We start from the raw sequence: 52,923 nt of genomic DNA, 5'->3' as shown, positions 1-52,923 counted from the left end.
AGCAAAGCGACTCTTGCCAAACCGGGAGGCGTCCATATAAGAAGGCCACCCCGCTTGGCGCTTGCCGGGCATCCCTGCCCGGCAAGTCCGTGAGGTGGGGCCGGGCTTTTCGACAGGACTCCTGTCCTGACGAAAAGGAATCGACATCCATGTCGATTCCCCCTTCGGGGCCTGTCGACCCCACCTCACCGCCGCACAGGGGCCCCGGGTAGAGCGGCGCGCGTCCTGCGCGCACTGTTTGTGGAAGCTGGATCAAGGGCAGGTCAGGAGCAAAGCCAGAGCAGGAGCAAAGGCAGGGCAGCAGTAAAGCCAGAGCCTCGCTCTCGAATTCGCTCTTACAAAACGAGCGGGAGCGAGTGACTTGTCGCTGCGAAGGGGAATGACAGTCTGCGTCTTCGCAGCCCAGGTCAATATAGATCGATCGGATCAACGTCCAGCGACCAGCGTACCCGTCTTGCCGATGGCAGCGCGGTCAGCATCAACTGCCATTGCCGCAACATCCCATGCAGCGTTTGACGGCTGGCCGCTTCCAGCAGCAACTGGCCACGCTGGCGCCCAGCGCGCAGCGGCATCGGTGCGGGCATGGGACCGGCGATCTGTAGCTGATCGTTGGTTGGCAATGCACCGTGGGCGGCAGTGAGGAACGTGTCGACGTCTTCGCGCAGAGGCGCGTCGGCGCGCAGCAGTACTTGATGGCTGTATGGCGGAAGCTGGATCTGGCGGCGCTCGGCCAGCAGTTCGCGTGCGGCGGCAGCGTAGCCCCGTGCCAGCAGACTGCGCAGCAGTGGATGTTCCGGTTGGTGGGTTTGCAGCAGGACGCGGCCGGGTTTGCTTGAGCGTCCGGCGCGCCCTGCCACTTGCACAACCAACTGCGCTAATCGTTCGCCGGCGCGAAAATCCACGCTGTGCAGGCCTTCGTCCACCCCGACAATCGCGACCAGGGTGAGGTTGGGCAGGTCATGGCCTTTGGCCAGCATCTGAGTGCCGACCAGGATCGCGGGTTGATCGTTCTGTAGCGTCGCCAGCAGTTGCTCGAAGGCATCGCGCCGACGCGTGGTTTCGCGGTCAACGCGCAGCACCGGGACTTGCGGGAACTGCGCGACGAGCGCTTCCTCCAGCCGCTCGGTGCCCTGGCCTTGTGGTTTCAGGTCGCCGGCGCCGCAGGTGGGGCAGGCGGATGGCATGCGGGTCTGGTAGTCGCAGTGATGGCAGAGCAGTTGGCGACGACCTGCATGCAGGGTCAGCGGACGATCGCAACGAGGGCATTGCGCATGCCAGCCGCAGCTGTGACACAGCAATACCGGCGCATAACCGCGGCGATTGCGGAACACCAGGGCCTGCTCGCCGCGCGCCAGCGTGTCCGCCACTGCAGCCAGCAGGGCCGGTGACATGCCGTGCTCGAGCCGCTGTGCGCGCATGTCGATGATCTGCACTTGCGGCGGCCGGATCGCACCGGGCCGCGCGCGCAGATGAAGCGTGCGATAGCGGCCGCTCTCGGCATTGGCCAGCGATTCCAGCGACGGCGTACCCGAGCCCAGCAATACCGGCACACCGAGCGCGCGGGCGCGCACCAAGGCGAGGTCGCGCGCGTGATAGCGAAACCCCTCTTGCTGCTTGTAGGCGCTGTCGTGTTCTTCATCGACGATGATCAGCCCGGCTTCCGGGAGCGGCGTGAATACCGCCGAACGGGTACCCAGGATGACTCGGGCGCTACCGTTGCGCGCGCGCAGCCAGGCGCGCGCGCGATCGCCTTCGGACAGGTTGGAGTGGAGCACCTCGACGATGACACCAAGCCGTTCGCGCAGGCGTCGCACGGTCTGCGGAGCCAGGCCGATTTCCGGCACCAGCAAGAGCGCCTGGCGACCTTGCGCCAGCACCTGTTCGATCAGCGCCAGATACACCTCGGTCTTGCCGCTGCCGGTAACGCCATCGAGCAGGAATGGCTGATACTGGCCGATGCTCGCGCCGACAGCGGCGACGGCCTGTTGCTGTTCGTCGTTCAGTTGCGGTGCGAGCGAGGCGGGCAAAGCATGGTTGAGCGGGGGGCGTTCGCTGCGCTCGAGCAGGCCGGCAGCGGCCAGCCGGCGCGCTGCCTCGCGCCAGCCCGGAAGCAGTTCGGTCAGCTGTTGCGCGCTCATCGAAGCATCGCCCAGGACCGCCAGCAATGCCTTGCTGCCACCACGACGGCTGCCCGCATCCCGGGCGCCATGACCGGCGACGGTCAGCGACCAATATTCGTCGCCGAGGGCTGGCAACGGTTTCGCTTCGCGCAAGGCCAGCGGCAAGGCGTTCGCATACGCCTCGCCTGGCGCGCCCAGCCAATAATCGGCGGCCCAGGTCAGAGTCTGCATCAGCTCGGCGTCAAGCAACGGGGTGTCGTCGAGCAGCCGGATGACCTGTTTCAGCCGATGGCTGCCAACCACTGTCTCAGCGTCGATCGCCACCACTACGCCGACCTGTTTGCCGCGACCGAACGGCACCAGCACCCGGCTACCCGCGCGCGCCTCACCCGCCGCGGGCGGCAGGTAGTCGAACAGCGTCAGCAGGGGCACCGGCAGGGCAACGCGAAGGACTACAGGCATGCTTACCTCACGGCGGGCCAGTGTAACCGTGACGCCCGCGGCATCGTTGCGCGGGCAGCTGAGCGCTCTCACGAAGGGTTGCATGCACTTGCTGCTCGATTATCGAGAAGTCGAAGGTAAGTGGTTCTGCTTGAGAGGTTTTTCCGCTTATCCACAAGACCTGTGGATAAGTCTGTGGATGTAACGGGGAGGGGCGCCCCCGAGGCCCGTCGTAGCGCCTTTTACGACAACTTGACGAAGATTTAGTCACGCTAAAAACATGTTGTACTTCAGTGGCTTGCAAATTCCCTCCACGAGCAGTTCACACAATTGACAAACTGCCGTCACTTGCCTTGACAGCTTGATGACGCTGTGTAAAACCCTTGCGGCGGGCCCGCAGACAGGCTATGTCGGCGGCCATCAGGACTCGACTGGGGCGGCCAGGCCTCAGTAGGCCAGGCCCAAAACGGCGGCAATGATCAAGGCGGCGGTCAGCAGCCACAGATAGCACCAGCCGACGCAGCAGAATTTCAGCACGGTCATCGGCCAGCCCTGCCGGTAAACCCGTTTCTGCATGATTAGCAGGTAGGCCGGCACCCACAGCACCAGCACCCATTCCAGCCAGCTCAGGGGGTGGGTGACCCAGGCCGCGTGCGGCGCTACCCAACTGGACAGGGCGCTGATTGCTACGCCCAGCAGCAGGCTGAGGAACAGGTAGGCATGGCTGTGCAGCGCCACGATCAGATGTTCCATGTACAGGCGCCGCCTGAACACATAAAACAGCTTCAGCAACAGTGCGAACAGCGGGATCATCACGAACATGGTCTGCGGCAGCACGCTGAAGAAATTGGCCTGCAGTCGGTCGAATGCTTCCTGACGGCCGGGTCCATCGTGTTTCATGGCGTACACGTTGGCTTTGAGATGGTCGGCGTCACGCGAGAGTCGTTTATTGAAGAACGCGGGCAACCACGGAATCTCGATCCGGGTCGGCTTGGTCAGCGTTGCGTCAGGGATCTTCGAATGGACGTCTTCGCTCGTGGCAGACGATGCCGGCGACGAGGTGGCGGACGGCGGGCTCAGCGCAACGTCGCCCAGCGAACCCACCCCCAGGACGAGCAGTCGTTGCGAAGCCTGCTGGCGCAACGTGTGTTCGGCCGAATCCAGCGCCAGCTTGGCACTGCCGCCGACCGCGTCGGCCGCCTGGCGCGCCTGCTCGAGGTCCGACAGCTTTTGCTGCAGTGACAGCTTCACAGCGGCCGGGGTGGTGGCTGCATTGAACGGATTGGCAGTCGTCTTGACCACGGTCTTCGCACCCAGGTCGATCTGGGTGTTCATGTTCTCAATGCGCAGGTGGCAGACGAAGAGCGCCAGCAGGCACAGCACGAACATCAGCCGGAAGGGCGCGATGTAGCGCACCCGCCGACCGCTGAAATACTCCAGTGTGAGGAAGCCGGGCTTGAGCAGCAGCGGTGGCACCGTGTGCACGATGCGTCCGTCGATATGCAGCAGGGTCTCTACCGTTTCCTCGAGCATGCCGTGTACCGGCTTGAGAACGCTGTGCATCGACTGGCCGCAGGCATGGCAGAACTCACCGTGCATCGGCACGCCGCAGTTGGCGCAGTGCAATCCTTCGTGGCTGGTCAACGGTTTCATGGATGATCCCCGTACGGTGCAGCGGGCGATCTTCGCACACGATGTGCCGTGGCAGTCAGGTCCGCTGGCTCAGCATGGCAGGTCGTGATCGTTGCCTGCCGCAGACAGGTCTACAAGCATAAAAACGTTGCGCCTCAGTGCGTGAATCCGAGCAGGGCGGCGAACACCAGCGCATACCCGAGCAGAAAGGTGTAGCACCACCCAACGAACAGGTATTTGACGGTCGTCATCAGCCAGCCCTGGCGATAGATCCGCTTCTGCATGATCAATAGATAGATCGGCACCCAAAGCAGTAGCGCCCAGATGAGCAGCTGCAGCGGCGTCGCGGTCCAGGCGGCATGCGGTAGCAGCCAGTCGCGTAACAGGACCAGCGGCATGCCCAGCAGCACGGCGAGAAAGACAAAGGCATGACCGTGCAGCGCCACGATCAGGTGTTCCATATACAAGCGCCGCTGGAACAGATACACCAGCTTCAATAGCAGGGCGAACGCCGGGATCAGGATGAACATGGTCTGCGGCAGCACGGCGAACATGCCTGCAAACAGACGTTCACGGGCCTCGGCGCCCGCCTCGCCGTCGTTGGACATCTCGCTCAGGTTGGCCATGCCTTTGCCGATCGAGCGGTTGAGGCTGGCATTCATGCCTTCAGTGAGCCAGCTCAGGTGCACTTGCTCTGGCTTGAAGTTTCCGCTTTCGATGGCCGGGTTCTCCAGCGGCGCGGCGCCTAGCTGGGCGAGCCGGTGATTGGCGTGGTCGAACTCCGTGCTCAGCCGTTTCCGCGGCGCGTTTGCGCGAGGTTTCGAATCCGCTGGTGGGGTGTCGAAGTCCTTCCGCATTTGCTCGTAGTGGGCACGCACCGCTTCAGCGGAGGGGTCCTTGGCTAAATCCCCGGTGCCGGCGCTGGCTGCCGTGTCGACCGAGATGAAGTGGTCCACCGCCAGGTGGCAGACGAAGAAGGCCAGCAGGCACAGCACGAACATCAGGCGAAACGGTGCCACGTAGCGTTGGCGCCGGCCGGCCAGGTACTCCATGGTCAGGAAGCCTGGTCGATACAACAACGGTGGCAACGTATGCACGATGCGGCCATCGACATGAAACACCATGTCGAGCGTGTCCTCGACCATGTGATGCATCGGCCTGACCACGCTGTGGATCGACTGGCCGCATGCCTGGCAGAACTCACCCTGCATCGGCACGCCGCAGTTGGCGCATTGCAATCCTTCGTGGCTGGTCAACGGCTTCATGAGCGATTCCAGGGAGGTGCCGCGGCGATCTTCGCACACGATGCGCCGGCAGTCGTGACCTATGGCTCAGGTAGAATGATCGGCCTTGGAGTCTGCTGTGCTGATGAAACCGTTTCGTCCCGAACGCGCGCGTCTGGCACATGAGATGCGTGCCACCGTGCACCTTGCCCTGCCGTTGATTCTTGCCCAGCTGGCGGCGATCGGCAGCAACGTGATCGATGCCGTGCTGGCCGGACACGTCAGTGCGCACGTGCTCGGCGCGGTGGCCGTCGGTGCCAGTATCTGGTCGCTGGCGATCGTCAGCGGTATCGGCATGATGATGGCGGTGCCACCGTCGGTGGCGCAGCTCGACGGTGCCGGTCGCCGGCACGAAGTCGGCGCGGTGTTTCGTCAGGCACTGTGGCTCGCGCTAGGCATGGGTGTGCTGCTGTGGTTTGCCGTACGCCATGCGGCGCCGCTGATCGATCTGATCGGGGTGACGGAGAGTTTGCGGAACGACGTGCAGGCCTTCCTGCTGGCGATCAGCTGGGGGGCGCCGGCACTGACCTGCTATTTCGCGCTGCGCGGCTTGTCCGAAGGTTTGTCGCTGACCAGGCCGTCGATGTATTTCGGTTTTTCCGGCCTGGTGCTGCTGGTGCCGCTGGGCTATGTGCTGATGTTCGGCAAGCTGGGGCTTGCACCGCAGGGTGCGCATGGTTGCGGTATCGCGACGGCCACCGTGCTGTGGCTGGAGATGCTGGGCTTCGGCATCTACGTGCTGTGCCATCGCAACTATCGCGGTCTGGGCCTGGTCGATCATTTCGAATGGCCGAACCTGCGGCGTATCGGTGCGTTGATGCACATCGGCCTGCCGATGGCGATCACGCTGCTGGCCGAGGCCGGGCTGTTCGTGGCGACGGCGCTGATCATCAGCACGCTGGGTGAGGACGTGATTGCCAGTCATCAGGTGGCGATCAATATCGCTTCGCTGTTCTTCATGATCCCGCTCGGCTTGGCGATGGCGATTACGGTGCGGGTCGGCAATGCAGTGGGGCGTGGTGACGAGCGCGGCGTGCGCTATGCCGGGTTCTGCGGCATCGGCCTGACGCTGGTGACCCAGCTGTTCTCTGCCGGGCTGATGCTGGGGATGCCGCACTTCATCGCCACGCTGTATACCCACGACCCCAAGGTCATCGGGCTGGCGGCCCAACTGATTGTGCTGGCCGGGCTGTTCCAGTTTTCCGACGGCATCCAGGTCGCCTCGAACGGCGCGCTACGCGGCCTCAAGGACACCCGCGTGCCGATGGCGATCACTTTGTTCGCCTACTGGATCATCGGCATGCCGGTTGGGTGGTGGCTGGCGTTCCATCAGGGCATGGGTGCGCGCGGCATGTGGATGGGGCTGATCGCCGGCCTGTCAGTGGCGGCGATGATGTTGTTCATTCGGTTCTGGCGCAGCGCGTGGAAACAACGTTGGCGCCAGGCACACCTCGGCATGACCGCGCCGGCCTGACCGGCTACGCTTGACGCCATCACTTTGGAAGAGTTCGCATGATCCCACCACTGCCACCCCGCAAAAACGGTTTCCTGGTTTTTCTGCGCGGCATCAACATGGTCAGGTTGGTGATACTCAACCTGGTGTTCTTCACCGTGCTGTTCTTCGTGACGGTACTGATCGTCGGCGGGATGACCGGCACCCGGGTGGGCACAGTGCAGAACGACAGTGTGCTGGTGATCAGGCCGCAAGGGCAGCTGGTCGAGCAATACAGCATCGACCCGCTGCAACGAGCCGTGGACGGACTGTCCGGCAACGAACCGAAACAGGTGCAGCTGCGCGATCTGGTGGCGGCGATCGATGCGGCGGCAAAAGACCAGGCAATCACCCGCATCCTGCTGCTACCGGATGAATTGCAGAGCGGCGGCTTCGCCGCACTGCGCGAAGTTGGCGCGGCGCTGGATCGTTTCCGTGCAGCCGGCAAGCCGGTGATCGTCTGGGCGGCCAATCTCGATCAGGGTCAGTACTACCTTGCCGCACATGCCGATCGCGTGCTGCTCGATCCGCAGGGTGGCGTGATCATTACCGGACTGGCCAACTACCGGCTGTTCTACAAGGACCTGCTCGACAAGCTCGGCGTCGATGTGCACCTGTTCCGCGTCGGCCAGTTCAAGAGCGCGGCCGAGCCCTACATCCTCGAGCATGCTTCCACCGAGGCGAAGCAGGCGGACAGTTACTGGATGGGCGGTCTGTGGGATGAATACCTGGCCGAGGTCGCCACCTTGCGCAAGCTGGATCCGGCGACGCTGCGCACCGACATCGACAACCTGCCGGCAAATATCGCCAGCACCCAGGGCGACCTGGCGCAGCTGGCGCTGAACCAGCATCTGGTCGATGGCCTGGCTACCCGCGCCGATCTCATCACGATGCTGCGCAAGGAAGGCGTTCCCGCTGGCGACAAGGGCCACAGCTTCCGTCAGGTCAACCTCACGCGGTATGTCGCGAACCTGCCGGGCAATGGAAGTGCGTTCACGCCGGGCGTGGCGGTTTTGGTGGTCGAGGGCGAGATCGCCGGTGGCGAGAAGTCAGCCGGCTCGGTTGGCGGCGAATCCACAGCGGCCTTGATCCGCGCCGCGCGCGAAGACAGCAAGACGAAGGCGCTGGTGCTGCGGGTCAACTCCCCCGGTGGCGAAGTGTACGCAGCCGAGCAGATCCGACGCGAGGTGCAGCTCACCCGAGAGGCAGGCATTCCGGTCGTGGTATCGATGGGCGATGTGGCAGCCAGCGGCGGCTACTGGATCTCGATGAATGCCGACCGCATCTTCGCTGAGCCGAACACCATCACCGGCTCGATTGGCATCTTCGGCTTGTACTACACGATCCCCAATACGCTGGCCAAGTTCGGCGTGCAGAGTGACGGCGTGGGAACCGGGCCCATGGCCGGTGCGTTCGACATCACACGCCCGCTCGATCCGAATGTCGCCGTGGTGATCCAGGCCATCATCAACAAGGGTTACCACGACTTTGTCGGCAATGTGGCCAAGGCACGCGGTAAAAACTACGCGGCAGTCGACGCGATTGCCCAGGGTCGCGTGTGGACCGGCCAGCAGGCACTCGATCGCGGCCTGGTCGACCAGCTCGGAAGTTTGCGTGATGCGGTGTCCGATGCGGCCGGCCTGGCCAAGCTGGGCAAGGACTACCCGGTGCGTTATCAAGAGGTGCCGCTGGGAGGTTTCGAGCGTTTCCTGATTGGCCTCAATCAGAGCGCCAGCGTGCATGCGATGCAGTCCTGGGGTATACGCCTGCCGAACTGGTTTGCCCAGTTGTCCGCGCTGGCGCCGGAGCTTCAGTTGCTGCGCAATGCCAGAGCCGGAGTCCCGAACGTCTACGCCGATTGCCTGTGCAGCCCACGCTGAAGTAGGTTGGGGTGAGCGCAGCGATGCCCAACGTCCCCTTGGCGCCATGTTGGGCATCGCTGCGCTCACCCCAACCTACGGGGCGCTGCGCTCACCCAACCTACGCGACTTATTGTTGTGCCTGCTGCGCATCGATCTGCTTGCGCTGTTCCTCGGCTTGTTTGTCGACGACTTTCTGCACGTCCCTGGCGCGTTGCTCGTCTGCCTTCAGTGCGTCGAACGGAGTGGCGACCTGGGCCGGTTCGGCTCGGGGCTGCGGCGGTTTGCCGGAGCAGGCAGTGAGGGCAAGGACGCAGAGCAGGATCGGCAACGGTTTCATGGTGGTTCTCCCGCGTGTTGAAGTGTCGAGTGTCCTGCCAGACATCTGCACAGGCAAGAACCGTAGGCTGTCCGTCGTTCGAGCTATGCGTGCCGGAACGGACGTTTTAAGCTGCGCCGATGAACACACGCACCGATGCCTGGCAACTTGAAGGTCATACCGCCCTGATCACCGGTGCCAGCAAGGGCATCGGGTATGCGGTCGCACGCGAACTGGCCGGCCTCGGGGCCGACCTGCTGCTGGTAGCGCGCGACGAGGACTACCTCGAACAGATCCGGGTGGAGCTGACCGACGACTTTGCCGGCATCGAGGTCCTGGCGTTCGGTGCGGACCTGACCGAGGCCGAAGAGCGTCTGGCAGTGTTCGACTGGATCGCCGACCTGGGGGCGCCGGTGTCGCTGCTGATCAACAATGCCGGCGGCAACCAGCCGAAGGCCACGCTCGACTATCGCGAAGACGAATATCGCCTGGTGTTCGAGCAGAACCTGTTTTCGGCGTTCGAGATGTGTCGTCTGGCGCACCCGCAGCTGGTGCAGCATGCGAACGCGGCGATCGTGAACGTCGGTTCGGTGTCGGGTATCACCCATGTGCGCACCGGCTCGCCGTATGGCATGAGCAAGGCGGCGCTGCACCAGCTCACGCGCAATCTGGCGGCCGAATGGGCGGTGGACGGGATTCGCGTCAACGCAGTGGCGCCCTGGTACATCCGCACCCAGCGCTCGGAGCCGGCGCTGGCGGATCCCGAATATCTGGACGAAGTGCTCGATCACACGCCGCTGAGACGGATCGGTGAGCCGGAGGAAGTCGCAGCCGCGATTGCGTTCCTGTGCCTACCTGCGGCCAGCTACATCACTGGCCAGGTGCTGGCGGTGGATGGCGGGTTTCTGAATTACGGTTACTGAGGGCGTCAGGACGGTTCAGCGCGTCCCTCTGCCGCGCTCAGCAGACGCCATCGATCCGGCACCTATATAAGTAGTGGGATGGGCGATCCATCCTGTGATGATGTGGCTGCGGGCCGGGCTGCAGAATGCTCCGCCGCCCGGGTCACGAACGCATGCGCATCCCATCAAAACTCGGCGACGTGTTCCTCGGCGGCGAAACCCAAGGTCACGGCGCCTTCGCCCACGTTGACCATGCCGGTAATGCTCATGGGCGCTTCCATCAGCTCGACGCCGCATTCGTCACAGGCCGCACGCAGGCCGGCGTAGCCAGGCAGGCCTGACAGTACCGCCAGGTCGCCGCCATAGCTGACGCACATCATGGGCACCAGCAGGCCTGCGCGGACCCGTTGCGCGGCGTAACCGAACAGTGTCTCCGCGCCGTGGTCAAAGCCACGGACTTTCCCGACCGGACCGGTCTCACCCTGGTAGCAGCGCAACAGCGGTTTGATATCCAGCGCCGAGCCGAGCACGGCACTGAACAGGCTCACGCTGCGATCGTTCTTTTTCTTGGCGCGGGCGCGCAGATAGTAAAGATCACGCGGCAGCATGTAGCCATAGCTGTTGTTGGCGATGTAGGTGAGCCGCTCGCGGATGGCGGCCGGTGTCTCGTTCGCCTGGATCAGCCGGGTCGCCTCGAAGATCGCTGGCGCCGCGCCGGCAAAAATATTGCGCGTGTCGACCACCCGCATCATGAAGGGACCAGCCACACCCGCCTCTTCGCGCACCTTGCGGTAGTTCTTGAGGATCGCAAAGCTGGCGCGGTTGACGTGTTCGTTGATCGGGCTGCGCGTGGCGGTGATGGTCAGGCAGAACACACAGTCCTGCTCCAGTACCAGCCGCCCAAGAAAAAGATCCTGCACCTCTTCCACCGGGCACGGTTCGGTTTCCGCCGAATGGCTGCGGCTACCCAGCCTGCGGTCGATGAAGCGCTGGATCTCGGCCGGCTCGCGGTCGTCCATGAAGACTTCGCTGTCCACGCGCACGGTGATCGGCATCACCGCTATGTTGTGCTGCTGCAGGAATGCCTGCGACAGATCGCAAGCTGCATCGATAGCCAAGCCCATCCGCATCGCGTCTTCCCCCTCATGAATGGCAATTCAAACATATCATCATGCAGCTCGATGGTGGCGGCGTTTGCAAGTAGCGCGGAGGCGAGTTTGGCCCCGTTCGCAAAACTGGCGGCAGTGGTGGGTCGACGCATAAGATGGGGCGACATAACGGACATCTCGCTGGCGTGGCGTCGCCGGTAACGCGATTCGGAAATACGCAATGAAAAACAAGCAGGAGATCGTCTCCAATTGGCTGCCGCGCTATACGGGCACCGCGCTGGAGCAGTTTGGCAAATACATTCTTCTGACCAACTTCGGTCATTACGTAGAGTTATTCGCGCAGTGGCATGGGGTCGACGTGCAGGGCCGCGACCGACCGATGCCGAACGCCACCGCCGACGGCATCACCCTGATCAACTTCGGCATGGGCAGCCCCAACGCAGCCACCGTGATGGATCTGCTGAGCGCGATCGCGCCGGAGGCCGTGCTGTTTCTGGGCAAATGCGGCGGCGTCAAGAAGAAGAATCAGCTTGGCGACTTGATCCTGCCGATCGCAGCGATCCGCGGCGAAGGCACCAGCAACGACTACCTGCTGCCGGAGGTGCCGGCGTTGCCGGCGTTCCAGCTGCAGCGTGCGGTGTCCACCATGATTCGTGACCTGGGTCACGATTATTGGACCGGCACCGTCTACACCACCAATCGGCGCGTGTGGGAGCACGACGATACGTTCAAGGACTATCTGCGCCGCACCCGGTGTATGGCAGTGGACATGGAAACCGCCACCATCTTTGCCGCCGGCTTTGCCAATCGGATCCCCTGCGGTGCGTTATTGCTGGTGTCCGACCAGCCGATGATTCCGGAAGGGGTGAAGACCGAAGCGAGCGACGGCAGCGTCACGTCCAGGTTCGTCGAGGCGCATATCAAGATCGGTATCGAGGCGTTGAAGCTGGTGCGCCGCAATGGCCGCAGCGTGAAACACCTGCGCTTCGAGCAGGGCCCGGAAACCGAGTAACCCGCCCGTGCTGGCATCACGCTGGCTCGATTGAGGGGTGCGCCGCAAGGCGCCCGCATGCGCTTCCGTATGGACCAACGGACGACCTGAACCCCCGCCATACGCAACTTCTTTTCGTACAAAAATTGTTGACAATGTGTAAAGGAGGCGTGATAAAGAGCCGTGTAAATCATTGGCATGACGCGAAAGTCGCACCAGACATGGTGTCAGAACGCAACCTCGAGCCGCCGCTTGCTGACCAGCGCAAGTGTGTAACGTGTTCACGTAGCGTTATTTGCCTGTTAGTATCGACCCGGATCAGCAGATCTGGGGTCTGTAAGTTGATCGGTCTGGGTAAGGTCGGGCCAAGTGTGGGCTTTTGGGCAGAACGTTTTTTCTGACCCATTGATGATAATTAATCGGAGGGTGTTTTCATGAAACTTGGGGTCAAAAAACTTTCATCGGCAGTTCAGCTGGCGCTTTCGCTGGGTGCTGTCATCGCGGTGGGTGCCTCGAGCACCGCATTCGCTCAGGATCAGTCCGCACAGCCGCAGGGCAATACCAACCCTTCTGCTCCGCAAAAAGCGTCGACCTTGCAGACGGTTGTGGTTACCGGTTCGCACATTCGCCGCGTGGATCTGGAAACGGCCAGCCCGGTCGTCACCATCGATCGCGCCGCCATCCAGGCCAGCGGCAAGCTGACCCTGGGTGACCTGGTGCAGGATCTGCCAGCCGTCACCGGCGGCAACACCAACCCGCAGGTCAACAACTCCGGCGGTACCGGCGCCAGCAGCATTGGTCTGCGCGGCCTGGGCCCGAACCGCACCTTGATCCTGGTCGACGGTCATCGCGTCAACAACACCGATCCGAACTCGATCCCGGCTTCGATGATCGATCATATCGATGTGCTGACCACCGGCGCGTCCTCGGTCTACGGTTCCGACGCGGTCGGCGGCGTGGTCAACTTCATCCTGCGCAAGGATTATCAGGGCGCCGAGTTCTCGACGAACTTTGGTCAGTCCGATCATAACGACGGCGAGCAGCAGGGTTACAGCTTCACGTTTGGCCAGACGTCCGATAAGGGCAGCATCATGGGCGGCGTGGACTACAACAAGACCGACGGTATCGAGGCGGGCAATCGCAAGTTCTCCCGGAACTCCGTGTCGATCTACGGCACGAACGGAACCGGTCCGTCCGCACCGCAGCCGCCCACCGCGAACGTTGGCGGTTCCAGCTCGGCGCCGAACGGACATGTCCAGTTGAAGGGCAGCAACTTTGCCGCTGCCTTCCCGGGCTGCACAAGCGGCTATGTCGCGCACAACGCGGGTACAACCGATACGCTCTCCCCCGCTTCCTACCATTGCTTCCAGAACAATGGTCCGAACAGCGACAAATACAACTTCGCCACGGTCAACCTGATTCTGACGCCGCAGGAGCGCACCAATGCGTTCCTCATGGGCACCTACAACCTGACCGACCATGTCAGCGCGTATCTGGACCTGTATGTCGACAAGACCTCGTCCAACGCAGCTTTGGCCCCGGATCCTCTGACGACCCTCGGCGGTTTCCAGATCTCGCAGAACAACTACTACAACCCGTTCGGTGTGAACTACCAGAATGGCCAGAGCGCGTTCGGCGTGCGTCTGACCTCACTGGGCCTGCGCGAGCAGTTCTTCGGCCTCACCACCGGGCAGGTTCACACCGGCTTCAAGGGTGACTTCCCGATTGGCAACCAGACCTGGCAGTGGGATGTGGGCTTGGATTACGGCCATACCACCACGACCGAAACGACCACCGGCCTGGTGAATCTGAATATCCTGAATCAGGCTGCTGGTCCGTCGTTCAACAACGGTGGAACGGTCGTTTGCGGCACTCCAGCTGTGGGTGCCCAGAAGGCCAACATCATCGCCGGCTGCATTCCGTTCAACCCGTTCAACATCAACACCCCGCAGTCGATCGCCTCGCTGCAGGCGGCCGCCTCGCCGGGTCTCATTACGAGCCTGACGCAGGAGAAGGTCTGGCACGCTGACTTCAACGGCGGTGTGTTCGACTTGCCTGCCGGTACCGTCAATCTGGCGGTCGGCGCTGACTATCGTCAGGAATACGAAGACCAGAAGGTCGACGGCTTGCTGCAGATCAACCCGGTAACCGGCACCTGCACCTTGGGCAGCCAGTGCAGCTCCGCCCTGCAGGGTGGTTACAACGTCAAGGAAGTTTACGCCGAAGCGTTCTTCCCGATCCTCAATGACCTGCCGTTCGTCAAGTCGTTGAACGTCGACATCGGCGACCGTTACTCGAAGTTCAATTTGTTCGGCACCACCAACAACCTGAAATTCGCGATCGAATACAAGCCGTTCGACGACCTGCTGCTGCGTGGCACGATGGCCGAAGTGTTCCGCGCCCCGAACCTGGCGGAAGTCTTTGGTGCGCCGACCTCCTCGGCATACCGGATCTCCAGTGATCCCTGCACCGGCTACACCGGCACGCCAGTCAACCCGGCTTGCGTCAACGTCAAGACCGACGGCAGCTTTGTCAACACGCTGGTCACCCAGAACCTGCAGGGCAATGGCATTGTGTCCGGCGCCGAGTTTGCGGGCTTCCCGATCAAGCCGGAAAAGGGCAAGACGTTTGACTTCGGTGCGGTCTACAGTCCGTCCTGGGCCCCAGGTCTGTCCTCGACGATCGACTTCTGGCATCTGTACCTGAATAACGTCATCACCGTCGTCGGTGTTCAAAGCGAGCTGGATCTCTGCGCAGCTGGTGATACCACCTTCTGCAAATTCATTTCGCGCGAAACCAGCGGCGTCAATCAGGGCCAGCTCTCGACGCAAACCCTGCAGCCGACCGGCAACCTCGGTACCACCAGCACGGGTGGCGTCGATTTCTCGCTGAACTACAAGCTCCCCGAGTTCTCGTTCGGCAAGTTCAGCGTGGGCATGAACGCCACCTACCTGAAGTACTTCAACGAGCAAACGGCGCCAGGGTCGGCCTCCAACACCACGTACAACGACGCCGGGCATTTCATGCCGTTTGGCTCCGCACAGGCCGCGGCCTGCCCGGGTGCTTCCGGCAACTGCCTGTTCCCGCGTTGGAAGGGTCAGGGCTACGTGAACTGGCAGCTGGGTAACTGGGACGCTTCGTGGCGCCTGCGTTACATCGGTCGCTTCCAGATGGGTTCGGCAAATCCGACGCAGGATGTGCTCCCGTACGGAACCTGCTCTTACGATGGTCAGCCGAACCCGGCTGGCGGAACCTACCAATGCACGATCAGGGGCGCAGAGTTGAAGTACGGTGCGACCGTCTACAACGACGTTTCGCTGGGCTACAACATCGAACCGTTGAATACGCGCGTGGAGTTCGGCGTCAACAACCTGTTCGACAAGCAGCCGCCGCTGCTGTACGCGAACAACACGTTGAACGCGAACACCGATCCGAGCGACTTCGACCTGATTGGCCGCTTCTTCTTCGGTCGGGTTACGGTCAAGTTCTAAGCTTGGTTTGATGGTTTAACCTTGAGGGGCCGCGCAAGATGATTGCGCGGCCCCGTTTTTTTATGGCATGACAACAATGCAATTCGAAAATATTAAAGCTGCAATCGAGTCGGGCGATCTGACGGCTGCCGAAAGCCTGTGCCGGCAGCAATTGCTGGTCCAGCCGAATGATGAAGATTTGATGTCGATGCTGGCTATAAGCCTGCATCTCCAGCAGCGGGTAAGCGAGGCCATTGCAGCGTACGCGCGCCTGACCGAGCTGTTTCCGGACAACGGCGTGTACTGGGCGAACTTTGCAACGGCCTTGCGCAGTGGAGGTTTTCGGAAAGAAGCTGAAGAGAACTACCAGACATCAATCCGGTTGGATCCGCATAATCCGGTGCCGCGCGTCGATCTGGGACTCATGATGATCGAGCGCAAGGATTACCTTGGCGCACGCGAGATGTTGCTGGACGCGTTCGATCTTGACCGGCAGCTACCGCTCTCACGAGTGCATGGCGCCCGAGCCTGCTGCCTGTGCCAGGATTTCAATGGTGCCCAGGATCTGCTCCGGCCGTGGCGACAGTGGCTGCCATTGCGCGACGACGCTATGCAATCGGAGTTGGCCAAGCTATTGATACTGTTGACCGACATCAGCAGTGCGCAGGTGTTGCTTGAAGACCTGGTGCAACGGGACGGCTTCAATTTCGAGGCAAAGTTCATGCTCGCCGGAGTCTACGAAAGAATGAACCGTCTGACGGAAGCCGATGCGCTGGTGCAGTCGGTTGCCGTGCGTGGCGATGCGCTTGGCGTGCCCGAAAGACAGGAGGTGGACCACCTGTTTGCCAAACTAGCTTTGCGCAAAGGTGACCTGGTCACCGCGCGGTCGTTGCTTGAACGGTCGGGGCCGCGTCACGCCAATGACATAGCCCACTTTTTCGAGCTTGCCGAGACATACGACAAGTCGGGGGAGCAGGAGCTCGCCATGCAGGCGCTGCGCACGACACATGCGATCCAGGTTGAGGAGCTGAAAATTTCCTCGCCGGACCACTTCACACCCGACGCATTGGCGCTCCCTGCAGCGGTTCCACGCGTATCGCCGGAAGCCTATCGGCGTTGGCCGCAGGTTGTGGCGCCGGACGCCCGAAATTCGCCGGTTTTCATTGTCGGCTTTCCACGCTCAGGCACCACCTTGCTGGAGCAGATGCTGGATGCGCATCCGGCCCTGCAGTCGATGGATGAGAATCCGTTTTTCAACAGACTCGCCGACAAGCTTCGTCAGCACGATCCCCGCATTTTGCAGGATTTAAGCGTACTGCAACAACGAGATTGCGATGAACTGCGCAAGCTCTATCTGAAGATGGTGTGCGAAACGATCGAGCGACGCTGGGACGCGCAAGTCGTCGACAAGAACCCGCTGAACATGTTGTGGCTGCCGATGATCCACCGCCTGTTTCCGGAAGCGAAATTTATCTTCGCGTTGCGTCACCCTTGCGATGTCATCCTCAGCTGCTACATGCAGAATTTCCGCGCCAGCATCCTGGGCGCGGCGGCCGAAAGCATCCCGCGACTGGCCGCCGCTTATGTACAGGCCGTTGAGCATTGGCTGCAGGATGAGCAGACCTTTCAGCCCAACGTCCTGGTTTCACGGTATGAGGATCTGGTGACGGATTTTCCGCCACAGACTCGGCGCATCGCCCAATTCCTTGAGTTGGAGGACGCCACGCCCATGTTGAAATTCGACCAACATGCGCGCAACAAGGAATATATCGCGACGCCAAGCTATTCGCAGGTGATTGTGCCGGTGAATAAAAAGGGAATGAATCGCTGGCTGCGCTATAGAAAGGAATTCGAGCCGGCGTGGCCGATCCTGCAACCGGTACTTCGTCACTGGGGCTATCCAACCGAACTTGGCGATTGATCGGGTCCAGCTTGCTACACTGGCAATTAGAGGGGCGAAGCCCGCCCCTCGATTGACATGACGGCAGGTTGGGTATCGTCGCCGTCGATAGGTGTGACCCTTCTGCAACGACTAGAAAATCACTATGAGCAATGAGCGTCTCTGGAACCGGGCCCAGCGTTACCTGGCCGATGGCCAGCCGGTTGCCGCGCGTTTCGCCCTCGAAAACTTGTTGCAACGTGATCCTGCGCACGCCGAGGCACACCTGATTCTTGGCAACATCGCCTGGAGTGACGGTCGGTTGCTCGATGCTGTTCACCATGCATCGAACGCGGCACTCAATCTTCCAGACGACGCAACGTTCATCAGCGACGCGGCCGAACTGCTGTTGCTGCTGGGCGAAAACGTCGCGGCGCGTACCTGTCTTGAGCATGCGCTCCTGGCGCATACGGAAGATGGCACTCTACTGGTTCGTCTTGCTTCGCTCCGCAGGATGCTTGGGGAGCATTCGGAGTCGCTGGCAGCACTGGATCGAGCGGGCGCCGCGGGCATTGACGATGCGGAATTTCACTATCAGCGGGGTGTGGAACTGGCCTTCAATGGGCGTCTGCAGGAAGCACAGAGTGAACATGAGCAATCCTTGCGGATCAATCCGACTTACGGTCGCCCGGCACTGGCTCTGACGCGATTCCGCAAGCAGACACCCGAATCGAACCATCTCGATCTTCTTGCCGAGCGAATCCGCAACGTTGCGCCTGGAACCGAGGACCATGTCGCCCTCGAGTTTGCCCGTTACAAGGGACTCGAGGATATGGGCCGCTACGATGATGCCTGGTCGGCGCTCGCACGCGGCAATGCGCTCATGTATGCCCGCAAGGAAGTTGATTCAAAGTATGCGTGGGATCTGCTTGAAGGTCTGATCAAGCGTTGTACACCCCAGTTTCTGCAGCCGCACGGAACCCATTTCGAAGGGCCGCAGCCGATTTTCATCTTCGGGATGCCACGCTCCGGCACCACCTTACTTGATCGAATACTGAGCAACCACTCACAGGTGGCATCTTCCGGTGAACTTGAAGACTTCGGACTCCAGTTGCGGCGAGCGGCCAACCACAGGATCACTCTGGACGAGCAGGTCTTGCAGCAATTGCCGGATCTCGACTACGTAGGCATTGGCCAAGGTTACCTTGCACAGACCCAATGGCGCGCGCCGGGAGTAAGGTTCTTCGTCGACAAGCTGCCGCGGAACTGGATGGTCGCAGGGCTGATCCGTCGTGCCTTGCCACAGGCACGCATCCTGAATCTGGTGCGCGAGCCTATGGATGTGTGCTTTTCCAATTTCCGTGCGCATCTGGGCAACGGATTCGCCTACAGTTACGACATTGATGCGCTGGCTGCGCACTATCTGCAGTACCGTCGTGTGCTCGCGCATTGGCAAAGCGCCATGCCGGGGCAGATTCTGGACGTGGTGTATGGCGACCTGGTTCGCCAACCCGAAGATGTGGCACGAAAGGTATTCGCTTTCTGCGGCCTCGACTGGGAACCCGGTTGCGTGGATCTCACCCGCAACAAATCGACGGTCGCCACACTCAGCATGGTGCAGGTGCGCGAGCCAATCCACACTCGCTCCTTTGAAGAATGGCGGCCGTACGAGCAGCACCTGACGAAGCTGCGCGAAACGATCTCCGGCTGACTTCGCAGCGACGGTGCCATCGCGCCTGCGTGGGGCTCGAGCAACCGAGCTAACAATGTCTGCGGCCTCCCTCCGCAGATCGAGCAGGGGGGCGTACCGGGGCGAACTCGCGGGGTCCTGACGCAGGGGTTGGTGAGCCTGGCTTGCGCTGGGCGACCGGATCTCCCGTTTGGTTTCATGAAATGGCATGCATGCCGGTTCGAACGGCGGGTCGCAGAAATCCGGCACGTGCGATTCGAGCCGGTGTGGCCGACGTTGCTGTCCAAGCTTCGTCACTGAGGCTGTCCGACCAAGCTAGGCGATTGATGGGGCGCAGCTTGCTGCAACGGAGTTATTGCGGTGTAGTCACGGCCTCGATTGCGTAATATGGCGACAGGCAGGCTATCGCCATCGTCGACAGGTGTGACCCTTCTTTAACGATAAGAAGTCACTATGAGCAATGAGCGTCTCTGGAACCGGGCTCAGCGTTACCTGGCCGATGGCCAGGCGGTTGCCGCGCGTGTCGCCCTTGAAAGCTTTCTGCAACACGATCCCACGCACGCTGAGGCGCATCTGATTCTCGCCAATATTGCCTGGAAGGACTACCGCTTGCGGGATGCCACTCACCATGCAACGTGCGCGGCGCGGGAGCTTCCCGACGATGCCATGTTGATCAGCAATGTGGCCGATATGCTGCATAAGGTTGGCGAAATCCTAGCCGCGCGCGTTTGTATGGAGCGGGCGGCGGCGGATACGCGGGATGGCGCTGTCCTGATGCGTCTGGCCGAACTGCGCGGCATGCTTGGGGAGCATCCGCAGTCGTTGGCCTTGCTGGACCGCGCGGGTGCCGCGGGCATTGGCGACTCGGATTATCACTATCAGCGAGCTCTGGAATTGACGTTCAACGGACGTCTGCAGGAGGCGAGGACTGAACATGAGACTTCCTTGCGGATCGATCCCCGCAATGGCCGGGCAGTGCTGGCGCTGGCGCGCATGCGCAAAGAGGTGGCCCAACCGGAACGGCTCGAGCTACTTGCCGAAAGCATTCGCAACGTTGCACCGGGATCGGTAAACCACGCGTCTCTCGAGTTCGCCATGTACGAAGAACTCGAGCGTAGCGGTCGCTACGAGGAGGCCTGGCCTGCGCTCGTGCGCGGCAATGCGTTGATGTACGCACGCAAGGAAGTCGATTCAAAGTACGCATGGAATTTGTTCGAAGGCCTGATCGAACGTTGCACACCCCAGTTCCTGCAACCGCATGGCACACATTTCGATGGGCCGCAGCCGATTTTCATCATAGGCATGCCACGTTCCGGCACCACCTTGCTTGATCGAATACTGAGCAACCATTCACAGGTGACTTCTGCCGGTGAGCTCGATGACTTTGGTCGTCAGTTGCGGCGAGTGGCCGACCATCGGGTGACGCTGGACGAGACGATCCTGCAGCGACTGCCCGACCTCGACTATGCCGACATCGGTCGAGGCTATCTTGCGCAGACCCAGTGGCGGGCACCGGATACAAAGTTCTTCATCGACAAGCTGCCAAGGAACTGGATGATTGCAGGGATCATGCGCCGCGCATTGCCGCAGGCGCGCATCCTGAATCTGGTGCGCGAGCCGATGGATGTCTGTTTCTCCAACTATCGAGCGCTGTTGGGCGACTCATTTCCCTACAGTTATGACCTGGATGCCCTGGCGCAGCACTATCTGCAATACCGTCGCGTGCTTGCGCATTGGCACAGCGCCATGCCGGGGCAGATTCTGGATGTGGACTATGGCGACCTGGTTCGTCAACCCGAGGAGACGGCGCGCAAAGTGTTTGCGTTCTGCGGACTGGAGTGGGAACCCGGATGTGTGGACCTCACCCGCAACAAATCAGTGGTCGCCACGCTCAGCATGGTGCAGGTGCGCGAGCCGATTCACACCCGTTCCTTTGAAGAATGGCGGCCGTACGCGCAGCATCTGACGAACCTGCGCGAGGCGGTTTCCGGCTGACAGGGCACGGTGCATTCGCCCCTCCGTCGGGCGCTGGCGAAGCCGAGCGGTTCAGTCGCTGGGTCCGATACCCAAGGCCTCCCGTAACGGATCGAGCAGCGCGCCATAGCGCGGCGCGCTCGCGGTGTCCTGACGCAGCGGTTCGCGAACCTGGGTCGCGCTGGGCGAGCGGATCTCCCGCTCGGTTTCGTGAAACTGCAAGCACGCTGGCTCGAACGGCAGGTCGCAGAATTCCAGTAGATGGCGAATCTGGACTTCCGGATCGGCAAGCAGGTCTTCGTAGTTGTGCTCGAAGACACGTGATGGGTTCAGGTCGGTCCAGAGACGTACGCTACGATCGAAATCGCGCCAGAAGCTAGCCAGATCACTGAACGTGCGCGAGTACTCGTTGTTCGCCAGATGCTGGCGATAGCAGGAAAAGCAGGTTTCCAGCGGATCACGGCGACAACAGATGATGCGCGCCGCCGGCAGCATGGCTCTTATGGCACCGATGTACATCCAGTTGTTCGGCAATTTGTCGATGAAGACCGGGCGCTGTCGCCGCCAATGCGCCGTGCGCTCCAGATAGCGCCGGCCCAGTCGTTCCCAGTCCGCCGGCTGCATCGCGCTGACCCATTGGGGGAAGGGTTTGCCCCGACGCCGCGATTCTTCCGCCAGTACCAGTGGAAGATCGGGCAGCTCACCGGCGCCTTCGACTGACGAATGCGAAGCGAGAATCTGCTCCACCAGGGTCGAGCCGGACCGGGGCAGGCTGACGATGAAGATTACCTCGTCGCCGAGTGCTTCCGCAGCGTCAGCCGGGGGTGGCGCGAAAGCCTGATTTACCGCGCTGATTCCCGTGGAGAATGCGGCGGCATTCCACTGCTGTCGCCGCCGCGCCACGGTATTGGCCTGGGCAAGTGCGGCGAGCGAGTCGGCGTAACGGCCGTTGTCGTCCAGCGCCTTGGCCAGCGCGAAACCCATGGCGATCAGATCGTCATCGCTCGCCCGCGGCTGTTGCATCGCCGCCTGCATGCGTTCGATATCGTCATCGGCAAAACGCGTGGTCTTGAGATCGGCGAGACCCCACCATGCCATGCCGGCCCACGGTTGCTCCGCGAGCACCTTGCGATACTCCGCTGCGGCTTCCTCGGTATGACCGCGGGTTCGCAGCATATCGCCCAGCAAGGCCCGTGCGGCCACGTGATCCGGCGCCAGGGCAACCGCGTGCTGCAGGGCGGCCACCGCTTCGTCGTTGCGTACACAGCGGGTCAGCATGACGCCCAGGTTGTACCAGGCGATTGCTATATCGGGTTGCAGTTCGCAACAACGACGCAGCGAGGCAATCGCGGCATCAAAGTCGCCGACGCTACCCAGCAGGGTGCCCATGGTGTTGTGGTAGATCGGGTCTTGCGGCCGTTGCGACAATGCCTGCCGCATCGCGTTGAGGGCCTGTTGGGGCCGGCCACGCAGGCTGTGGATGCCAGCCTGCATGCGCAAGACTTCGGGGTGCTGCGGATCGGAGACGGTAGCGTTGGCAAGGTGACGTTCGGCTTCGTCCACCCGGCCGGCTTCGAGTGCTTCGCCCGCGACCATGATGTGGGTGCGGGTGGCAGGGCTCAATCCCTGTAGGCGAGGAGTCATTTCTACCCTTTCGGTGTCAGGTGGTCTGCGACGCGCAGGCTGCGGCAATGTAGCGCGGCGCAAACTTTAATTCGAGGCGACTCGCTGCCCACCAAGGAAATCGAATGCGCCACCGCGTATTATGCCGGCTAGTTCAGCCCGCTGTGGTGGCCATCGAGGATCCCACAGTCCATCCGACAGTGAAACCAGCAATGAAGAATGAGCAACAGCAGTCCCCGGCAGAATTTCGCGAGAAGGCCCGTTTGGGCTTGCGTCAAGGGGACCAGGCGCTTGCGGAGCGGTCTTATGAGCGTCTGCTGGAGACCGATCCGGACGATCTGGAGGCGCTGCAGCAACTGGCCAGCATCAGCCTCGCCCGCGCCGAGGCCAGTCGGGCGATCGAGTTGTTGACGAGAGCGCATCAGGCGTCTCCAGAGGAGCCATTCACGCTGCACCAACTGGCCCTGGCGCGGATGACCGATGGTGATATGCAGGGAGCGGTCAACGATTTGCGCCGTGGGCTGGAACTGAAGCCAGATATGTTTCTGGCGCGCTTGCGGCTGGGGGCTTTGCTGGATGAGCTGGGGCAAACCCATGAAGCCCTTGTCGCCACTTTCAACGCCCTCAATACGGCGCAGGCGAAAGGACGCTGGCTCAATGATGAGACGACGGCGCCAGAGTTACGGGATGCCGTAAAGCGAGCTACTCAATTCGTTCTCGCAGGACGTCGCAGCCTCTTCAACGACATTCTAGAGCCGTTGCGGCAACGCTACGGCGCCTCTGAACTGGTGCGGGTGGAACAATGCCTCGCCATCTATCTAGGCGAGCAAAAAGCCACGTTGCCCGATTCACGGCAGCAGCCAAAATTTCTGTATTTCCCGGGAGTGCCGAGCCAGCCGTATTACCCGCGCGAACGCTTTCCGTGGCAGGCGGAGCTGGAGGCCCATACCGCCGCGATCCGGGAGGAACTACTCAGTGTGCTGTTGCAGCCGCAGGACTTCGAGCCATTCCTGCAGACCGATTCGCCGCAGGACACGGCTGACCTGCTGCGATCTTCCAGTGCCCAGCAGGCTGCCTGGGACGCGTATTTCTTCTACCGTCATGGCGAACGGTATGACGCGCACGCCGCGCGCTGCCCGCAAACCGCAGCGCTGCTCGATGCGCTGCCGCTCGCACGCGTGCGCGAGCACTCGCCGGAAACGCTGTACTCGGTGCTGCGCCCGGGTACCCATATTCTCCCGCATCGTGGTGTCACCAATACCCGACTGGTCACGCACCTGCCGCTCATCGTGCCGTCCGACTGTGCCTTGCGCGTCGGCGGGGAAGTCCACGAGTGGAAAGAAGGGCGTTGCGTCACCTTTGATGACACGTACACGCATGAGGCATGGAACAACAGCGCCGAGACCCGCGTGGTGCTGATCCTCGATACCTGGAATCCCGACCTCAGCGAGGCCGAGCGAGCGGCGGTGGCCGATCTGGTCGGTGCGATCGGCGACTTCAATCGCGCTAGTGAAGTGCCGGTGCCGAAAGGGTAGTCGCCCGGGGATCTCTAATTTGGCGCGGCTCTGATTTAAGGGGGGCCGACGCAATAGTTCAAGCCAAAAGGAGAGCCCGCAAGGGCTCTCCTTTTCATTACGGCATCGCTAATTGATTTAGAACTTCTGGTTGTACGAAACATAGAAGTAGCGATCTATGGGCAGCGTCGGATCAACCTTCGCCGTACTACTGTCGTCCACCGAGTAGGTGATCGTCGGACTCTTGTCGAAGACGTTCTTGACGCCAAACGTGAAGGTGCCCTTCCATGGAAACGCATAACGAATCTGCGCGTCGTCGTATACGCTGGCACCCTTACGGTTGGCACCTACGCCGGACCAGTTTTTGGCTGCATAGTTCGGCTGATTACATTCCACAGCCGGCTCAGCCGGCGTACCCCCTTGAGCCGGCACATACTGGGACCAACACGTGTCGCGGAAAGCGCCGTAGTAGCGCATGGCCCATGTCGCGCCCCAGTTGCCATTGTTCCACTCCAGACCAAGGTTTGCGCGAATGCGCGGCGTATTGTAATGGCCCACAGAGCCAACGACTTGCGAAGTAGAGGTGGCTTGGCCGTCGTAGGACGCCAGATAGTTCGCATCCAGGCCTAGAGCGAGTTTGCCGAAGCTGAACTCTGGTAGGCGGTAATGCGCGCCGAAATCATAGCCAGAGGTACTTAGTGAGCCCTCGTTGAGGTTGCCTCGATACAGGTTGATCACCTGGTGGGTTACCGGGTCGCGCTGGAACGCCTTGCAGAAGTCCTGAATATTGAGGACATAGCAGTTATCCAGAACAGTGGTTGCGCTTATGCCTGTGATTGCGTTGGTGATTTTGATGTCATACCAGTCCACCGAAACATCAAGGCCAGTGGCCCAGGCTGGGCTGTAGACGAGGCCAGCCGTGCGCGTAGTGCTGGTTTCCGGCTTCAGATAAGCATTGCCTGCGCCCGCAATAAACGGCGTGCTGCCTTGCGTACTGGGAGCGCTGACTGGCTTGCCATTGATATCCGTCTGGCGGAAGCCAGAGCCGGCACCTGCTGCCGTACATGCAGCTGCTACTTTTGGATCAGTTGCTGCGCCGCCAAATTTCCGGTCGCACGAATCGGTGTAGTAGTCGAATGTCTGCGTGCCGCCGCCGAACACATCGCTCAATGTCGGTGCACGGAAGCCCTGAGCATACGTGCCACGGATCAATAGATCGTCAATCGGCTTCCATGTAAGGCTGTACTTGCTGTTCACGGTGCTACCGAAGCTGCTGTAGTCCGAGTAGCGACTGGAAATATCCAGCGCAAGCTGTTTCGCGCCGGTAAGATCCTTTAGTAGCGGCACATTGAGCTCAGCGTAGAACTCATTGATGCTGTAGTTCGCGGTAGTGGGCTGAACTGCTGGAACGGTGGAGTAGCCCGAGCTGATCATCGAATCCGGACGGTCGTAGCCTGACAGCTGGCGATAATCGTAGCCTGCCGCAAGCGCCACTTCACCGGCGGGTAGATCAAACAAGCCACCGGTGACATTCGCGAAGTATTCGCGACTCTGGCTCTGCAGTTTTTCCAACCCCGTCATCATGACGTAGTTGATCATTGCCGGCGTAGAGGCACTCGGGCCGCCAAGGACATTGAACGGCACACATTGATTGAGCCCAATCGGCTTGGCTGCCGTGCCGCACTGAACCAAACCACTACTGTTCAAGAACGATGGGCCGAGTGCGCTCTGCAAGCTCAACAGATTGAGGTTGCCTGTTTCGGTTTCGACAGCATCGTACTGGTCGAAGTTGAAGCCAGCATCCCAGTTCCAGTTACGCGTACCCAGCGTGAGTGCTCCCTCGAGATCGGCGTCCCAGTGATAGGACTTCACGTCCATGTCGGTTCCACGGGGCACTTCCACCATGCGGCGGTAGAAGAACAAATCATTGCCCGGGGTCGGGTTGTAGTAGCTCTGGCCGCTGAGGTAAGTGGGAAAGCTTGGCTGACTGCGGCTATTGAGCGGATAGCCCGCGATTTGGCGATTATTGTCACGCTCCGAATACATGGCATTCGTCTTGAACGTAACGTAGTCATTGAACGTGTGGCTCGCCGAAGTGAAGATCGACTTCATCTCGTTCGACGGCGCCCAGTTCATCTGGTGAGCGCCATTGTAATAATCGGTGGCCGGGTTGCTGCCCGCATGATAATTCGCGAGATTACGCGAGTCCTGACCCACGCCCTGGCCATTCCAAGTGCCTGTGTGGTTCAACGTATAAGTAGAACCAGTGGCAGCGCCCGTCATCGGATTGACACTGCGGAACCGGCCCCAAGGGCCCGTGGCGCTCAGTCCATCCTCGGCGTGGTTCGGACCATAGGTGTATGCAGTTATATCGCGGCTTTTCGCCCAGGTGGCATCTTCGTGAGTGTAGTTTGCGCTGAACATGACTGACGTCTTGTCAGAGGTCGAGCCCACGGTGAACGAATAGGCTTGTTGTGTGCCATCACGTTTCTCGTTTTCGCCGACATAGGCCGAAGCCTCGGCGCCGCTATAGCTATTTTTCAGGATGATGTTGATCACACCCGCGATGGCATCGGAGCCATAGATCGACGAGGCGCCATCTTTGAGGACGTCAATGCGTTCGATCAGGGCGGACGGAATCGTCGACATGTCGGTGTAACCGTCCATGCTGCTGGTCCAGCGTTTGCCGTTGACCAGCACCAACGTTCGGTTTGCACCTAGGTTGCGCATATTGGCGTACTGACCACCCTGTTCGGAGTTTGAATTCAGCACGGCCGCTTTGCTAAAGGCAGGTTCGCCGACTTCGGTGAGGCTCTGCAGGATGTCACCCACATTGACCAACCCAGTCTTCTTGATGTCCGCTTGGGTCATGGTGAAGACCGGCTGTGCGGTGGCCACGTCAACGCTGCGAATGCGCGAGCCCGTCACGACGACGGTTTCAAGACTCTTGGCGGGTTTGGAACTGGCGTCCTTGTTGCTCGAGGCATCTTGGGCGAAGGCTGTGTCGGAGGTGATGAGGACGCCCATAGCCAGGGCCACGCGCACGGCGATCACCAACTTGCCTTGTTCAAACGATTTCATACTGTGTTCCCCTACATCCGTGTTGACGAAAGAACTTGAAAGCGGAGCGCGCGATCACGGGTAACGAAGAGTCAATAAGCCCTCGCCACGCCGGTCCCGCATGCAAGATGTGCAGAAAATTTGACGAATCGGCCGCAGGGTGAGGCGAAATAAATAACGATTCGTCAACAAGTTCTTGCGATTTGGATGATGTTTTCTCAGCCGAGAAATTCCTGCCATCCAAGGACCTTAAGCACGCGGGCCTTCGCCCAGCGCCGTTGTACGTGCGCCCCTACATGGCAGCAAAGCGCATGTTGCCGAGGCGTTTTTCCAGTCCTTGGAAGGAACCAGAGTGGCGCTGTTTAGGATCGATGACGGGCTGGTCAGATGCGCTCCAGCGGTTGGGCTTGCCACGCCTTAAAAAACTCAGGTGCGCACTCCGAGATCTGGCCGAAGCGGCCAACCGTTTCAACCGCCGTTTTCGCTTGCCCAAGTTCGTGCCACGACTGTTGCGCGCCATGCCGGCCCGCACGCCTTCTCCTGAGCCACTTCTGTGTCAGGCCACTAACTTTGCCAGCCGAAGACCAGCATCAATCAGGTCCGGGCGGGATTGGGCGCGATTGTGGCTGACATAAAAAAGGCGCCCTCAGCAGGCGCCTTTTTCTTCAGACAAGATGCTGTGCTCAGTATTGCGGCACGCTCGAATCCACTTCGCGCGACCAAGCGTCCATGCCGCCTTCCACGTTGTATACGTCGCTGAATCCGTGGGCGGCGAAGCGTTCGGCCATGCCGCGGCTGGAGACGCCGTGGTGGCAGATGAAGGCGAGCGGGGTGTCTTTTGGAAGTGCGGCGAGGCTTTCGTAGCCTTCGTCTTCCAGCACGCGTGCCTGTGACAGCGGTGCCGCCAGGGCGCGGGCCTGGGCTGGGCGTACGTCGATCAGGGTGATGTTGCCGGCGGCCAGGCGTGCCTTGAGCTCTTGCACGCTGAGGGATTTGATCTCCTGCGCGCCGGGGAATTTCAGGCTCAGGCCTTCGCCCTGCACGGTGGAAACCCAGTCGATCACGATGCCCTTGGCGCGCTGGGCGCTGGCCGGATCGAAATGGACTTCCAGACCGTTCGCATGCGCCACGATGTCGTGCTCGCCTGCCGGCGCGAGCTGGAAGCCGGCGCTGTGGTCGGGGCCGATCTCCAGATGCAGTGCCACGCCTTGCGCATTCGCGGTGCCTTGGCGGATCGCCTCGGCAGCGGCGTCGGTGATGGTGATCACCGGCGGCGTGCGATCCGGCGCGCTGACCCCAAACAGCTGGTGCAGTTCGCCGCTGGTGTACAGCTGGCGGATGATGTCGGAGCCACCAACCAGTTCGCCCTCCACGTACAGCTGCGGAATCGTCGGCCATTCGCCGTAGGCCTTGATACCTTCGCGGATTTCCGGATCTTCCAGCACGTTGACGGTGTGATAGTTGGGCAGCAGCTCGTTGAGCATGTTGGTCGCGGCGGCGGAGAAGCCGCACATCGGCTGCTGGCGGTCACCCTTCATGAACAGCACCACGCGGTGATCCTTGAGCATGGTTTCGATACGTGTGCGGGTGGTGGGGTCGAGGGACATGTGGGGGTTCCGTGGATCGGGTGAGAGACTGCGCATGATACCGCGCGGGATGTTCAGGGCTGTATGTGGGGCTGGTTGACTGAAAAACTACCAGTCGTCACCTATGAACGATGGTCAGCGTTGAATCTCGGTGTGGCCGGCGTTTGGCTCCCTCCCCTGCTTGCAGGGGAGGGTTGGGGTGGGGTAAAGCTCTTGCCTTGGACGTGCTGAAGAGCACCCCCTCCCGGCCTCCCCCTGCAAGCAGGGGAGGATGCATGCCCGCCAATCCTGAATTGATCGCCGAGACATACGCATGAAAACCTCCCTCACCGGCCGTACGGCCCTGGTCACCGGCGCATCCAGCGGCCTGGGTGTTGCTTTTGCACGCGACTTGGCCCACCGCGGCTGCGCGCTGGTTCTGGTCGCGCGCAGCGAGGCGCCGATGCAACAGCTGGCGACCGAGCTGCGTGCCGGCGGCGCGACGGTGCACGTGCGCCCGGCTGATCTGTCCGAAGCGGCGGCGCGCGAGGCATTGGTGAAGGGCCTCGCTAGCGAGGGTATCGCGATCGATGTGCTGATCAACAATGCAGGCTTCGGCGTGTTCGGTGCCTTTGCCGATACCGACTGGTCGCGACTGGACGCCCTGCTGGCGGTGGACGTAGTGGCGCTGACTCATCTGACCCGGTTGTTCGTGCCGGGCATGCGCGACCGTCGCTTCGGCCATGTGCTGCAGGTGGCTTCCACCGGCGCGTTCCAGCCCACACCGACTTACGCGGTTTATTCGGCGGCGAAAACCTACGTGCTGGAATTTTCCTACGCGCTCGATGCCGAGCTGCGCGGCAGCGGTGTGCGCTGCACCGTGGTCTCGCCGGGCGTTACCGCCACACGCTTTCTGGAAGTTTCCGGCCAGCGTGCCACCTGGTATCAGCGAGTGACCCGGATGGAGGCTCCAGGCGTGGCGCGAATAGGCATCGACGCCATGCTCGTTGGCCGAACCGGTGTCATCACCGGAATCGTCAATGCGTTGATGGCCCACACGACCCGGATGATGCCGAGGCGTGTTTCGGCACGGGTGGCCGGCTGGCTGATGCGCAACTGAGCCCAACGCCTCCGGGCAGGTTGCCCGAGACGTTTGACCGGGCAGGCTCATGCCGCCGGACGCAACTCGGCCAGGTCGCGTTGTCGGCAGGCCAGCGGCGCCATCGCCAACGCCGCGGCGGGAGAGGGCAATACCAGCTCGCGGCTGGCGCGTCCCAGCGCGGCGGGTTGTTCGCTCCAGTGGATCAACTCCATGGCGCCGGTGTGATCCTCGATCAAGGCCGTGCAATGCTCCACCCAGTCGCCGTCGTTGAGATACAGCACGCCGTCGATCTCGCGCAGGTGGCCGAAGTGGATGTGTCCGCAGATATGGCCATCGAATCCACGTTCGCGGGCATCGCTGGCCACGCGTTGTTCATAGGCGCGGATATACGCCAGCGCCTTGCCGATATGCGACTTCACGATGATCGACAGCGGCAGATAAGGGAGTGCCATGCGTTGGCGCACCGCATGTACCCGACGGTTGCTCCAGCAGATGAACCGATGCAGTGCCTCGCCCAGCAGCAGAATCCAGCTGCGGCCGATGTGTTCGGAATCGAATTCGTCGCCGTGGCTTACGTGGTAACGGCGACCATCGATGCCGTCATGCACGGCGTCCAGCGCAATCCGTACACCGGCAAAATCCTGTCCTGCGAACGCTCGCATTGGCGCGTCGTGGTTGCCCGGGATATAGGTCACTTCGACGCCACGACGTGCCATCGCCAGCACCTCGGCGATGACCGCGCCGTGGTCGGCATGCCACCACGCGCGCTTGGCCAGCGCCTCCAGGTCGATGATATCGCCGACCAGGTAGAGCTTTTCGCAGCGCAGTTGACGCAGGAAGTCGAGCAGGTAGGCTGCCTTGCAGTCAGGCGTGCCAAGGTGCACGTCCGATATAAACGCGCTGCGGCAATAGAAGGTCGCCATGGCAGGGATCTCCGGTGGGTGCCGGGATGCCAGTCTGCTCGGGTTGCGTCACCGTGCGATGGCGAACAGGTTGCAGCTTTGTTGCCGCGACGCAGGGATCACAGTACTTGGGCGAGGGTGCCTGCGATCTTCCGCAAGCTCAGGCAACCCCCTCCCAACCTCTCCCTGCAATGCAGGGGAAGGAGCGAATAGCACCTCAACTACGGTGTTGAACGCAGCACTGCGTTGACCACCGGCACGATCGCCTCCGTCCACAGCGTGTACTGCTCGGCGGAAGGGTGCAGGCCATCGTCGGCAACCAGCTGCGGATGTCGGCGCGAGATACCGGTGATGTCGACGAAGCGGGCGCCGGCGCGGCTCGCCTCGTCGCGGGCGATAGCGTTGAAGACGTCCAGTTCGTGGGCAATCTGTGCCGGGTCGCGGCCGCTCCCGCTGCCGAAACGGGTGACGCCCCAGTCGGGGATTGAAACCACCACCACCCGGTCGGGGCGATTGCCTGCCAGCCTTATCGCGCGTCGCAACAGCGCGCTGAACTCGCCGCGGTATTGCCCCGCGGGACGTCCGCGGTACTGGTTGTTCACGCCGATCTGCAGGGTGACCAGGTCGTAGCTCAACGCCAGTCGGGCGCGGTCCATGCCGGCCGACAGTTCGTCGGTGGTCCAGCCGGTGACGGCGACGATGCGTGGGTCGTCGATCACCACGCCGTGTCGACGCAGCTGCTCGATCAGCTGCATCGGCCAGCAAGCTTCGGCGGGCACCGACTCGCCGATCGTGTAGGAATCGCCAAGGGCGAGATAGTGCAGAGGCGGGGGCGCGGACATCATTGGAGATTCGTCACGGTTGGCCAGTACAAGCTCAAACCACGCTGGCGGAGCGTTGTGGCTGTTCCAGCGCCATCCGCGCCAATACCCGCTCGATCCGCACGAATACTTCGCGCAGTTGCGTCGGCGGCGGCAACAGGGTCAGTCGGAAGTGGTGGCTGCGCGGCACGTTGAAGCTGGTGCCGGGCACCACCAGGACCGATTCCTCTTCCAGCAGACGCAGCGCAAACGCATTGTCGTCGAACGTGGGGAAGTGATCGGCGCGTACCTGCGGAAACGCGTAGAGCGCACCGTCGGGAGTCACCAGATCCAGGTAATCGCTGGCAGCAACACTCTGCAGCACGATGCGCCGAGCCTCATGCAGACGGCCGCCGGGCGCGGTCAATGCGCCAATCGTCGGCGCATCCTGCAGCGCCGGCAACACCGCCCATTGTGCTGTCACGTTCGCGCACAACCTCAGTGCAGCGAGTAATTGCAGCGCATCGCGATAGGTCGCCGTGCGCTCGGTATCGCCGGACAGGCTCATCCAGCCCACCCGATAGCCGCAGGCACGATGCACCTTGCTCAAGCCGCCGAAGCTGAGGCAGGGCACTTCTCCGGCCACTTCGGCGAGCGGCTGGAATGACGTGCCGTCATACAGGATTTCGTCGTAGATCTCGTCGCACAGCAGCAGCAGTCGATGCCGCGCCGCGATCGCGACCAGCCGCTCAAGCAGCGCTCGCGGGTACACCGCGCCGGTGGGATTGTTGGGATTGATCAGCACCAGTGCACGCGTACGTGGGGTGATCAGCGCCTCGACCTCATCCGGATCAGGCAGGTGGCCATTCTCGGCGAGGCAACGGTAATAACGCGGCTGCCCGCCGTTAAGGATCGTCGCCGCGCTCCACAACGGATAGTCCGGGCTCGGCAGCAATACTTCGTCGCCAGGGTGCAGCAAGGCACGCAAGCTCAGGTCGATCAGTTCGCTGACGCCGTTGCCGATAAAGATGCGTTCGACATCCACATCCCGGGCGCCGCGGGCACGTTGCTGCGCGGCGATCGCTTCGCGGGCGACTTCCAGCCCCTGCTCGTGGCCGTAGGCCTCACTCTCATGCAGGTGGCCGGCGATGGCTTCGCGCAGGTGTGCTGGCGCCTCGAAGCCGTAGCGGCCGGGGTTGCCGATGTTGAGCTTGATGATGTCGAGGCCAGCAGCCTCCAGCTCGCGGGCGCGTCGGGTCAGCGCACCGCGGATCTCGTAGCGCACTTCCGCCAGGTGCGCACTGGGTGTGATCGGAACCAACGCCAACGTCCTTATGCTGATGTCACCTGCCGGCAACATTGCCGGCAGGTCGATGCTAGCAGCGTGATGCAGTGCAGCGCGAGGGTCCCGTGGGCCAGATTCCTGTTCATTTGCGGGCATGGGAGGACTGGCCCGGGACAGGGCATAATCAGCAAACCGTGCCGACAGAAATTCCTGGATGAGCGACGCCGAATCGATTGAACGCCTGCGACGCATAGGCTGGCGTGGCGATGTGCTACCCGCTGCAGGCTTGCGGCTGGCCCGCGTGGTGGCCCAGCATCGTGCCGGCTACGAGCTGCACGATGGCGAGACCTTGTTCGGTGCACAGCCGGATGGGCGCTTTCTCAAGCGTGGCATTGATCCGGGTGAGCGCCCGGTGGTCGGCGATTTCGTCGAAGTGGTAGCCGGCACGCCGCCGCATATTGTCACCGTGGCGCCGCGGCGCACGGTCCTGTCGCGCGCTGCGGCGGGCGAGCGCTACGAGCGCCAGTTGATCGCCACCAATATCGACTACGTGCTGGTGCTGACCGGGCTGGACGGCGACTTCAATCCGGCGCGAATCGAGCGCTACCTGACGCTGACCGAAGACTCCGGTGCCCAGCCCGTCGTGCTGCTGAGCAAGCTCGATACCCGCGACGATGCGGCCGCGCAGATCGAGGCATTGCGCGCGCGGCTGCCTGACAGCACGCCGATCCACGCGTTGAACAGCAAAGACCCAGCCAGTGTCGAGCTGCTCGCGCAGTACCTGAAGCCGGGCGACAGTGCGGTACTGGTCGGCTCTTCCGGTGCCGGCAAATCCACGCTGACCAATACGTTGCTGGGTGCAGCACGAATGGCCACCGCCGAGGTGCGCAGCCATGACAGCCGCGGCCGCCACACCACCACGCATCGCGCGCTGCTGCAATTGCCCAGTGGCGGCTGCCTGATCGACACGCCCGGCATGCGCGAGCTCAAGCTCACCGGCGAGGAAAACCTCGACCTGTTCGCCGACATCGATGTACTCGCCGAGAAGTGCCGCTTCGCCGATTGCGGCCACGGGAGTGAACCGGGCTGCGCGATCCAGGTGGCGTTGGGCAACGGCGAACTCACGCCAGAACGCTGGCGCAATTACCTCAAGCTGCACGACGAGCGCGAGGAGCAGGCGGCGACGCTGGAGGCACGCCTGCGCCGGCAACGCGGCGGCCGTCCCATTGAGCGGCCGCACGGGCATCGCGGGCAGCGCGAGCGCGAGTAGCCGTCAAGGAGCCGTCCAAGTCGTCGTCGAGTAGCCGTCCATACGGTTGCGCTGAATCGGGCATCTGGCACTACTATCGACGTATCACCCTCATGGATCGCATCATGCGTCGGCTGTCCTCAACGATGACCGTGTTCTACAAGCGCGTATTTCCGGTGATCTGGCTGCTTTTCCTGGTGCTACCCATCGTGGCTTTGCGCAATCTTCCAACGCGTGGCGGTTACCCGCTGTGGCCATCTTTCGTGCCCGCTCTGATGATTTTCATTGTCGGCTTCGTTCTCTACCGAAAACTGATCTCCGACCTGGTCGACGAAGTCTGGCTCGATGGTGATCAGCTGCTGGTAAAGAATCGCGGCCAGCAGGCGCTTGCCGCCTTGGCCGACGTGATCAACATCAACGCCTCCACCCTTACCAATCCGCGGCGCATCACGGTGATGCTGCGGACCGACTCGCGCTTTGGCCGCGATATCACCTTCATTCCTGCCAGTCCGATCGGATTCATGAGCGCGTTCAAGCCCGACCCCATCGCCACCGACCTGATCGAGCGCGTCGATGCGATCCGCCAGGAGCGTCGATGAGCACGCCGACCGTTACCTTTGCCCCGGAGTTGCAGCGCTACGCCGAGCTCGACAAGCGCCTGCTCGCTGCGGCGCGCGGCATCAATATCCTGCCTACGGTGGCATGGCCGGCATCGCTGGAAAACCGCTTGATCGCGGCTTACAGCAAGGGTCAGTTCGCGCTGCCCGAAGTAACTTACACGAGACCGGATCTGTCCGCGGCACGCGCCGAGCTGGCGGCGATCGAACAGGAAGCCGGCAGCGACGGTCCGCTGGGCGCTGACCCCATGGGCGAGTATCTCTGCCGTACTGCGGAGTCCTGGCGGATCGCCGCCGAAATGCTGGAGTCGGTCGGCACGGCCGCCGTGACCGCGCCATCGATCGCCCTGTATGGACGTCCGGGTGATTTGATCCCGGGCAGCCAGCGCAGCAATCTCGACGCGGCGCGCTATTTCGTGGAGCTGTCCAATGAATTGGGCGCGGACCTGCTGGCCGACGACAGCAGCATGGACATTCCGGCTGAAGTATTGCGCGCGGATCTGAGCAAGACGCTGGACGATTTTTTCGGCGCCGGCACGATCAGTGTCGAGGTGGATCCGGAGCTCACCGCCAAGGCCGCCGCTGGCGCGACCCGCATCCGCTTGCGTGGCGGCACCAGCTTCACCGAGTACGACCGGCATCAGCTGCTCGCACACGAGGCGCTGGTGCATTCGCTGACTGCGCTGAACGGTCGCAGGCAACCCTTGCTGACGTCGCTGGCGCGCACCTCACCCCGGGTCACCGCGACGCAGGAGGGTTTGGCGGTGTTTGCCGAGCTGATGTCCGGCGCCATCGATATTGGCCGGCTCAAGCGCATCAGCCTGCGTATCCTGGCGATCGACATGGCGCTCAACGGCGCCGACTTTGTCGAGGTCTACCGGTACTTCAGCGCCTGTGGGCAAAGTGTGGCCGACAGCTTCCATTCGACCCAGCGCGTGTTTCGCGGGGTGCCGCTGAGCGGCGGTGCAGCGTTTGCCAAAGACAACGTCTATCTGTCCGGCCTGCTCACCGTGCATACGTTCTTCCGCTGGGCGTTGAAGGAGCGCCGGATGGACGTGCTGCGCCATCTGTTTGCCGGCAAGCTGACCCTGCACGACGTGATTACGCTGCAGCCGCATTTCGAGTCCGGTGCGATCCTTCCGCCGCGCTGGCTGCCGCCATGGATGCAGCATGTGCACGGGCTGGCCGGGAAGCTGGCGTTTTCGGTCTTCATCAACGGCATCCACATGAATCGGGTGCAGGGCGACGAATTACTGTCGAACGTCTAGCCGGTCGCAGGTCCCAGGGTGCAGTGCGCAGGGCCGGGCCGGTTCCGGCCGCCCCGGTGCTAACATCATCAGCAGTCTTCCGCCATGGCGGGCGACGTCCCCTCCCTAAAAAAATGCATCCGATGTCCCTCCCCGAAGATCTGCGCCTCGCCGCACTCGAATATCACCGCCTGCCGCGTCCCGGCAAGATCAAGGTCACCCCGACCACATCGCTGCTGACCCAGCGCGATCTGTCGCTGGCCTATTCGCCCGGCGTGGCCGCGGCCTGCGACGCGATCGTCGATGATCCGGGCTCGGCGGCCGAGTACACCGCGCGCGCCAACCTGGTCGCGGTGATCACCAACGGCACCGCCGTGCTGGGCCTGGGCAACATCGGGCCGCTGGCGGCCAAGCCGGTGATGGAAGGCAAGGGTGTGTTGTTCCAGAAATTCGCCGGCATCGACGTCTTCGACATCGAGATCGACGAGAACGATCCGGACAAGCTGGTCGACATCATCGCCAGCCTCGAGCCGACCTTTGGCGGCATCAACCTGGAAGACATCAAGGCGCCGGAATGCTTCATCGTCGAGCGCAAGCTGCGCGAGCGGATGAAGATCCCGGTATTCCACGACGACCAGCACGGCACCGCGATCATCGTGGGGGCGGCCTTGTTGAACGCACTGGAAGTGATCGGCAAGAAGATCGGGGACGTGAAGCTGTCCACCGCTGGCGCGGGTGCGGCCGGCATCGCCTGCCTCGACATGCTGGTGGCGCTCGGCGTGAAGCCGGAACACATCCTCGCCTATGACCGCGAGGGCGTGCTGTACACCGGTCGCGACCATCTGGATCCGGACAAGCAGCGTTACGCGCGCGACACGACCAAGCGCACGCTGGCCGAGATCGTCGAGGGCACGGACATCTTCCTCGGCCTGTCCGCCGGCGGCGTGCTGAAGCCGGAGATGGTCGCCACGATGGCGGACAAACCGATCATCCTTGCGCTGGCCAACCCCAGTCCGGAGATCACGCCCGAAGACGCGAAAAAGGTGCGGCCCGACTGCATCATCGCGACCGGTCGCTCGGACTATCCGAACCAGGTCAACAACGCGTTGTGCTTCCCGTACATCTTTCGTGGTGCGCTGGACGTCGGTGCCACTGTCATCAACGAATCGATGAAACTTGCCTGCGTGCGCGCGATCGCTGGACTGGCGCGGATGGAGGCTGGCGATCTCGCCGGTGCCTACGGTGGCGACGTGCCGACCTTTGGGGTCGACTACCTGATTCCGCGTCCGTTCGACCCGCGCCTGCTGGTGATGCTGGCGCCGGCCGTGGCGCAGGCGGCGATGGATTCCGGTGTGGCCACGCGCCCGATCATCGACATGGAGGCGTACAAAGAGAAGCTCGGCCAGTTCATCTATCGCACCGGCTTTCTGATGAAACCCGTGTACGAGCGCGCGCGTACCGATCGCAAGCGCGTGGTTTACGCCGAGGGTGAAGAGGAGACCGTACTGCGTGCCGTGCAGACCGTGATCGACGAAAAGCTGGCGTTCCCGATCCTGGTCGGTCGTCCCGACGTGATCGAGGCGCGCATCGAGCGGCTTTCTCTGCGCATGCGTGCCGGCGTCGATTTCGAGCTGACCAACATCAACGACGACCCGCGCTTCAACGACTACTGGCAGCAGTACCACGCGCTGACCGAGCGCCGCGGCGTATCGCCGGCGGCGGCAAAGAACCTGTTGCGTTCGCGGCCGACGTTGATCTCGGCAATGATGGTCGCGCGCGGCGAGGCGGATGGGATGATCTGTGGCCTGGTCGGTCGCTATCACAAGAAGCTCGGCTATCTGCGCAGCGTGTTCGGGCTTGATCCGGGCGTGCAGTGCACCTCGGCCATGACCGGCGTGATCAACGACAAGGGTGCCTGGTTTTTCCTCGATACCCACGTGCAGTGCGATCCCACCGCCGAACAAATCGCCGAGGCGACGCTGCAAGCCAGCTATCGCCTGAAGCTGTTCGGCATCGAGCCGAAGGTGGCGTTGCTGTCGCACTCCAACTACGGCAGCCATGACAATCCCAGCGCAGCGAAAATGCGCAAGGTCTACCAGCTGATCAAGGCCAGCATGCCGAAGCTGGAGATCGACGGCGAGATGCAGGCCGATACCGCGTGGGACGAAGCCTTGCGTCTGCGCATGTTCCCCCATACCACGTTGAGTGGTCGCGCCAACCTGTACGTGCTGCCGAATCTCGATGCCGCCAATATCACCTACAACATGGTGCGGGTGATGACCGACGGCGTGGCGATCGGGCCGATCCTGATGGGGCTGGACAAGCCGGCCCACATTCTTACGCCGGCATCTTCCGCACGTCGCGTGGTGAACATGACCGCCATCGTTGCCGTGGATGCGCAGATTCGGGCCGCGGCCAACCGCCAGCAGCGCTGATCCAGGAGTCTGCAACGGTTGAGCCAGCTCATCCGTTGCAGACAGTCAGCGTATCCGCCGCCTTCAAGGATGGGCGTGTGGCATCGCGAACCTCTCCAGGCGGCCTGGCATGGAGTGGTCCGTTACACGGACTCAGGTCGTTTACACGTCATGGCCATGCGCCAGCGCATGGCTGCGAATTGGCAGCCAAGTGGCCCAGCGGCTAGACTTGGACGTTGATCCCGCCGCAATCCCCGGCGGCGGGTACCCCCTCAAGCTTGGCGCTGCAACGGCGCTGCGGAGACTAGTCATGGATCAGCTCGACGATATCCTCAACCAGGACATCGACCCCACCGAAACCCGGGAGTGGATGGACTCGCTCGATGCGGTGATCCATCACGACGGCACCGAACGTGCGCACTTCCTGCTCGAGCGGATGGTCGACTCCACGCGCCGTGCCGGCGGCTACCTGCCGTTCGATCCGACGACCGAGTACATCAACACCATTGCGCCCGGCAACGAGGCGAAAATGCCCGGCGATGCCGCGATGGAATGGCGTATCCGCACGCTGATCCGCTGGAACGCGATGGCGATGGTGGTGCGTGCGAACCGCAAGCCGGGCGAACTGGGCGGGCATATCGCCAGCTTCGCTTCGTCGGCCACGCTGTACGACGTCGGCTTCAATCATTTCTGGCGCGCGCCGAGTGCCGATCATCCGGGTGATCTGGTCTTTCATCAGGGTCATTCCAGCCCCGGTATCTACGCGCGCTCATTCCTCGAGGGTCGCCTGGCGGAGGATCAGCTCGATCTGTTCCGCATGGAAGTGGTCGGGAAGGGTCGTGCGCTGTCGTCGTATCCGCATCCGTGGCTGATGCCGGATTACTGGCAGGTGCCGACGGTGTCGATGGGCCTGGGTCCGATCCAGGCGATCTATCAGGCACAGTTCTTCAAGTATCTGGAACACCGCGGCCTGGTGCCCAAGAGCGACCGCAAGATCTGGTGCTTCCTGGGCGACGGCGAAACCGACGAGCCGGAGTCGCTCGGCGCGATCTCGTTGGCCGGGCGCGAAGGGCTGGACAACCTGATCTTCGTGATCAACTGCAACCTGCAGCGACTCGACGGGCCGGTACGCGGCAACGGCAAGATCATCCAGGAGCTGGAAGGTCAGTTCCGCGGTGCCGGCTGGAACGCGATCAAGCTGGTCTGGGGCAGCTATTGGGATCCGCTGCTGGCGCGCGACACCAAGGGCGTGCTGCGCAAGCTGATGATGGAAACCGTCGACGGCGAATACCAGGCCTACAAGGCGTTTGGCGGCGCGTATACGCGCGAGCATTTCTTCGGCAAGTACCCGGAGACGCGCGAGATGGTCGCCAACCTCAGCGACGATGACATCTGGCGCCTCAACCGCGGTGGTCATGATCCGCACAAGGTCTATGCGGCGTATCACGCGGCGTCGAATACCAAGGGCATGCCGACGGTGATCCTGGCCAAGACAGTGAAGGGCTACGGCATGGGCGCGGCGGGTGAATCGCAGAACCCGACTCATCAGCAGAAGAAGCTGGATGAAGAGGCGGTGCGTCACTTCCGCGACCGTTTCCAGATCCCGATCAGTGACGACAAGCTGAAGGACGTGCCGTACTACAACCCCGGCAAGGACTCGCCGGAAGTGCAGTACATGCTCGATCGCCGCAATGCACTCGGTGGCTTCCTGCCGCAGCGTCGTCGCAAGGCCGACGCGAAGCTCAAGACGCCGGATCTCGCGGCGTTCGAGCAGATCACCAAGGGCACCGGCGAACGCGAGATCTCCACCACGATGGCGCTGGTGCGCGGCATGAACCTGTTGCTGCGCGACAAGCAGCTGAGCGAGCGCGTGGTGCCGATCGTTGCCGATGAGGCACGCACGTTCGGCATGGAAGGCATGTTCCGACAGATCGGCATCTATGCGCCGTTCGGCCAGAAGTACAAGCCGCAGGATTCCGATCAGTTGCTGTACTACCGCGAAGACCAGAAGGGTCAGGTACTGCAGCAGGGCATCAGTGAGGCCGGTGGCATGGCGTCGTGGATGGCCGCCGCGACCAGCTATTCGACCAGCAACCAGGCGATGCTGCCGTTCTTCATCTACTACTCGATGTTTGGTTTCCAGCGCATCGGCGACCTGTGCTGGGCGGCTGGCGACATGCGTTCGCGCGGCTTCCTGATCGGCGGTACGGCAGGTCGCACCACGCTCAATGGCGAAGGCCTGCAGCACGAGGACGGCCATTCGCACCTGATGTCCGGCGCGATCCCGAACGTGAAGTCGTATGACCCGACGTTCTCTTACGAGGTCGCGGTGATCCTGCAGGACGGCACGCGCCGGATGATGCAGGAGCAGGAGGACATCTACTACTACATCACCGTGATGAACGAGAACTACAGCCATCCCGACCTGCCTGTTGGCAGCGAGGAAGGCATCATCAAGGGCATGTATCTGTTCAAGGATGGCGGCAAACCGAAGAAGGGCGAGACGCGCGTGCAGCTGCTCGGTTCAGGCACGATCCTGCGCGAGGTGATCGCCGCGGCCGAACTGCTGGAGAAGGACTTCGGCGTGAATGCCGACATCTGGTCGGTGCCCAGCTTCATCGAGTTGCGTCGCGACGGTTTCGACGCCGAGCGCTGGAACCGGCTGCACCCCGAAGCCGAGCCACGCGTGCCGTACGTCACCGGTCTGCTCGATGGCCGGCAGGGTCCGGCCATCGCCGCGACAGACTACGTGCGCGAGTACGCCGACCAGATCCGCGCCTTCATGCCCGACAGCATGCGCTACACCGTGCTGGGCACGGATGGCTACGGGCGTTCGGATACACGCGCGCATTTGCGTGGATTCTTCGAGGTCGACCGTTACTGGATCGCCCATGCCGCGCTGGCTGCACTGGCGAAGGACGGCAAGGTCAATGCCAAGGACGTCAGCCGGGCGATCAAGGAATACAAGCTCGATCCGGACAAGCCGAGCCCGCAGGCTGTGTGAGTCACCCGTACTGCCCAGGAAAACCCGCCCATTGGCGGGTTTTCTCTTGATGGAGAGGGCGTTCGGATGGCTTGCCTTGGCGTGCTTGCCGGCGATATGCGGGATGCCCAACGTCTTGAACGGGAAAAGTAAGCCTCCCTTCATCGCGTTCATGGCAGTCTCGGGGGGGTGGCGTCAGCCGGATATCGATGCCTATGCCGCTCTGCCAGCGATCATGTCGCCGGTGGGCTGCGGTCGCATCCGTGCTTGTCGCCGATATCTCCGACAGGGGCAACTGAGCACTTGAAGGATGGTGACTATGAACAAGACTATCCGCATGAGCGTAATCACGGCCGCTGCCATAGCCGTGTTGTTATTGGCCGGCTGTCAATGTCCGTGCACCGTGGTCAGGCCAGTCGTGATGGCGCCACCGCCGGCACCGCCCAGAGTGGTAGAGACCACGCATGAGACCCTGTCTGCCGATGCGTTGTTCGCTTTCGGCAAATCCGACATACGCAGCTTGACCGACCGTGGCCGCAATCAACTGGATCAATTGGTAACGCGGCTGCGTGACGTAAGGAGGATCCACTCGGTGAGCCTGATCGGTTATACCGATCGCATCGGTGACCGGGCTTACAACGACGACCTCTCGCTGAAGCGTGCCAATGCGGTGCGCGACTATCTGGTCAGCCATGGCGTGGACGGCAGCCTGATCAGCACTGAAGGTCGTGGCGAGTCTGATCCGCTGGTCAATTGCCCGCAGCTCACCGGTCAGCGACTGCATGACTGCCTTGCGCCGAACCGGCGCGTGCAAGTGGACATCGCAGCGGTCAGGTAAGTGCGCATCTCGGAAGCCACAACGAAGGGTCGGATGTATTCATTCGACCCTTCGTGATTCATGCGCTGCAGGTTGCGGACCTTATTCCTCGTCGTCGCTACGGAATACGCGGCGCAGCAGCAGGAACGCGCCAATGGTGCCGGCCACAATCGCCACGGTGGCGGTCGGATGGCGGCTCACCTGACGGCGCAGGCGTCGATAGTGGTAGTTCGCTTCATCGGCAAGATCTTCGGCCGCATTCGTGAGCCGCTGACCGTAGTCACTGCCCTGCTTGCCGAAACGTCCACCGATGCGGCGACCACGCTCGAACAGATTTTGTGCGCGGCTGGCAGCACTATCGGCGTACTGACGCGCGCGCTCACCGACCTGGTCGCCGGCGTCACGGATCTGGCGTTCGATATCACGGTTACGCATCGGTCTTCTCCATGGCGTTTGAGACAGCAGACTGCCAGTGGCGTCGTGAGCAGAGCGTAGACGTGGCCGCTGATGCGGCTATCCGTTCAGCATGTGGCGGAATTCAGTCGCCGAGGCTGTATTCGCCACCCGACTGCAGCGCGCGCTGATACGCCGGTCGCGCATGAATGCGTTGCAGGAACGCCCACAGCCGTGGCCGGCCCGCATCCAGGCCGCCGCGGGCCGCAAACGCCTCCACCGGAAAGCTCAGCTGGATGTCGGCTGCGCTGAACTCGTTGCCGGCGAACCACGCGCTCTTGCCAAGCTCGCCTTCCAGATAGTCCAGATGCAGCTTCAATTGTGGATCGACAAAACTTTGCAGCACCTTGTGCGCAATTCCCTTGGCGATCGGTTTGACGAAGAACGGCGCCGGCGCCGTCTCGACCCGGCGAAACACCAACTTCAGCAACAGCGGAGGCATCGCCGAGCCTTCGGCATAGTGCAGCCAGTAATTGCAGCGCAGCCGCTCCGGTGTGCCTGACGGTGGCAGCAGACGCCCCTGGCCATAGCGCTCGGCGAGGTATTCGATGATCGCGCCGGATTCGGCCAGGGTAACCTCGCCATCGGTGATCACCGGCGACTTGCCCAGCGGATGGATCTGGCGCAATTCCGGTGGCGCGAGCATGGTTTTCGGATCGCGCTGGTAGCGCTTGATCTCATAAGGCACGCCGAGTTCTTCCAGCAGCCACAGGATGCGCTGCGAGCGCGAGTTGTTCAGATGGTGAACGGTGATCATGTGGTGCTCCAATGGATGCAGCGTGCGAAAAACCTGTGGGAGCGACTTCAGTCGCGATTGTTTGAAGCGGCCAATTGGTGCATCGCGACTGAAGTCGCTCCCACAAGAGCTCGCCACCATGGCCACGCGTTGGTCGATCAGTAAATTTCTCCGACGCAACAGCGCAGGCTACCACCGGCTTTTTCGATCTCGCTCAGTTCCACCGCGCCGACCGCAAATCCATAGCCGGCCAGCGCCTCGTGCTGTTCGCTGGTCAGTGCAGCAACCGCGGTCGCGCTCATCCATACACGATCGTCCGATAGAGCGATCGCGTTGGCGATGAAGGCCCGCTTCTGTGCAGGCGTCAGCCAGATCGCTCGATCGCCATAGGCGGTGGCAATGGCCCTGGGCACGGCCGGGTCGCGGAAGCCGTCGGCGGCGATGATCAGGGCGCGACTAGCCAGCAACGTCAGCACCACGTTGGTGTGATATTCCGACTCGGCCAGTTCGAAGCAGAACGTCAGGCGCAGGCCAAACGCCTTGTGCATCGCGTGCGCGCCGGCCATATCGCAGCGTTCGCTGAGGCCGCAATAACCGACGCCACGCGCGCGGTCGATGATCATCGAGCCAGTCAGTTCGGCGACAAGGTCATCGCAGCCGGACAAGTCGATCTCGTCGTAACCCAGCACCTCGCCGAAGAAGTCGCGGATGTCGGCGCGCTCCGCCTCGCGCTGACGCACCGCATGACGCATGCGGCCAACGATAAAGCGGCCCGGTGCCGTGGCGAACACGTTGTTCGGGAACACCGCATCAGGCGTCGCCGGATTTCCGGGGAACGTGATCACCGGACAATCCGCTCGCAGTGCCTGCGCCAGCACGCTGTGTTGCGCCAGCGCCTTGAGCGGGTCAATCGTGACGTTCATGTCCATATACCGGTTGTCGCGCGCCGATTCCGCCGCCAGCGTGAATTCGGACGGTGCCACCAGAAACGCCGCGCGCGCAGTGGCGGCAGCATCCGGCAAAGGCGCCAGCGCGTTGTAGGCTTCCAGGAACTCGGTGGGCGAAGTGGTAATCACGTTACGGCTCCGAACATCAGGACAGGGCAGATGATCTTCGTGCCCGCCATGCTAAACCCCACCATCCTAAACAATATCCGGCGCCGCCTCACTGGGCGCAGTGGCCTGGACATACAGCTGCTGACGGCGACGCAGGCCGGGAAACATCGCCATCCACAGCCCGACCACCAGCAGCGTGCCGATGCCACCGAGCACGGTGGCGTGCACCGCACCGAGCCACGCGGCCAGCATGCCTGACTCGAACTCGCCAAGCTGGTTCGAGGTATTGATGAAGATGGCGTTGACGGCACTGACCCGCCCGCGCATATCGTCCGGTGTATCGAGCTGCACCAGCGAACTGCGGATCACCATACTGACCATGTCGAAGGCTCCCAGCGCGAACAGTGCCAGCAACGACAACCACAGCGTGGTGGATAGCGCGAACACCAAGGTGGCGACGCCGAACCCGGCCACCGCCGCAAACATGATCGGGCCGACCCGTCGCTGCAGGTTATGTCGTGCAAGCCACAGCGACATCATCAGTGCGCCTACCGCCGGTGCGGCGCGCAACAGACCTAATCCCCACGGCCCGGTATGCAGGATGTCCTTCGCGAAGATCGGCAGCAGCGCGGTGGCGCCGCCCAGCAACACGGCAAACAGATCCAGCGAGATCACGCCAAGCACGTCCTTGCGCACGCGGATGAAGTGCACGCCGGCGAACAGTATCTTCAACGTGGCTGGTTCGCGTTTCGGCGGCGCCTGCTCGTAGCGCAACTGGCTCATCAACGTGGCAGCTATCAAATACAGCACAGCGGCCACCACGTAGACCACGCCCGGTCCAGCCACGTAGAGCAAGCCACCCAGGGCCGGGCCCATGATCATCGCCGCCTGTCCTGCCGACGCATTCACTGCCATCGCGCGCGGCAGGATCGCCGCGGGCACGAGCGCCGGCAGCATGGATTGCAGCGCGGGAAACTCAAATGCCTTCGCCACACCGAGCGCGAACACCAGCGCGAGGATGCCGAGTTCGTGGATGTGCCGAGTCAGGGTCAACGCGGCAAGCACGACGATCGCGAACCATTCGATGACCTGTCCGATCAGCACGATCCGCCGCCGCTCGAACTGATCCGCCACATGCCCGGCCGGCAGCGCCAGCAGCACCGACGGTACAAATTGCACCAAGCCGATCAGGCCCAGATCGAACGCGCGACCAGTGATCGAGTAGATCTGCCAGCCCACGGCCACCGACAGCATCTGAAAACCAAAGCCCGAGGCGATGCGCGCGAACCAGAACGCGACGAAGGCACGGTGTCGGAACAGCGAATCAGCCGGTGACGTGGTGGATGGCGACATCGGGCGTCCTCGCGTGGGCTGGCATTATCGGGCCGTGGACGCATCCGGCAAAGTGCCGCTGGACGCGTCTGCCATGCGGCCCCGCACGCCTGGGGAAGTGCCGTCCCTGAAATCCGCGAGGTTGCGCAAAGCAGTCGGCTCGTTCCACTCTAGGCCTCTGTTCTCCAGCGAGTGCCTTGCCGATGAAACCGTCACTCCAACGTGGCTCCCTTGCCCTGCTGTGCGCTGCCTGGCTGCTTGCCGGTTGCTCGCCGCAGGGCGGTCAGCCGGCAGCGTCAGGGGCGCCGCCGCAGCAGCAGGCGCAGGATGCGGATGCCGCCAGGAAGCTCGATACCTACCAGCAGTTGCTACGCATCAAGAACGACGAAATGGCCGTGACGGAGGGCCACGACATTCTCGACCACTATCCGAACAGCGCGGCGGCGAAGGAAGTGCAACAGAGCCTGCCTGCCATCGAGCAGCGCTGGAAAGAAAACAGCGAGAAGAGCCGTCTGGCGTCGATGTGGCTGTACCAGGTGTCGCCGATGGCCGGCGGCACGCAGTCCACCGCCACCATCACGCCAACCACTGGCGATCGGGTGCAACTGATACTGCGCCGGCACACCAGTTGGGGTCAGAGCGTTTATCTGTATGGCAGTGGCCATGGTTTCGTCTGCCACGGCAACTGCGCCATGGCCGGCACGGTCGATGGCAAGCCCGTTCATATCACGGTATTCGCGCCACCCACCGGCGAGCCCGCGCTGATGGTCCGCGATGACAAGGCCTTCCTCGGGATGCTGCGCAAGGCGAAGAAGATCACCCTGGACGTGACCTTGGTGGACGGCACGCGCACAGAGACGCTGACCTATGAAGTCGGCGGCTTCGATCCGGACAAATGGGCACCCCTGCCGAAGCAGAAAAAGTCATAGCCCGGGTACACCGCCGCGCGGTCCATGCGTTGAAATGACCAAGCCCCAAAGGAGGTCGATGCCATGTCATTCATCCGTGTTGTTGTAGCGGCCACGCTCGCGGGGATGCTGGGTGCCTGCGCCAGCAGTGGACCGACTTATTCGCAACGCATGCAGCAGCGCCAGGCCGCGTATGCGGCGGCAGCCGGCGCACCCGTGCGCAGCTTCCAGTTCTTCAACCTGTGGTCGTGGGAGCCGCTGAGCAATACCGAGCTGGCTGTCTATACGAGGCCCAACCAGGCCTGGCTGGTGGATGTGGAGGACAACTGCCAGAACCTCTGGTTCACCAACACGATCGGACTCACCGCCAATGCGAGCCAGGTTCAGGTGCATTTCGACAAGGTGCTTACCGGGCGAGCCTACGTCCCGTGCATCATCATGCAGATCCGCCCGGTAGATCTGGCCCGGCTGAAGGTCGAGCAGCAGGCGCAGCGCAAGATCGATGCGGAACCGCGCCCAGCAGAGCAGCCAGTGCCAGGCCAGTCATCGGGCGGCTGAACATGCCGACCGTATCAGTGCAGAAACAATTTCTTGGCGATTCGGGCCAGCGGCTTTTGTAGTGAATTCTGCAGGCGCGCCGGCAAGTCCAGCGGTTTGAGCAGCATCTTCACCGTCATCTCGGCCGGGATGTGCCGGCGCAACAGTCCCTGCGCGCGATCGCTGATGCGCCGGAACTCAGTCTCGTTGCCCAGATGGTGCGGATAGCAAAGGTTGAACACGTGACGCAGTGCGATGTCGCTGTCTTCACGCTTGACCTCGCGCACTCGACGCAAAATCGCCCGGAATACTTTGTAGCGACCGAAACCCTCGCGTTCCCGATACACCTGGTAGTGCTGGTAGAAGTGCTTGTAGTGGCGCACTTCGTCGCTCTTGATGTGGTGGGTCAGCTGTTTCAGCACCGGTTCGTCGGTGATCTCGTTGAGTGCGCGGTACAGGCTGGCGGTGCCGGTTTCCACCACGCAACGCGCAGCCAGTTCCAGCCCCCGGGAGGGCTCCAGTTGCTCGGCCGTGCACACGGCACCGTATTCGTTCCAGAACGCCTTGAAACCGCTGTCCCAATCGAACTCGGGCCACACGGTCCTGACATAGGCGGCCAGTGCACGGCCATGTTGCAGTTCCTCGTGTTCCCAGTGTTGACTGAGCCAGATCTGCAACTCCTGATCGCCGGCGAAGTGATCGATCAGGTTCTGCGTGTAGAGGTCTGAGCCGCTCTCGACGAACGAGGAACTGCACAGCAGAAAAAACATGTCCTCGTTGTGCCGGATGCGCGACAGGTCGATGCGGTCCAGATCAAGACTGTCCAGGGTCCAAGGCAGAGGTGCGGTATAGCTCAACGTGAAGTCCTGCGTGATGTATGTTGTGCCGCGCGGCAGCGACAAGGGCAACGGCCATCGTTACAGCATACGGCCTCATGCATGCATTGGATTAACGTAGCCCGACCTAAGATCGCGGCCTGATTGCTGTGGGCGCACTAATGCGCATCGCGCATTCTCCACATTTCCCCAAGGAGCAACGCATGATTCCTACTTCCAGCTACGCCGCCCACGCTGCCCGCGCACGACTGGCGCCCTATCGCTTCGAGCGCCGTGAGCCGCGCGAACACGACCTGGTCATCGAGATCCTTTTCTGCGGCGTGTGCCATTCGGATCTGCACACCGTGCGCGATGAGTGGGGCACTGGCAATTATCCGATCGTGCCAGGCCACGAAATCGTCGGCCGGGTCACCCGGGCCGGCACCGGCGTGAGCAAGTTCAAGCCAGGCGATCTGGTTGGCGTCGGCTGCATGGTCGATTCCTGCCGCGAGTGCGCGAACTGCAAGGACGATCTCGAACAGTTCTGTTTGAAGGGCGCGACGTTCACCTATGCCGGAAAGGACCGCCAGGACGGTACGCCGACCCAGGGCGGCTATTCCACCCAGATCGTGGTGGACGAAGCGTTCGTGCTGCGCATCTCGGACAAACTCGACCCGGCCGCGGTCGCGCCGCTGCTATGCGCCGGCATCACCACCTATTCGCCGCTCAAGCACTGGAAGGTGGGCAAGGGCAGCAAGGTTGGTGTGATCGGCCTTGGTGGCCTGGGTCACATGGCACTCAAGCTGGCGCACGCATTCGGCGCACAAGTCGTGCAGTTCACCACGTCGCCGTCCAAGCGCGAGGATGCACTGCGGCTGGGTGCCGACGAAGTGGTGCTGTCGAACGATCCGGAGCAGATGAAATTGCATGCTGGCAGTTTCGACTTCATCCTCGATACCGTCTCGGCGCCGCACGATCTCAACATCTACCTGCAGATGCTCAAGCGCGATGGCACGATGACTCTGGTCGGCCTGCCCGACACGCCGCCAACCATCAACGGTGGCGCGCTGATCTTCGGCCGTCACTCACTGGCCGGCTCACTGATTGGCGGCATCGCCGAGACGCAGGAGATGCTGGATTTCTGCGCGGAGCACGGCATCGTTTCGGACATCGAAAAGATCCGCATCCAGGACATCAACGAGGCTTACGAGCGCATGCTGAAGAGCGATGTACGCTACCGCTTCGTGATCGACATGGCCTCGCTGCGAGAGTAGCCCCGAGGTACACGCCGTGGTGCGCGTTCAGCGCACCACGGTCACCGGCACGTGCGCCCGTGCCAGCACGTTGTTGGAAACCGAGCCGAGCAGCCAGCGGGCCAGCGCACCGCGTTCGGTATGACCGATCACGATATGGTCGACGCCGTGCTGCGCGATCTGACTTAGCAGAACGTCACCGGGGCTGCCATGGACCAGCTCGACATCGACCAGCTTCGCCGCATCCGGCACGATCGCAGCCAGTTCGTCCAGCAGATCCTGTGCGCGCTGGGCGCCGGAGTCGGCCATCATCAAGGCACAGGTATCGGCGCCGCCTTCGGTGACCTGCAGCACCGACACCACGCGTACGCGGCTGCTGCCGCAACGGGCCAGATCGATCGCGAACTGAAAGGCACGCCGGGAGGCATCCGAACCGTCGTAGCCAACCAGTGAGTACTTGACCATGGTTTTTCCTTTTGCTGTGTCTTGACACTAGAGCGATAGGTGCAGCGCAGCGTTCCGATCCAGGTAATGCCTCCCCACGAAGCCAGTAGATTGATCGCACTGCATTTTCGGCCAGTGTGCCCTAGTCTGCGCGGCATCTTGTTAGCGAATTATCAAGGGATACCTGGGCTGTCCGGAGCGTCCCGGGGGTGGAAAACATGAATGGACGACCGGCTTCTGCACGCCGTTATCACGCGGTTCTGCACACGCTGCGATCACCACGCGGTCCCTCCCGGGGAGTTCGACCTGCGCTGGCCACAACTTATCCCGCACGAAACAAAGGAGATTCACGATGATCAAGCGTACTTTTGGAATGGCTGCCCTGGTGCTGGCCTGCGCGTGCGCCATGACAGCGCTGCCGGTTTCCAGTGCCCACGCCGACACAGCCACTGTGAAATGCCACCTCAGGTTCAATCTTGCCGGCTGGTCGCTGATCTACAAGCATGCCGAGGGCAATGGCACCATCCGCTGTGACAACGGACAGGGCGCCAACGTCAAGATCACCGCCGTCGGTGGCGGCATTACCGCTGGCAAATATCACATCACCAACGGTACCGGCGAGATCAGCACGGTGAATGGTATTCACGACGTCTTCGGTCACTACGCGCAGGCTGGCGTCGAGGCCGGTGTGGTGAAGACCTCCAACGCGCAGGTGCTGACCAAGGGCACCACCTCGCTGGCGCTGGCCGGCACCGGCGAAGGCGTTGACCTGGGTATCTCGGTGGGTGAATTCACCATCGATCCCCGTTAAGTCGGGACGCTAGTCTCCAACGAAGGGCGCCGTATGGCGCCCTTCGCTTTTGAGCGCGTACACTGCCGCGGTTGCGTTGCGCCCTGTTACCACCTGGAGATTTCGTCATGCGTCGTCTGTCCTGTTTGCTGATGTTGACCCTGCTGTGCGGTCTCATCGCGCCAGCGTTCGCCGATAGCCCGCAGGTGGGGCAGGTGGCACCGACATACCGCCTGCAGGACCAGAACGGCCATTGGCATACGCCGGCCGATTTCCGTGGTCACTGGCTGGTGATGTACTTCTATCCCAAGGACTTCACCCCCGGCTGCACGACCGAGGTATGCACGTTCCGCGATGACATCGCGAAGCTGCGCAAGGCCGGTGCGGATGTGGTTGGCGTGAGCCTGGACAACGTGAAATCGCATGCCGACTTCGCCGCGAAATATCACGTGCCGTTCCCGTTGCTGTCCGATGCCGATGGCGCGGTAGCCACCACCTACGGCGTGCTGGCGTCGCACATGGGTATCCATTACGCCAAGCGCACCACGTTCCTGATCGACCCGCAGGGCAAGATCGCCAAGGTCTATGTGGATGTCGACCCCGAGAAAAACTCCGCCCAGGTGATGAATGACCTGGCGACGCTGAAGGCCGCTCCCTGATGGCTTTGGCAGTGCGCGGCGAACCATCGTCGGCGCGGCGTTTTGCGGTATGGGCGATGGGTCCGTGGATCCTGCTGCTGATCGCCGCGATGGGTTGCCTGCAGTATCTGCAGCATGCCGAATACGCCTACCTGGCCGCTGCGGCCGTGGTCATCGTCGTCTGTGCCGGCTGCATCCTGAGGCAGTCATGGGCGCGCTCGACCATGCGAGTGTTGGCGGTGCTGCTGGCGTTGTGGGCGCTGGTCACGGGCGTGCAGATGCTGCAGCAATGGGGTGACTTCGAGCATGCCCGACAGGCTGCGCAGGCACAGCCGCAGCTCGGCGAAGTCGCCCTGTGGATGATCGCCCGGGCGCAGCGAACCTATGAGGTCGGACTGGCGTTGAAGGCCGCTGCTATCCCTCTGCTGGTATGGCTGTCATGGCAGCTGGGGCGGCCGTCGGTAGTCGCACAGTTCCGACCGCGGCGTCGAGATTGATCTCCTGAGCGAACCATGGGGCAGGTGCATGTTTGTGGTTCGCATTGAATGGACGATTGACTTGTCTCGGCATGAACCCTTTGCGGAATGCCGGGGCTAGACTGGGCTGCAATCATGGGGGATGGGGATGAAACGTTGGCTTATGGGATTGTTCTGCCTGCTTCTTGCAGGCACTGCGCTGGCGAGCAGCCTGAAGGACGTGCGGGAACGGGTGCAGGCGAGCATGCTGGTGACCGGGTCGATCTTGGTTGCACCGGATGGCTCGGTCCGCAGTTACACCATCGATCACGCTGAAAAGCTGCCGCCGGTCGTGGCAGGGCTGATCGACAACGGTACGAAAAGCTGGATATTCACCCCCGTCCTGATTGACGGTCAACCGGTGGCCGCCAGAGCGAGCATGAGCCTGCGTGTTGTCGCCAAGCCAGACGGCAAGGACGATTACACGATAAGCGTCGCGGGCGCCCAGTTCGGTGAAGATAAAAAAGACAAGGGTGATGACAGCGAACCGGGTGAAACCATCACTTACGACACACATCCCTCACCGCACTACCCGCCATCGGCAGTGTCCGCGGGTGTGTGGGGTACGGTGTACATGCGGCTGCTCATCAACCGTCAGGGACGGGTGGAAGATGCCATTGCCGAGCAGGTCAATATGGGTGTTGTCGCCAGTGACCGGGAGCTGGACAAGTGGCGAAACGTGCTGGCCGATGCTTCGCTTCGCACGGCTAAAGGCTGGACTTTCCATATACCAACCATAGGAAGAGAGGCTACTAAAGATCACTGGGAGGCTCGAGTTCCCGTGAGTTATTCAATCGATGGGAGGACTCCGCGCGAACGCTACGGCAAGTGGGATCCCTATGTGCCAGGCCCAGAACAGGCGGTCCCATGGCAGCAGAAATCCGAAGAATCCTCGGGTGCCGCGGACGCAATTGCCGATGGCGGGCTGTATCAGATCGGCAGCGGCCTGCAACTGACCACGCCGCTCAATGGCGCATGAGTGAGACATCGAAGACCGGAAAATGCCTCGCATGTGAACTGCACCCCAGAAGTTGGACACCCGTCCAATCTCTGGGGTGTTTGTCATGGCGAAGTACGACGAGCGATTTAAGTTCAAGGTGGCCCGAGA

General features: G+C 62.1%; 40 protein-coding genes. 23 read left to right on the top strand and 17 right to left on the bottom strand.

The window, feature by feature from the left end:
* Window positions 1–407 precede the first annotated feature (407 nt).
* The 3 genes from HDE77_RS19355 to HDE77_RS19345 form a co-directional block, all read right to left on the bottom strand.
* Window positions 408–2,582: a primosomal protein N' gene (locus HDE77_RS19355; protein ID WP_184419559.1), complete on the bottom strand. Its 2,175-nt coding sequence runs from the start codon at window positions 2,580–2,582 to the stop codon at window positions 408–410.
* A 426-nt stretch (window positions 2,583–3,008) separates the two neighbouring features.
* Window positions 3,009–4,214, bottom strand: a complete 1,206-nt coding sequence (locus HDE77_RS19350; protein WP_184419558.1) for a DUF3667 domain-containing protein — start codon at window positions 4,212–4,214, stop codon at window positions 3,009–3,011.
* A gap of 134 nt (window positions 4,215–4,348) precedes the next feature.
* Entirely contained in the window at window positions 4,349–5,458 is a 1,110-nt protein-coding gene (locus HDE77_RS19345; protein ID WP_184419557.1) for a DUF3667 domain-containing protein, read from the bottom strand.
* Between the two features lie 103 nt (window positions 5,459–5,561).
* Here HDE77_RS19345 and HDE77_RS19340 point away from each other — a divergent pair, with 103 nt between their 5' ends.
* Window positions 5,562–6,950: an MATE family efflux transporter gene (locus HDE77_RS19340; protein WP_184419556.1), complete on the top strand. Its 1,389-nt coding sequence runs from the start codon at window positions 5,562–5,564 to the stop codon at window positions 6,948–6,950.
* Between the two features lie 38 nt (window positions 6,951–6,988).
* The gene (gene sppA, locus HDE77_RS19335) at window positions 6,989–8,848 is read left to right on the top strand and encodes a signal peptide peptidase SppA (RefSeq protein WP_184419555.1); all 1,860 of its coding nucleotides are present in this window, start codon (window positions 6,989–6,991) and stop codon (window positions 8,846–8,848) included.
* 109 nt (window positions 8,849–8,957) lie between these two features.
* Here the strand turns inward: sppA and HDE77_RS19330 are convergent, their stop codons facing one another.
* Window positions 8,958–9,167: a hypothetical protein gene (locus HDE77_RS19330; protein WP_184419554.1), complete on the bottom strand. Its 210-nt coding sequence runs from the start codon at window positions 9,165–9,167 to the stop codon at window positions 8,958–8,960.
* 119 nt (window positions 9,168–9,286) lie between these two features.
* Between HDE77_RS19330 and HDE77_RS19325 the strand changes: the two genes are divergently transcribed.
* Window positions 9,287–10,069, top strand: coding sequence for an SDR family oxidoreductase (locus HDE77_RS19325; protein WP_184419553.1), 783 nt, complete (start codon window positions 9,287–9,289; stop codon window positions 10,067–10,069).
* A gap of 164 nt (window positions 10,070–10,233) precedes the next feature.
* Here the strand turns inward: HDE77_RS19325 and HDE77_RS19320 are convergent, their stop codons facing one another.
* Window positions 10,234–11,178, bottom strand: a complete 945-nt coding sequence (locus HDE77_RS19320; protein WP_255482825.1) for a DegV family protein — start codon at window positions 11,176–11,178, stop codon at window positions 10,234–10,236.
* A 199-nt stretch (window positions 11,179–11,377) separates the two neighbouring features.
* Between HDE77_RS19320 and HDE77_RS19315 the strand changes: the two genes are divergently transcribed.
* From HDE77_RS19315 to HDE77_RS19295, 5 genes are all read left to right on the top strand, one after another.
* Window positions 11,378–12,169, top strand: a complete 792-nt coding sequence (locus HDE77_RS19315; RefSeq protein ID WP_184419552.1) for an AMP nucleosidase — start codon at window positions 11,378–11,380, stop codon at window positions 12,167–12,169.
* 413 nt (window positions 12,170–12,582) lie between these two features.
* Window positions 12,583–15,639, top strand: coding sequence for a TonB-dependent receptor (locus HDE77_RS19310; RefSeq protein ID WP_184419551.1), 3,057 nt, complete (start codon window positions 12,583–12,585; stop codon window positions 15,637–15,639).
* Between the two features lie 76 nt (window positions 15,640–15,715).
* A complete protein-coding gene (locus HDE77_RS19305; RefSeq protein WP_184419550.1) occupies window positions 15,716–17,539 on the top strand; it encodes a tetratricopeptide repeat-containing sulfotransferase family protein in 1,824 nt (607 codons plus the stop codon).
* 124 nt (window positions 17,540–17,663) lie between these two features.
* Entirely contained in the window at window positions 17,664–19,208 is a 1,545-nt protein-coding gene (locus HDE77_RS19300; RefSeq protein ID WP_184419549.1) for a sulfotransferase, read from the top strand.
* A gap of 432 nt (window positions 19,209–19,640) precedes the next feature.
* Window positions 19,641–21,182 (top strand): sulfotransferase, encoded by a 1,542-nt coding sequence (locus HDE77_RS19295; RefSeq protein WP_184419548.1) that lies wholly within the window; start codon window positions 19,641–19,643, stop codon window positions 21,180–21,182.
* A 51-nt stretch (window positions 21,183–21,233) separates the two neighbouring features.
* On the opposite strand, the gene HDE77_RS19290 is transcribed toward HDE77_RS19295, so the two are convergent.
* The gene (locus HDE77_RS19290; protein WP_184419547.1) at window positions 21,234–22,805 is read right to left on the bottom strand and encodes a sulfotransferase; all 1,572 of its coding nucleotides are present in this window, start codon (window positions 22,803–22,805) and stop codon (window positions 21,234–21,236) included.
* Between the two features lie 191 nt (window positions 22,806–22,996).
* Between HDE77_RS19290 and HDE77_RS19285 the strand changes: the two genes are divergently transcribed.
* Window positions 22,997–24,319: an aspartyl/asparaginyl beta-hydroxylase domain-containing protein gene (locus HDE77_RS19285; RefSeq protein ID WP_184419546.1), complete on the top strand. Its 1,323-nt coding sequence runs from the start codon at window positions 22,997–22,999 to the stop codon at window positions 24,317–24,319.
* Between the two features lie 117 nt (window positions 24,320–24,436).
* Here HDE77_RS19285 and HDE77_RS19280 read toward each other — a convergent pair whose 3' ends face one another.
* Window positions 24,437–27,352, bottom strand: a complete 2,916-nt coding sequence (locus HDE77_RS19280; RefSeq protein WP_343206142.1) for a TonB-dependent receptor — start codon at window positions 27,350–27,352, stop codon at window positions 24,437–24,439.
* 689 nt (window positions 27,353–28,041) lie between these two features.
* On the bottom strand, window positions 28,042–28,965 hold the full coding sequence (gene grxD, locus HDE77_RS19275) for a Grx4 family monothiol glutaredoxin (RefSeq protein ID WP_184419544.1): 924 nt from the start codon (window positions 28,963–28,965) through the stop codon (window positions 28,042–28,044).
* Window positions 28,966–29,257: 292 nt separating this feature from the next.
* Here grxD and HDE77_RS19270 point away from each other — a divergent pair, with 292 nt between their 5' ends.
* Window positions 29,258–30,043, top strand: a complete 786-nt coding sequence (locus tag HDE77_RS19270) for an SDR family oxidoreductase (RefSeq protein ID WP_184419543.1) — start codon at window positions 29,258–29,260, stop codon at window positions 30,041–30,043.
* 47 nt (window positions 30,044–30,090) lie between these two features.
* Here the strand turns inward: HDE77_RS19270 and HDE77_RS19265 are convergent, their stop codons facing one another.
* The 3 genes from HDE77_RS19265 to HDE77_RS19255 form a co-directional block, all read right to left on the bottom strand.
* Entirely contained in the window at window positions 30,091–30,948 is an 858-nt protein-coding gene (locus HDE77_RS19265; protein WP_184419542.1) for a UDP-2,3-diacylglucosamine diphosphatase, read from the bottom strand.
* 200 nt (window positions 30,949–31,148) lie between these two features.
* Window positions 31,149–31,772, bottom strand: a complete 624-nt coding sequence (locus tag HDE77_RS19260; protein ID WP_255482824.1) for an SGNH/GDSL hydrolase family protein — start codon at window positions 31,770–31,772, stop codon at window positions 31,149–31,151.
* A 31-nt stretch (window positions 31,773–31,803) separates the two neighbouring features.
* A complete protein-coding gene (locus HDE77_RS19255) occupies window positions 31,804–33,048 on the bottom strand; it encodes an aminotransferase class I/II-fold pyridoxal phosphate-dependent enzyme (RefSeq protein ID WP_184419541.1) in 1,245 nt (414 codons plus the stop codon).
* Window positions 33,049–33,226: 178 nt separating this feature from the next.
* Here HDE77_RS19255 and rsgA point away from each other — a divergent pair, with 178 nt between their 5' ends.
* The 6 genes from rsgA to HDE77_RS19225 all read left to right on the top strand — a co-directional run bounded on the left by rsgA (window position 33,227) and on the right by HDE77_RS19225 (window position 42,360).
* Entirely contained in the window at window positions 33,227–34,282 is a 1,056-nt protein-coding gene (rsgA, locus tag HDE77_RS19250; protein ID WP_184419540.1) for a ribosome small subunit-dependent GTPase A, read from the top strand.
* A 104-nt stretch (window positions 34,283–34,386) separates the two neighbouring features.
* Window positions 34,387–34,860 carry a hypothetical protein gene (locus HDE77_RS19245; protein ID WP_184419539.1) on the top strand — a complete coding sequence of 158 codons (474 nt, stop codon included), beginning with the start codon at window positions 34,387–34,389 and terminating at the stop codon, window positions 34,858–34,860.
* Window positions 34,857–36,146, top strand: coding sequence for a flavohemoglobin expression-modulating QEGLA motif protein (locus HDE77_RS19240; protein ID WP_184419538.1), 1,290 nt, complete (start codon window positions 34,857–34,859; stop codon window positions 36,144–36,146). Before HDE77_RS19245 ends, HDE77_RS19240 begins: the two co-directional genes overlap by 4 nt.
* A gap of 122 nt (window positions 36,147–36,268) precedes the next feature.
* On the top strand, window positions 36,269–38,560 hold the full coding sequence (locus HDE77_RS19235) for an NADP-dependent malic enzyme (protein ID WP_184419537.1): 2,292 nt from the start codon (window positions 36,269–36,271) through the stop codon (window positions 38,558–38,560).
* A 289-nt stretch (window positions 38,561–38,849) separates the two neighbouring features.
* Window positions 38,850–41,543, top strand: a complete 2,694-nt coding sequence (gene aceE / locus HDE77_RS19230) for a pyruvate dehydrogenase (acetyl-transferring), homodimeric type (protein ID WP_184419536.1) — start codon at window positions 38,850–38,852, stop codon at window positions 41,541–41,543.
* 298 nt (window positions 41,544–41,841) lie between these two features.
* A complete protein-coding gene (locus HDE77_RS19225) occupies window positions 41,842–42,360 on the top strand; it encodes an OmpA family protein (RefSeq protein ID WP_184419535.1) in 519 nt (172 codons plus the stop codon).
* Between the two features lie 81 nt (window positions 42,361–42,441).
* Here HDE77_RS19225 and HDE77_RS19220 read toward each other — a convergent pair whose 3' ends face one another.
* The 4 genes from HDE77_RS19220 to HDE77_RS19205 form a co-directional block, all read right to left on the bottom strand.
* Window positions 42,442–42,774 carry a hypothetical protein gene (locus HDE77_RS19220; protein WP_184419534.1) on the bottom strand — a complete coding sequence of 111 codons (333 nt, stop codon included), beginning with the start codon at window positions 42,772–42,774 and terminating at the stop codon, window positions 42,442–42,444.
* A 103-nt stretch (window positions 42,775–42,877) separates the two neighbouring features.
* Entirely contained in the window at window positions 42,878–43,549 is a 672-nt protein-coding gene (locus tag HDE77_RS19215) for a glutathione S-transferase (RefSeq protein WP_184419533.1), read from the bottom strand.
* Window positions 43,550–43,686: 137 nt separating this feature from the next.
* The gene (locus tag HDE77_RS19210) at window positions 43,687–44,604 is read right to left on the bottom strand and encodes an arginine deiminase-related protein (RefSeq protein WP_184419532.1); all 918 of its coding nucleotides are present in this window, start codon (window positions 44,602–44,604) and stop codon (window positions 43,687–43,689) included.
* Window positions 44,605–44,670: 66 nt separating this feature from the next.
* Window positions 44,671–45,936, bottom strand: coding sequence for an MFS transporter (locus HDE77_RS19205; RefSeq protein WP_184419531.1), 1,266 nt, complete (start codon window positions 45,934–45,936; stop codon window positions 44,671–44,673).
* Between the two features lie 182 nt (window positions 45,937–46,118).
* Here HDE77_RS19205 and HDE77_RS19200 point away from each other — a divergent pair, with 182 nt between their 5' ends.
* Together HDE77_RS19200 and HDE77_RS19195 are read left to right on the top strand one after the other, a co-directional pair.
* Window positions 46,119–46,844 (top strand): hypothetical protein, encoded by a 726-nt coding sequence (locus HDE77_RS19200; protein WP_184419530.1) that lies wholly within the window; start codon window positions 46,119–46,121, stop codon window positions 46,842–46,844.
* 63 nt (window positions 46,845–46,907) lie between these two features.
* On the top strand, window positions 46,908–47,381 hold the full coding sequence (locus HDE77_RS19195) for a DUF6491 family protein (RefSeq protein WP_184419529.1): 474 nt from the start codon (window positions 46,908–46,910) through the stop codon (window positions 47,379–47,381).
* A 14-nt stretch (window positions 47,382–47,395) separates the two neighbouring features.
* Here HDE77_RS19195 and HDE77_RS19190 read toward each other — a convergent pair whose 3' ends face one another.
* Window positions 47,396–48,217, bottom strand: coding sequence for a ferritin-like domain-containing protein (locus HDE77_RS19190; protein WP_184419561.1), 822 nt, complete (start codon window positions 48,215–48,217; stop codon window positions 47,396–47,398).
* Window positions 48,218–48,399: 182 nt separating this feature from the next.
* Here HDE77_RS19190 and HDE77_RS19185 point away from each other — a divergent pair, with 182 nt between their 5' ends.
* A complete protein-coding gene (locus HDE77_RS19185) occupies window positions 48,400–49,449 on the top strand; it encodes an NAD(P)-dependent alcohol dehydrogenase (RefSeq protein ID WP_184419528.1) in 1,050 nt (349 codons plus the stop codon).
* Between the two features lie 27 nt (window positions 49,450–49,476).
* Here the strand turns inward: HDE77_RS19185 and HDE77_RS19180 are convergent, their stop codons facing one another.
* A complete protein-coding gene (locus HDE77_RS19180) occupies window positions 49,477–49,893 on the bottom strand; it encodes a universal stress protein (RefSeq protein WP_184419527.1) in 417 nt (138 codons plus the stop codon).
* A gap of 331 nt (window positions 49,894–50,224) precedes the next feature.
* Here HDE77_RS19180 and HDE77_RS19175 point away from each other — a divergent pair, with 331 nt between their 5' ends.
* From HDE77_RS19175 to HDE77_RS19160, 4 genes are all read left to right on the top strand, one after another.
* On the top strand, window positions 50,225–50,683 hold the full coding sequence (locus HDE77_RS19175) for a hypothetical protein (RefSeq protein WP_184419526.1): 459 nt from the start codon (window positions 50,225–50,227) through the stop codon (window positions 50,681–50,683).
* 107 nt (window positions 50,684–50,790) lie between these two features.
* Window positions 50,791–51,321: a peroxiredoxin gene (locus HDE77_RS19170; protein WP_184419525.1), complete on the top strand. Its 531-nt coding sequence runs from the start codon at window positions 50,791–50,793 to the stop codon at window positions 51,319–51,321.
* Window positions 51,321–51,797, top strand: a complete 477-nt coding sequence (locus HDE77_RS19165) for a hypothetical protein (protein WP_184419524.1) — start codon at window positions 51,321–51,323, stop codon at window positions 51,795–51,797. The genes HDE77_RS19170 and HDE77_RS19165 overlap by 1 nt, the downstream gene beginning before the upstream one ends.
* A gap of 121 nt (window positions 51,798–51,918) precedes the next feature.
* Window positions 51,919–52,794, top strand: a complete 876-nt coding sequence (locus HDE77_RS19160; protein WP_255482823.1) for an energy transducer TonB — start codon at window positions 51,919–51,921, stop codon at window positions 52,792–52,794.
* Window positions 52,795–52,923 lie beyond the last annotated feature (129 nt).

The organism is Rhodanobacter sp. MP7CTX1 (genome assembly GCF_014205795.1).
In the GTDB taxonomy this organism is placed as follows: Bacteria; Pseudomonadota; Gammaproteobacteria; order Xanthomonadales; family Rhodanobacteraceae; genus Rhodanobacter.
Note: the sequence above shows the minus strand (reverse complement) of the source record. Positions and strands in the feature narration are given on the sequence as shown.

Excerpts from the sequence above, each read along its gene's own strand:
- HDE77_RS19355 (WP_184419559.1), bottom strand. The coding sequence starts at position 2,582 with ATGCCTGTAGTCCTTCGCGTTGCCCTGCCGGTGCCCCTGCTGACGCTG.
- HDE77_RS19350 (WP_184419558.1), bottom strand. The coding sequence starts at position 4,214 with ATGAAACCGTTGACCAGCCACGAAGGATTGCACTGCGCCAACTGCGGC.
- HDE77_RS19345 (WP_184419557.1), bottom strand. The coding sequence starts at position 5,458 with ATGAAGCCGTTGACCAGCCACGAAGGATTGCAATGCGCCAACTGCGGC.
- HDE77_RS19340 (WP_184419556.1), top strand. The coding sequence starts at position 5,562 with ATGAAACCGTTTCGTCCCGAACGCGCGCGTCTGGCACATGAGATGCGT.
- sppA (WP_184419555.1), top strand. The coding sequence starts at position 6,989 with ATGATCCCACCACTGCCACCCCGCAAAAACGGTTTCCTGGTTTTTCTG.
- HDE77_RS19330 (WP_184419554.1), bottom strand. The coding sequence starts at position 9,167 with ATGAAACCGTTGCCGATCCTGCTCTGCGTCCTTGCCCTCACTGCCTGC.
- HDE77_RS19325 (WP_184419553.1), top strand. The coding sequence starts at position 9,287 with ATGAACACACGCACCGATGCCTGGCAACTTGAAGGTCATACCGCCCTG.
- HDE77_RS19320 (WP_255482825.1), bottom strand. The coding sequence starts at position 11,178 with ATGCGGATGGGCTTGGCTATCGATGCAGCTTGCGATCTGTCGCAGGCA.
- HDE77_RS19315 (WP_184419552.1), top strand. The coding sequence starts at position 11,378 with ATGAAAAACAAGCAGGAGATCGTCTCCAATTGGCTGCCGCGCTATACG.
- HDE77_RS19310 (WP_184419551.1), top strand. The coding sequence starts at position 12,583 with ATGAAACTTGGGGTCAAAAAACTTTCATCGGCAGTTCAGCTGGCGCTT.
- HDE77_RS19305 (WP_184419550.1), top strand. The coding sequence starts at position 15,716 with ATGCAATTCGAAAATATTAAAGCTGCAATCGAGTCGGGCGATCTGACG.
- HDE77_RS19300 (WP_184419549.1), top strand. The coding sequence starts at position 17,664 with ATGAGCAATGAGCGTCTCTGGAACCGGGCCCAGCGTTACCTGGCCGAT.
- HDE77_RS19295 (WP_184419548.1), top strand. The coding sequence starts at position 19,641 with ATGAGCAATGAGCGTCTCTGGAACCGGGCTCAGCGTTACCTGGCCGAT.
- HDE77_RS19290 (WP_184419547.1), bottom strand. The coding sequence starts at position 22,805 with ATGACTCCTCGCCTACAGGGATTGAGCCCTGCCACCCGCACCCACATC.
- HDE77_RS19285 (WP_184419546.1), top strand. The coding sequence starts at position 22,997 with ATGAAGAATGAGCAACAGCAGTCCCCGGCAGAATTTCGCGAGAAGGCC.
- grxD (WP_184419544.1), bottom strand. The coding sequence starts at position 28,965 with ATGTCCCTCGACCCCACCACCCGCACACGTATCGAAACCATGCTCAAG.
- HDE77_RS19270 (WP_184419543.1), top strand. The coding sequence starts at position 29,258 with ATGAAAACCTCCCTCACCGGCCGTACGGCCCTGGTCACCGGCGCATCC.
- HDE77_RS19265 (WP_184419542.1), bottom strand. The coding sequence starts at position 30,948 with ATGGCGACCTTCTATTGCCGCAGCGCGTTTATATCGGACGTGCACCTT.
- HDE77_RS19260 (WP_255482824.1), bottom strand. The coding sequence starts at position 31,772 with ATGATGTCCGCGCCCCCGCCTCTGCACTATCTCGCCCTTGGCGATTCC.
- rsgA (WP_184419540.1), top strand. The coding sequence starts at position 33,227 with ATGAGCGACGCCGAATCGATTGAACGCCTGCGACGCATAGGCTGGCGT.
- HDE77_RS19245 (WP_184419539.1), top strand. The coding sequence starts at position 34,387 with ATGCGTCGGCTGTCCTCAACGATGACCGTGTTCTACAAGCGCGTATTT.
- HDE77_RS19240 (WP_184419538.1), top strand. The coding sequence starts at position 34,857 with ATGAGCACGCCGACCGTTACCTTTGCCCCGGAGTTGCAGCGCTACGCC.
- HDE77_RS19235 (WP_184419537.1), top strand. The coding sequence starts at position 36,269 with ATGTCCCTCCCCGAAGATCTGCGCCTCGCCGCACTCGAATATCACCGC.
- aceE (WP_184419536.1), top strand. The coding sequence starts at position 38,850 with ATGGATCAGCTCGACGATATCCTCAACCAGGACATCGACCCCACCGAA.
- HDE77_RS19225 (WP_184419535.1), top strand. The coding sequence starts at position 41,842 with ATGAACAAGACTATCCGCATGAGCGTAATCACGGCCGCTGCCATAGCC.
- HDE77_RS19220 (WP_184419534.1), bottom strand. The coding sequence starts at position 42,774 with ATGCGTAACCGTGATATCGAACGCCAGATCCGTGACGCCGGCGACCAG.
- HDE77_RS19215 (WP_184419533.1), bottom strand. The coding sequence starts at position 43,549 with ATGATCACCGTTCACCATCTGAACAACTCGCGCTCGCAGCGCATCCTG.
- HDE77_RS19205 (WP_184419531.1), bottom strand. The coding sequence starts at position 45,936 with ATGTCGCCATCCACCACGTCACCGGCTGATTCGCTGTTCCGACACCGT.
- HDE77_RS19200 (WP_184419530.1), top strand. The coding sequence starts at position 46,119 with ATGAAACCGTCACTCCAACGTGGCTCCCTTGCCCTGCTGTGCGCTGCC.
- HDE77_RS19195 (WP_184419529.1), top strand. The coding sequence starts at position 46,908 with ATGTCATTCATCCGTGTTGTTGTAGCGGCCACGCTCGCGGGGATGCTG.
- HDE77_RS19185 (WP_184419528.1), top strand. The coding sequence starts at position 48,400 with ATGATTCCTACTTCCAGCTACGCCGCCCACGCTGCCCGCGCACGACTG.
- HDE77_RS19180 (WP_184419527.1), bottom strand. The coding sequence starts at position 49,893 with ATGGTCAAGTACTCACTGGTTGGCTACGACGGTTCGGATGCCTCCCGG.
- HDE77_RS19175 (WP_184419526.1), top strand. The coding sequence starts at position 50,225 with ATGATCAAGCGTACTTTTGGAATGGCTGCCCTGGTGCTGGCCTGCGCG.
- HDE77_RS19170 (WP_184419525.1), top strand. The coding sequence starts at position 50,791 with ATGCGTCGTCTGTCCTGTTTGCTGATGTTGACCCTGCTGTGCGGTCTC.
- HDE77_RS19165 (WP_184419524.1), top strand. The coding sequence starts at position 51,321 with ATGGCTTTGGCAGTGCGCGGCGAACCATCGTCGGCGCGGCGTTTTGCG.
- HDE77_RS19160 (WP_255482823.1), top strand. The coding sequence starts at position 51,919 with ATGGGGATGAAACGTTGGCTTATGGGATTGTTCTGCCTGCTTCTTGCA.